The sequence below is a fragment of the Delftia sp. UME58 genome (assembly GCF_014170385.1).
GTDB classification, from domain to species: domain Bacteria; phylum Pseudomonadota; class Gammaproteobacteria; order Burkholderiales; family Burkholderiaceae_C; genus Comamonas; species Comamonas acidovorans.
In genome coordinates, this window is sequence record NZ_LZZV01000086.1 from 54,791 (window position 1) to 98,020 (window position 43,230).

Annotated in this window: 46 protein-coding genes (1 of these 46 running past the window's edge); 35 read left to right on the plus strand and 11 right to left on the minus strand. The window is 67.5% G+C overall.

The annotated features are described in order from the left end of the window. Positions 1-102, plus strand: the end of a protein-coding gene (gene fba, locus A9976_RS21150) for a class II fructose-bisphosphate aldolase (protein ID WP_183020640.1). The gene continues 963 nt to the left of window position 1, outside the view; the window shows 102 of its 1,065 coding nt (coding positions 964-1,065); its start codon lies beyond the left edge, outside the window; it ends in the stop codon at positions 100-102. Positions 103-159: 57 nt separating this feature from the next. Here fba and A9976_RS21155 read toward each other — a convergent pair whose 3' ends face one another. Further along, the gene (locus tag A9976_RS21155) at positions 160-996 is read right to left on the minus strand and encodes a sulfite exporter TauE/SafE family protein (RefSeq protein WP_183020641.1); all 837 of its coding nucleotides are present in this window, start codon (positions 994-996) and stop codon (positions 160-162) included. A 132-nt stretch (positions 997-1,128) separates the two neighbouring features. Next, the gene (locus tag A9976_RS21160) at positions 1,129-1,914 is read right to left on the minus strand and encodes a nucleotidyltransferase family protein (protein WP_183020642.1); all 786 of its coding nucleotides are present in this window, start codon (positions 1,912-1,914) and stop codon (positions 1,129-1,131) included. A gap of 117 nt (positions 1,915-2,031) precedes the next feature. On the opposite strand from A9976_RS21160, the gene tkt reads away from it, so the two are divergent. The 7 genes from tkt (at position 2,032) to A9976_RS21195 (ending at position 7,770) form a co-directional block, all read left to right on the plus strand. After that, positions 2,032-4,068, plus strand: coding sequence for a transketolase (tkt, locus tag A9976_RS21165; protein WP_183020643.1), 2,037 nt, complete (start codon positions 2,032-2,034; stop codon positions 4,066-4,068). 55 nt (positions 4,069-4,123) lie between these two features. Next, the gene (locus tag A9976_RS21170; RefSeq protein WP_183020644.1) at positions 4,124-4,585 is read left to right on the plus strand and encodes a hypothetical protein; all 462 of its coding nucleotides are present in this window, start codon (positions 4,124-4,126) and stop codon (positions 4,583-4,585) included. Between the two features lie 92 nt (positions 4,586-4,677). Then, positions 4,678-5,130 (plus strand): hypothetical protein, encoded by a 453-nt coding sequence (locus A9976_RS21175; RefSeq protein ID WP_183020645.1) that lies wholly within the window; start codon positions 4,678-4,680, stop codon positions 5,128-5,130. Positions 5,131-5,143: 13 nt separating this feature from the next. Next, positions 5,144-5,938, plus strand: a complete 795-nt coding sequence (locus tag A9976_RS21180; protein WP_183020646.1) for a hypothetical protein — start codon at positions 5,144-5,146, stop codon at positions 5,936-5,938. Between the two features lie 40 nt (positions 5,939-5,978). Continuing rightward, positions 5,979-6,980, plus strand: a complete 1,002-nt coding sequence (gap, locus tag A9976_RS21185) for a type I glyceraldehyde-3-phosphate dehydrogenase (protein ID WP_047326356.1) — start codon at positions 5,979-5,981, stop codon at positions 6,978-6,980. A gap of 126 nt (positions 6,981-7,106) precedes the next feature. Next, entirely contained in the window at positions 7,107-7,340 is a 234-nt protein-coding gene (locus tag A9976_RS21190) for a hypothetical protein (protein ID WP_183020647.1), read from the plus strand. Between the two features lie 70 nt (positions 7,341-7,410). After that, complete coding sequence (locus A9976_RS21195; RefSeq protein WP_183020648.1) at positions 7,411-7,770, plus strand: tRNA-binding protein; 360 nt, start codon at positions 7,411-7,413, stop codon at positions 7,768-7,770. A gap of 12 nt (positions 7,771-7,782) precedes the next feature. On the opposite strand, the gene A9976_RS21200 is transcribed toward A9976_RS21195, so the two are convergent. From A9976_RS21200 to A9976_RS21210, 3 genes are all read right to left on the minus strand, one after another. Further along, on the minus strand, positions 7,783-8,757 hold the full coding sequence (locus A9976_RS21200; protein ID WP_183020649.1) for a tripartite tricarboxylate transporter substrate binding protein: 975 nt from the start codon (positions 8,755-8,757) through the stop codon (positions 7,783-7,785). After that, positions 8,754-10,007, minus strand: a complete 1,254-nt coding sequence (locus A9976_RS21205) for an amidohydrolase (RefSeq protein WP_183020650.1) — start codon at positions 10,005-10,007, stop codon at positions 8,754-8,756. Before A9976_RS21205 ends, A9976_RS21200 begins: the two co-directional genes overlap by 4 nt. Positions 10,008-10,140: 133 nt before the next feature. Beyond that, the gene (locus A9976_RS21210) at positions 10,141-11,034 is read right to left on the minus strand and encodes a LysR family transcriptional regulator (RefSeq protein ID WP_183020651.1); all 894 of its coding nucleotides are present in this window, start codon (positions 11,032-11,034) and stop codon (positions 10,141-10,143) included. 141 nt (positions 11,035-11,175) lie between these two features. Between A9976_RS21210 and dkgB the strand changes: the two genes are divergently transcribed. Then, complete coding sequence (gene dkgB, locus A9976_RS21215; RefSeq protein WP_183020652.1) at positions 11,176-11,997, plus strand: 2,5-didehydrogluconate reductase DkgB; 822 nt, start codon at positions 11,176-11,178, stop codon at positions 11,995-11,997. A 156-nt stretch (positions 11,998-12,153) separates the two neighbouring features. Further along, positions 12,154-13,833, plus strand: a complete 1,680-nt coding sequence (locus A9976_RS21220) for a long-chain-fatty-acid--CoA ligase (RefSeq protein ID WP_183020653.1) — start codon at positions 12,154-12,156, stop codon at positions 13,831-13,833. Positions 13,834-13,901: 68 nt separating this feature from the next. Here the strand turns inward: A9976_RS21220 and A9976_RS21225 are convergent, their stop codons facing one another. Next, positions 13,902-15,347 carry an L-lactate permease gene (locus A9976_RS21225; RefSeq protein ID WP_183020654.1) on the minus strand — a complete coding sequence of 482 codons (1,446 nt, stop codon included), beginning with the start codon at positions 15,345-15,347 and terminating at the stop codon, positions 13,902-13,904. 143 nt (positions 15,348-15,490) lie between these two features. Between A9976_RS21225 and A9976_RS21230 the strand changes: the two genes are divergently transcribed. The 9 genes from A9976_RS21230 (at position 15,491) to A9976_RS21270 (ending at position 23,146) form a co-directional block, all read left to right on the plus strand. Continuing rightward, on the plus strand, positions 15,491-15,982 hold the full coding sequence (locus A9976_RS21230; RefSeq protein WP_016449824.1) for an Lrp/AsnC family transcriptional regulator: 492 nt from the start codon (positions 15,491-15,493) through the stop codon (positions 15,980-15,982). An 81-nt stretch (positions 15,983-16,063) separates the two neighbouring features. Beyond that, positions 16,064-16,654, plus strand: coding sequence for a TetR/AcrR family transcriptional regulator (locus tag A9976_RS21235; RefSeq protein WP_013804518.1), 591 nt, complete (start codon positions 16,064-16,066; stop codon positions 16,652-16,654). A 137-nt stretch (positions 16,655-16,791) separates the two neighbouring features. Beyond that, entirely contained in the window at positions 16,792-17,676 is an 885-nt protein-coding gene (locus A9976_RS21240; protein WP_183020655.1) for an NAD(P)-dependent oxidoreductase, read from the plus strand. 22 nt (positions 17,677-17,698) lie between these two features. Then, the gene (locus A9976_RS21245) at positions 17,699-18,895 is read left to right on the plus strand and encodes an MFS transporter (protein WP_183020674.1); all 1,197 of its coding nucleotides are present in this window, start codon (positions 17,699-17,701) and stop codon (positions 18,893-18,895) included. 183 nt (positions 18,896-19,078) lie between these two features. Further along, complete coding sequence (locus A9976_RS21250) at positions 19,079-19,609, plus strand: cupin domain-containing protein (RefSeq protein WP_183020656.1); 531 nt, start codon at positions 19,079-19,081, stop codon at positions 19,607-19,609. A 173-nt stretch (positions 19,610-19,782) separates the two neighbouring features. Then, positions 19,783-20,613 (plus strand): alpha/beta fold hydrolase, encoded by an 831-nt coding sequence (locus A9976_RS21255; protein WP_259649267.1) that lies wholly within the window; start codon positions 19,783-19,785, stop codon positions 20,611-20,613. A gap of 22 nt (positions 20,614-20,635) precedes the next feature. Next, the gene (locus A9976_RS21260) at positions 20,636-21,442 is read left to right on the plus strand and encodes an IclR family transcriptional regulator (RefSeq protein ID WP_183020658.1); all 807 of its coding nucleotides are present in this window, start codon (positions 20,636-20,638) and stop codon (positions 21,440-21,442) included. 54 nt (positions 21,443-21,496) lie between these two features. After that, a complete protein-coding gene (locus A9976_RS21265) occupies positions 21,497-22,294 on the plus strand; it encodes an aspartate dehydrogenase (RefSeq protein ID WP_183020659.1) in 798 nt (265 codons plus the stop codon). 102 nt (positions 22,295-22,396) lie between these two features. Beyond that, positions 22,397-23,146 (plus strand): 5'-methylthioadenosine/adenosylhomocysteine nucleosidase, encoded by a 750-nt coding sequence (locus A9976_RS21270; RefSeq protein WP_183020660.1) that lies wholly within the window; start codon positions 22,397-22,399, stop codon positions 23,144-23,146. Positions 23,147-23,170: 24 nt separating this feature from the next. Here the strand turns inward: A9976_RS21270 and A9976_RS21275 are convergent, their stop codons facing one another. Next, entirely contained in the window at positions 23,171-23,479 is a 309-nt protein-coding gene (locus A9976_RS21275) for an XRE family transcriptional regulator (RefSeq protein WP_183020661.1), read from the minus strand. Beyond that, positions 23,476-23,823: a type II toxin-antitoxin system RelE/ParE family toxin gene (locus A9976_RS21280; RefSeq protein ID WP_071954163.1), complete on the minus strand. Its 348-nt coding sequence runs from the start codon at positions 23,821-23,823 to the stop codon at positions 23,476-23,478. Before A9976_RS21280 ends, A9976_RS21275 begins: the two co-directional genes overlap by 4 nt. A gap of 904 nt (positions 23,824-24,727) precedes the next feature. Between A9976_RS21280 and A9976_RS21285 the strand changes: the two genes are divergently transcribed. The 12 genes from A9976_RS21285 (at position 24,728) to A9976_RS21340 (ending at position 37,162) form a co-directional block, all read left to right on the plus strand. Beyond that, entirely contained in the window at positions 24,728-25,498 is a 771-nt protein-coding gene (locus A9976_RS21285) for an SDR family oxidoreductase (protein WP_012202888.1), read from the plus strand. A 12-nt stretch (positions 25,499-25,510) separates the two neighbouring features. Further along, positions 25,511-26,383, plus strand: a complete 873-nt coding sequence (locus A9976_RS21290; protein ID WP_183020662.1) for an IclR family transcriptional regulator — start codon at positions 25,511-25,513, stop codon at positions 26,381-26,383. Next, the gene (locus A9976_RS21295; protein ID WP_183020663.1) at positions 26,376-27,173 is read left to right on the plus strand and encodes an SDR family oxidoreductase; all 798 of its coding nucleotides are present in this window, start codon (positions 26,376-26,378) and stop codon (positions 27,171-27,173) included. The genes A9976_RS21290 and A9976_RS21295 overlap by 8 nt, the downstream gene beginning before the upstream one ends. A gap of 34 nt (positions 27,174-27,207) precedes the next feature. Then, a complete protein-coding gene (locus A9976_RS21300; protein ID WP_183020664.1) occupies positions 27,208-28,914 on the plus strand; it encodes a thiamine pyrophosphate-binding protein in 1,707 nt (568 codons plus the stop codon). 35 nt (positions 28,915-28,949) lie between these two features. After that, entirely contained in the window at positions 28,950-30,425 is a 1,476-nt protein-coding gene (locus A9976_RS21305; RefSeq protein ID WP_012202892.1) for an aldehyde dehydrogenase, read from the plus strand. 12 nt (positions 30,426-30,437) lie between these two features. Continuing rightward, positions 30,438-31,400 carry a VOC family protein gene (locus A9976_RS21310; protein ID WP_183020665.1) on the plus strand — a complete coding sequence of 321 codons (963 nt, stop codon included), beginning with the start codon at positions 30,438-30,440 and terminating at the stop codon, positions 31,398-31,400. A gap of 52 nt (positions 31,401-31,452) precedes the next feature. Further along, entirely contained in the window at positions 31,453-32,430 is a 978-nt protein-coding gene (locus A9976_RS21315) for a tripartite tricarboxylate transporter substrate binding protein (protein WP_013804505.1), read from the plus strand. 43 nt (positions 32,431-32,473) lie between these two features. Continuing rightward, complete coding sequence (locus tag A9976_RS21320) at positions 32,474-32,695, plus strand: recombinase-like helix-turn-helix domain-containing protein (RefSeq protein WP_012202895.1); 222 nt, start codon at positions 32,474-32,476, stop codon at positions 32,693-32,695. Between the two features lie 24 nt (positions 32,696-32,719). Beyond that, positions 32,720-33,745, plus strand: coding sequence for an aromatic ring-hydroxylating dioxygenase subunit alpha (locus A9976_RS21325; protein ID WP_012202896.1), 1,026 nt, complete (start codon positions 32,720-32,722; stop codon positions 33,743-33,745). After that, the gene (locus tag A9976_RS21330; RefSeq protein WP_012202897.1) at positions 33,742-34,701 is read left to right on the plus strand and encodes a PDR/VanB family oxidoreductase; all 960 of its coding nucleotides are present in this window, start codon (positions 33,742-33,744) and stop codon (positions 34,699-34,701) included. Before A9976_RS21325 ends, A9976_RS21330 begins: the two co-directional genes overlap by 4 nt. Positions 34,702-34,769: 68 nt before the next feature. Next, a complete protein-coding gene (locus A9976_RS21335; protein WP_183020666.1) occupies positions 34,770-35,837 on the plus strand; it encodes a porin in 1,068 nt (355 codons plus the stop codon). A gap of 29 nt (positions 35,838-35,866) precedes the next feature. Then, positions 35,867-37,162, plus strand: coding sequence for an MFS transporter (locus A9976_RS21340; protein WP_183020667.1), 1,296 nt, complete (start codon positions 35,867-35,869; stop codon positions 37,160-37,162). A gap of 6 nt (positions 37,163-37,168) precedes the next feature. Here the strand turns inward: A9976_RS21340 and A9976_RS21345 are convergent, their stop codons facing one another. After that, positions 37,169-38,077 (minus strand): LysR family transcriptional regulator, encoded by a 909-nt coding sequence (locus tag A9976_RS21345; RefSeq protein ID WP_183020668.1) that lies wholly within the window; start codon positions 38,075-38,077, stop codon positions 37,169-37,171. 72 nt (positions 38,078-38,149) lie between these two features. Between A9976_RS21345 and A9976_RS21350 the strand changes: the two genes are divergently transcribed. From A9976_RS21350 to A9976_RS21365, 4 genes are all read left to right on the plus strand, one after another. Then, complete coding sequence (locus A9976_RS21350; RefSeq protein WP_183020669.1) at positions 38,150-38,815, plus strand: HAD family hydrolase; 666 nt, start codon at positions 38,150-38,152, stop codon at positions 38,813-38,815. Positions 38,816-38,881: 66 nt separating this feature from the next. Continuing rightward, on the plus strand, positions 38,882-39,895 hold the full coding sequence (locus A9976_RS21355) for a tripartite tricarboxylate transporter substrate binding protein BugD (protein ID WP_183020670.1): 1,014 nt from the start codon (positions 38,882-38,884) through the stop codon (positions 39,893-39,895). Positions 39,896-39,914: 19 nt separating this feature from the next. Continuing rightward, positions 39,915-41,057 carry a DSD1 family PLP-dependent enzyme gene (locus tag A9976_RS21360; protein WP_183020671.1) on the plus strand — a complete coding sequence of 381 codons (1,143 nt, stop codon included), beginning with the start codon at positions 39,915-39,917 and terminating at the stop codon, positions 41,055-41,057. Continuing rightward, a complete protein-coding gene (locus A9976_RS21365) occupies positions 41,047-41,442 on the plus strand; it encodes a RidA family protein (RefSeq protein WP_183020672.1) in 396 nt (131 codons plus the stop codon). Before A9976_RS21360 ends, A9976_RS21365 begins: the two co-directional genes overlap by 11 nt. A 30-nt stretch (positions 41,443-41,472) precedes the next feature. Here A9976_RS21365 and corA read toward each other — a convergent pair whose 3' ends face one another. Together corA and A9976_RS21375 are read right to left on the minus strand one after the other, a co-directional pair. Then, positions 41,473-42,459 carry a magnesium/cobalt transporter CorA gene (gene corA / locus A9976_RS21370; RefSeq protein WP_141830746.1) on the minus strand — a complete coding sequence of 329 codons (987 nt, stop codon included), beginning with the start codon at positions 42,457-42,459 and terminating at the stop codon, positions 41,473-41,475. Between the two features lie 173 nt (positions 42,460-42,632). After that, a partial coding sequence (locus A9976_RS21375) for a uracil-DNA glycosylase family protein (protein ID WP_310889407.1) occupies positions 42,633-43,230 on the minus strand: 598 nt, incomplete at its 5' end.

The following is a 43,230-nucleotide window of genomic DNA, read 5'->3' on the forward strand; positions in this document are numbered from 1 at the left end:
GAGTTCGGCTGCGAAGGCCAGGGCGCCAAGATCAAGGGCTACACGCTGGAGCAGATGGCCGCCAGGTACGCTGCCGGTTCGCTGCAGCAGGTCGTGAACTGATCGGTTCCTTCCCCTTCAAAAAAAAGCCCGCCGGTCCGCCCGGCGGGCTTTTTGTTTTTAGCGCGGCGCCGGGGCCGCAGCCTGGGACCGCTGGGGCACGGCCATGGCCATCTCGTCATCGGGCTCCACGGGCTGGGGGTGGCTGGCGTTCCAGCCCGACACCAGCAGGCTGGTGCCCGACAGCACCAGCAGCAGGCAGACCATCCATTCCACCAGCCGCTTGGGCAGGGCGGGCGGATGGCGCATGTGCAGCCAGGTCACCACCGTCACCACGGGAAAGGCCAGGGCCGCCGCCAGCAGCACGCTGGCGGTGATCTCGCCCTCCCAGGCCACCATCACCAGGCGCAGCAGCGCGCAGGTGAGGAACATGGCAAACAGGCACTGGCGCACCACCAGGCGGTCCAGCGGCTGGCGATACAGGTGGTAGACCATGGGCGGGCCCGGCGTGGCAAACAGTCCGCCCAGCACTCCCGATGCCACACCGGCCACCCACAGCGACACCGGCCCAGACACCTGCGCGTTGACCTGCTTTTGCAGCAACAGCAACAGCGCGCATGCCACGATGGCCAGGCCCAGCAGCATGCGCAGCCCGCTCAGCGCATTGCCGCTGAGCCACTGCAGCAGCAGCACGCCGCCGATCACGCCGATGACGCTGCTGATCAGCATGGGCTTGAGCAGCGTCCACTGCGGCACCTGGCGGTGGGCGCGCAGGTAGGCCACGCCATTGACCACGGACAGCAGGCAGGCCACGTTGGCCGCATCGCCAATGCCCATCAGGTGCGTGGCACCGGCCACGCCCACGAAGATCAGCCCGAAGGCAAAGCCCGTCAGGTTCTGGCAAAACGTGGCCAGGCCCACCAGGGCCAGGAACATCACATACTGGATCACACTCATCGAAAGGCTTTCTGGCGCGCCGCTGCGCCGAACCGGCGACGCTATCACGAAGCGCCCGCCGCTGCCTGCAGGCTCAGGGGGCAGGGCGCCCAGCTGCCGATCGCCAGGCCGCACTCACCGACGCGCGGTGCATCAGCCCGGCGCGTTGAGGCGCTCCAGCCGCTCGGGCGTGCCCACGTCGGTCCAGCGGCCCGTGTACAGGCTGGCCCCCACCTGGCCGGCCGCCATGGCGCGGCGCAGCAGCAATACCAGCGGCACGCGCCATCCCTCGGGGTTGCCGGGCGGGATGTCGCACCAGGGCGCGGCAAACAGCTCGGCGCGCAGCAGCGCAATGGTGCCGTAGGTCTGGCGCGGGCGGGCATCGCCCTCGGGCCAGTCGCAGGCCAGTCCCAGTTCGTCCACGCCGAAGTCGCCACGCCGATGGTGCTCGGGGTTGGGCACCAGCCACAGATGGGCCAGGCGGCCGCTGGCCGCGAATTCCCGGGCGGCCTCGAACGGAAAATCGAAGTCCGGCGCATACACATCGCCAGCTGCCAGCCAGAACACCGTGTCCAGCAGCGGCAGCGCGCGCGCAATGCCGCCGGCGGTCTCCAGCGCCTGCTCGGGCTCGGGCGAATAGGCCAGTTGCAGCGGCTCGCCACCGTTGTCAGGCACGAATTGGGGGCCGAATCGCGCCGGAATCTGCGCGCCCAGCCAGCCCGTGTTGACCACCGCGCGGCGCACGCCCGCCCGTGCCAGCGCCTGCATGTGGTGCTGCAGCAGCGGCTGGCCCTGCACCTGCAGCAGGGGCTTGGGGGTGGTGTCGGTCAGCGGCCGCATGCGCTCGCCACGGCCTGCGGCCAGCAGCATGGCAGGCGGCTGCTCGGTGAGGAAAATCGCCTTGGCGGCGGGGAACGGCGGGATGGGCTGGGCGGTCATGGAGGGCAACTGTAGACCATTGCCAGCGGCCATTGCCCCGCGCGCGGGAGCCGAAAACCCGCGTCCTTTAAAATAGTCGGCTTACTCTGATTACCCCCTCCTTCACGGAGCGCCCTGATGGCCAACACTCAACAAATGGCGAATGCGATCCGCGCACTCGCAATGGATGCCGTTCAACAAGCCAACTCCGGCCACCCCGGCGCCCCCATGGGCATGGCCGATATGGCCGTGGCACTGTGGAGCCGTCACCTCAAGCACAACCCCGTCAACCCGCAATGGGCTGACCGTGACCGATTCATCTTGTCCAACGGTCACGGCTCCATGCTGATCTACGCGCTGTTGCACCTCACGGGCTACGCGCTGCCGATCGACGAACTCAAGAACTTCCGCCAGCTGCACAGCAAGACGGCCGGCCACCCCGAAGTGGGCATCACCCCGGGCGTGGAAACCACCACCGGCCCGCTGGGCCAGGGCATCACCAATGCCGTGGGCTTCGCGCTGGCCGAAAAGCTGCTGGCTGCCGAATTCAACCGTCCCGGCCACGCCATCGTCGACCACCACACCTACGTGTTCCTGGGTGACGGCTGCCTGATGGAAGGCATCAGCCACGAGGCCGCGGCCCTGGCCGGCGCCTGGAAGCTGGGCAAGCTGGTGGCGCTGTACGACGACAACGGCATCTCCATCGACGGCAAGGTCGCCCCCTGGTTCATCGACAACACGCCCGCACGCTTCGAGGCCTATGGCTGGAACGTGGTGCGCGACGTGGACGGCCACAACGTCCAGGCCCTCGATGCCGCCATCGCCGCTGCCAAGAAGAACAGCTCCAAGCCCACGCTGATCTGCTGCAAGACCAGCATCGGCAAGGGCTCGCCCAACCGCCAGGACACGGCCAAGGCCCACGGCGAGCCCCTGGGCGCCGAGGAAATCGCGCTGACCCGCGCGGCCCTGGGCTGGGAGCACGGCCCCTTCGACATCCCCGCCAGCGTCTACGGCGACTGGGATGCCAAGGCCGCCGGCGCCAAGGCCGAAGCGGCCTGGAACAAGAAGTTCGCCGCCTACGCCAAGGCCTTCCCCGAACTGGCTGCCGACTTCACGCGCCGCATGGCCGGCGACCTGCCTGCCAACTTCGGCGAGATCGCCGCGCAGATCGCCTCCGACGCGCATGACGCAGGCGCCACCGTGGCCAGCCGCAAGGCCAGCCAGCTGGCCCTGGAGGGCCTGACCGCCGCCCTGCCCGAACTGCTGGGCGGCTCGGCCGACCTGACCGGCTCCAACCTGACCAACACCAAGAGCACGCCCTCGCTGCGCGTGGACGACAAGGGTGCCGTGGTCCTGACCGAAGACGGCAAGATCGGCCGCCACATCAACTACGGTGTGCGCGAGTTCGGCATGGCCGCCATCATGAACGGCATCGCCCTGCATGGCGGCTACATCCCCTACGCAGGCACCTTCCTGACCTTCAGCGACTACAGCCGCAACGCCATCCGCATGGCCGCGCTGATGAAGCAGCGCGTGGTCCACGTCTTCACGCACGACTCCATCGGCCTGGGCGAAGACGGCCCCACCCACCAGTCCATCGAGCACGCCGCCTCGCTGCGCCTGATCCCGGGCCTGGATGTCTGGCGTCCCGCAGATACCACGGAAACCGCCGTCGCCTGGACCGTGGCCCTGAGCCAGAAGAACAAGCCCACGGCCCTGCTGCTGTCGCGCCAGAACCTGGCCTACGCGGCCAAGACCGAAGACGCGCTGGACGACATCGCCTGCGGTGCCTACGTGCTGTCCGAGCCCAAGGCCGTCGGCCTGAACAAGAAGGCCCAGGCCGTGATCATCGCCACCGGCTCCGAAGTGCAGCTGGCACTGGCCGCCCAGAAGCTGCTGGCCGAGCGCAAGATTGCCGTGCGCGTGGTCTCCATGCCCAGCACGACCACCTTCGACAAGCAGGACGCCAAGTACAAGAGCCAGGTGCTGCCGGCCAACCTGCCGCGCATCGCCGTGGAAATGGGCGTGACCGACTTCTGGTGGAAGTACGGCTGCGCCGCCGTCGTCGGCATCGACACCTACGGCGAATCGGCCCCCGCGCCCGTGCTGTTCAAGCACTTCGGCTTCACGGCCGAGAACGTGGCCGATACCGTGCAGGTTGCGCTCAAGCGTTAAGTCGACAGCCCGCCTCTTCGTAACCAGTGCAATGCAGCCACCACGGACGAGCGAAATGGAAGACAGAAAAACCATCAAGGTGATACGTCTCGTTTTGCTCGGCCTGGTGGCTGCATTTTTACTGTTCTGGGGTTTCGTCTGGTCTACTTTTGATGTGAGCGGTGTTGGTCGATATTCGATTGCTTTACGCGTTGGAGCGCCCGCACATCTTCGAGCTGTTGAACTCGTGGCGGAATGCAGAGATCCCAAGTACCGGTGGAAAGGCCGTGATGGTGCGGGTGCCCCATTCAGCTCGGTGTCTTATGGAAGTGGAGTGCCGGCAAGCGGGATTTTTGATAAATACGGAGCAATTTTTAAAGATAAATCCTGTGAGGCGGCTTCTGCAGAAATTTTGCATCAAGCAGGGGCGGGGTTAAGCATGAATTGCGATAACAAGGAATTTTTATCGGTTAGAGTTTCCGTGGCTGAGGGTGATGGATGCCGGGATGTCACGGTTGATTTTCTGGGCAATGGTTGATATCGGCGTGTTGGTTCTTTGAGTATTATGAGAAGAACTGATGTCTTTTTTATAATTGACTCTGATTAACTGAATATTCGCTGGCTCGCGGCATGACAAAAAATACCAAGACCCTCAGGATCATTGCATGGTTTCTAGGAAGCTTGGTGCTGCTGGTCGCTGCAGTTATATTGTTGGGTGGCGTGCTGTTTGAGGCACGTAACGTAAAAAAAGGCTCATTGTTGTATCGTCTGGGTGCGCCTGAGTATCTTCAGTCTGTACCGATCATAGAAGAGTGTAGGGCTCCTATATATAAATGGAGGGGGCGTGATGGAGGGAGTAATCCCTACACTTCGCTGACATACGGAAGTCGGGATAAATTCGATGGGTTGCTGAAGTCATATCAAAATTTCTTCAAAAAAATGGCTTGTACAGCAAAACCATCCATCTATGCCAGTCATTTGGAATTAGAGTGTTCCAATGCTGATTTCATCTCGGTCAGTATTTCTGCCTCGGGTGTTGATGGGTGCCAGGGAATTACAATCGATTTTGTAGAGAATTACTGATGCAAAGGCTTCTATGAGCGAACGCGAAGACATCATTGATGGAAGCCAGGCAATCACCGCTAAAAGCGGATTGGTCTACACCTGTAACCTGGGATGGCTGGATTTGGGGCACATGGATCCCAAGTCAACACGCGCGCATACTGGAGCATCTGCTCTTTGGGAAGAAATCAATGCAGGTGGTCCCGATGCACGCCAGATGTTGATGGGTTCCCGCGGCCCCGTGACAAGGGACCGGACAATTTCCAATGCCGTTGCCGCGATCAAGTTCCCGGATGGTGCCACGGGCTTCAAGCTGACCTATAACCAAGATATGGGCAGACGTGTGCTTGGTAAGATAATCTTTACGGGTGTTACTCGGAATTATATCGTGCGGCACAACTTGACGCTTGAAGAGAAGAAGTCAGTTGCGCTGGCGATTTTTATGGAGGTTACTCTGCAGTTTGAGAATTACCAGGATTATTTCCCTAAATTCATTACCAATAGTGGATTTAGTCAGGAAGATCTGGTTTCTAACTTGATTGGTTTCCATATTGCTACAGGCAACGTCTCCAAAGCCCAAGTCCTTTCCATGGCAAAGCCTGTTGCCAAGAGCACGGCTCTGGCCATATGGGATCGAAATGGATCAGTGGGGTCCAATAAGAATCGTGGTTTCAAGCCCATGCTGAGCCCTGATACTACGGCGATCACCGATGCAGCATGTATCAATGAATGCGGCGGCGTCATACCGCGTATACCCGATTTTCTAGAAAGCGTTATTCCTGCCAAGAAGGGTCATCTTTTCATGAATGGCCCCATGGTCAGCGCCTGAATTTTTCAACTTCGCAATCTCCAAACCTGAGGATATTTCCATGGCAATCAAAATTGGTATCAACGGCTTCGGCCGCATCGGCCGCATGGTGTTCCGCGCTGCCGTGCAGAACTTCAGCGACATCGAAGTCGTGGGCATCAACGACCTGCTCGAGCCCGACTACCTGGCCTACATGCTCAAGTACGACAGCGTGCACGGCCGCTTCAAGGGCGAGGTCTCGGTGGAGGGCTCCAACCTGATCGTCAACGGCAAGACCATCCGCCTGACGCAGGAGCGCGACCCCGCCAACCTGAAGTGGAACGAAGTCGGCGCCGACATCGTGATCGAAGCCACCGGCCTGTTCTTGACCGACGAGACCGCACGCAAGCACCTGGCTGCCGGCGCCAAGAAGGTCATCATGTCCGCGCCTTCCAAGGACAGCACCCCGATGTTCGTCTTCGGCGTGAACTGCAAGACCTACGCCGGCCAGGACGTGATCTCCAACGCCTCCTGCACCACCAACTGCCTGGCTCCCGTGGCCAAGGTGCTCAACGACAAGTGGGGCATCAAGCGCGGCCTGATGACCACCGTGCACGCTGCCACCGCCACGCAAAAGACCGTGGACGGCCCCAGCAACAAGGACTGGCGCGGCGGCCGCGGCATCCTGGAAAACATCATTCCCTCCAGCACGGGCGCAGCCAAGGCCGTGGGCGTGGTGATTCCCGAACTCAACAAGAAGCTGACCGGCATGTCCTTCCGCGTGCCCACCTCCGACGTGTCGGTGGTGGACCTGACGGTGGAGCTGAACAGCGAAGCCAGCTACGAAGAGATCTGCGCCGAAATGAAGGCCCAGTCGCAAGGCGCGCTCAAGGGCGTGCTGGGCTACACCGAAGACAAGGTCGTGGCCACGGACTTCCGCGGCGAGTCCTGCACCTCGGTGTTCGATGCCGAAGCCGGCATCGCCCTGGACAAGACCTTCGTGAAGGTCGTGTCCTGGTACGACAACGAGTGGGGCTACTCGAACAAGTGCCTGGAAATGGTGCGCGTGGTCGCCGCCAAGTAATCCTGGCGCGAACCGCTGCGGGGCCTGTCGAGGGCCCCGCACCAGGCCGGCATCGGACGCGATGCCGGCCTTTTTCATGGAAGCTGCGACACTGGCGGCTTGTTCGTCACTTGTGATTCGACCGCCATGCAACCCGCCCTTTGCAGCGTCTGCAACAAGGACCCGACGCAGGAGCCCGGCCCGCTGCGCGGAGACTGGCTGTGCTTTGCCGACCATTGCGCCGAGCAGGCCGGCATGCTGTCCCATCCGCAGGGACTGGCCTATTTCTGCTCTGTGCATCTGCCGGCGGCGAAGGCCCTCGCGCATTTGCCGCAGCAGGAAGCGATGGCACGGCTGGCGCATGCCTGCGCGCGTTCGTGAGCCCGCCACTGTCCCGCACTGCAAGCGTTGCTCGACAAAGCCGGCACCGGCGGCGCGGCATCATGGCCGCATGACTACTTCATCCGCATTGCACGAGACCATTGGCTTTGACGATTTCCTCAAGGTGGAGCTGCGCGTGGGCCGCATCGTGGACGCCCGGGTGTTCAAGGAGGCGCGCCGCCCCGCCTATGTGCTGCAGGTCGATTTCGGCCCCGAACTGGGCCTGCGCAAGTCCAGCGCCCAGATCACGGCGCTGTACCGGCCCGAGGAACTGATAGGCCGCCAGGTGGTGGCCGTGCTGAACTTTCCCAGCAAGCAGATCGGTCCCATGCGCTCGGAATGCCTGGTCACTGGATTCCACAACGAGAACGGCGAGGTGGCGCTGTGCGTGCCCGACCGCGAGGTTCCGCTGGGCACCAAGCTGCTGTGACGGCCTGGGTGACTATTCGATGCGCACGTCGGCCGCCTTGACGATGCGCCCGGACGCTTCCCAGTCGTCCTTGAGCAGGCGCTGGAATTCGGCGGCCGGCAGGGTGGCGGCTTCCACGCCCACGCGGGCCAGGCGCTCCTGCACCACGGGCTCGGCCAGCACCTTGCGCACGGCGGCGTTGATGCGCTCCACTTCGGCGGGCGGCGTGCCGGCCGGTGCCAGCAGGCCCAGCCAGGAGTCGAAGGCATAGCCGGGTACGCCGGACTCGGCCACCGTGGGCAGATCGGGCAGGAAGCGCGAGCGTTGCTGGCCCGAATAGGCCAGCAGTTTGACGCGCGGGTCCTTCTGGAAGGCCAGCATGCCGATGGTGGCGCCCGTGACCAGCTGCACGCGGCCGGCCAGCAGCTCGGTGGTGGCATCGCCCGTGGATTTCATGGGGATGTGCTGCAGCTTGATGCCCGCCTGCGCGGCCAGCGAGGCCGAGGCCAGGTGCGAGGCGCTGCCATTGCCGGCCGACGCATAGTTGAGCTGGCCGGGCTGGGCCCTGGCGCGCTGCAGCAGCTCGCCCAGGGTCTGCACGCCCGAGGCGGCCGGCACGCCCACCACATAGCCCGTGCGGCCCAGGAAGGACACGCCCACGAAGTCCTTGAGCGGGTCATAGGGCAGCTTCGCGTACAGATGGCCGGCCAGGTTGTGGCTGGCCGCAGCCAGCACCAGGGTGTTGCCGTCCGGCGCGGACTTGGCCACCTGGGCCGTGCCCACGCTGCCACCCGCGCCCGCCCGGTTTTCCACCACCACGGTGGCGCCCAGGGCCTGGCCCAGTTCATTGCTGAAGGTGCGTGCCACCGTGTCCTGCGTGGCGCCCGCGCCGAAGGGCACGACGATGCGGATCACGCGCTCGGCGTGCACGGCCGGTGCCAGTCCCAGGGCCAGGGCTGCTGCCAGCAGAGCGCGGCGGGTGACGGGAGAGGGGTGAGGGGTTTTCATGGGGAAGTTTCCTGGGGGACGGCAAGCCACCGCTCCACCAGCCGCACGAAGTAGCTGGCGCCGATGGCGAGGATGTCGTCGTTGAAGTCGTAGGAGCGGTTGTGGATCAGGCAGGGGCCTTCGCCATGGCCGGGCAGTCGGTGATCGCCCTGGCCGTTGCCGATGAAGGCGTAGCAGCCGGGCCGCGCCTGCAGCATGTGGGCGAAGTCCTCGGCCGCCAGCACGCCGGTGAACTGCGTGTCCACGGCGTCGTCGCCCGCGATCTCGCGCATCACGGCGGCGGCGAAGGCGGACTCGGCCGCGTGGTTGACCAGGGGCGGCGAGGCGCGCCGGAAATGGATCTCGGCCCGGCAGCCGTGGGCCAGGGCCGTGTGTTCGGCCTGGCGGCGCAAGGCGGCTTCGAGGATGTCCAGCGCCGCCACGGAGAAGGTGCGCACCGTGCCGCCCACCCAGGCGCTGTCGGGAATCACGTTGGGCGCGTCCGAGCCCTGGATCTGCGTGACGGCCAGCAGCGCGCGTTCGCGTGAATCCACATGGCGCGCGACCAGGGTCTGCAGCTGCTGGGCCAGGTCAATGGTGGCGGCCACCGGATCGATGCCCGTGTGCGGCAGCGAGGCATGCGTGCCCTGGCCATGCAGCACGATGCGGAAGGTGTTGCTGGAGGCCATGAGCGCGCCCGGGTTGAGCGCGAAGCTGCCCACGCGGTCCAGCGCGAAGTTGTGCAGGGCGAAGACCGCATCGCAGGGAAAGCGCTGGAACAGGCCTTCGTCGATCATCCTGCGTGCGCCGGCCTTGCCCATCTCTTCGGCCGGCTGAAAGATCAGGTGCGCCGTGCCCGCGAAGTCACCTGTGCGTGCCAGGTGCCAGGCCGCCGCCAGCAGCATGGTGGTGTGGCCGTCATGGCCGCAGGCATGCATGCGGCCTGCGTGCTGAGAGCGGTGGGCGAACCGGTTTTCTTCTTCCAGCGGCAGCGCATCCAGGTCGGCGCGCAGGCCGATGGTGCGCATGCCGTGGCGTGCGTCTGCGTGCCTGCCGCGCACCACGCCGACCACGCCCGTGCCGGCCAGGCCGGTGTGCACTTCCACGCCCCAGGCGGCCAGGCGTTCGGCCACGATGGCCGAGGTGCGGTGTTCCTCGAAGCCCAGTTCGGGATGGGCATGCAGGTCGCGCCGCAGGGCCACGAAGGGCGCCATGTCGGCAAAGCTCTCGATCAGGTGGGGCAAGGCGGTCTCCGGCCGCAGCCGGCCCATGCCTGCTGCGGCGAATCCCGGATTCTGTAAAACCGCCAGCCCTGTTGCAACGAAGCAAAACGCATATGCATGCGCCCTGCATGCACAAGCCGAACGGGCCGATCAAGCCGTTCAGGCGGACGTCACAGGGCTCTCAGGACTGCGCCAGGCGCTGCGCGAGAAAGTCCAGGAAGGCCGTGATGCGCGCGGCCAGCGCCGTGTTGCGGTAGTAGACGGCGTGGATGGGCTGGCGCTGCTGCGCGGTCTCGCGCGCCAGCACCTGCACCAGGTCGCCCTGGGCACGGTCGCGCACGGTCATGAAGTCGGCCAGGCAGACCACGCCCTGGCCCGCCAGGGCCAGCTGGCGCATGGTCTCGCCGCTGGAGGCCGTGAGCTGGGGCGCGGCGTCCCAGCGGTCGCCGCCCTCGGGCGTGCGCAGCGGCCAGTGGTTCAGGCCGGGCACCTGGCTGTTGCCGATGCGCTGGTGGCGCGCCAGCTCGGCCACGCTGGACACGGGACCATGGGCCTGCAGGTAGGCAGGGCTGGCCAGCACGCGCAGCAGGCTGTGGCACAGCAGCCGCGCATGCAGCGTGGAGTCGCGCAGCTCGCCGATGCGGATGGCGATGTCGGTGCGCTGGGCCAGCAGGTCGATGTGCAGGTCATCGGTGTTCAGCTCCAGCGTGATCAGCGGATAGAGCGCGCGGAACTCGCCGACCAGGGGCACGATGGCATGCAGCATGAAGGGCGAGGCCGCGTTGACGCGCAGCAGCCCGGCAGGCGCCTGGCGCCGCGCGGCCAGCTCCTCCTCGGCCGCGTCCAGGGCCTGCAGCACCTCGCGCGCGCGGGCCAGGAAGCGCGCGCCTTCCTCGGTCAGCTCCAGGCTGCGCGTGGTGCGCCTCACCAGGGTGGTGGCCAGCTTCCTTTCCAGGCGCGACAGGCTGCGGCTGATGCCCGAGGTGGTCTGTCCCAACTGCTCGGCCGCCGCCGTGATGCTGCCGCAGTCGATCACGGCGCGAAAGGCCTGCAACTCGTCCAGGGTGGTTTTCATGGGGCGCCAGCTTGGCGCAATTGTTGCTCCAGCGTCAAATATTTTCTGCTGATACCAGGCTTTATCTGCAAGCGTTAACCCGCCAGACTGCAGTCTTCGGGGCGTGGTTCCGCGCCTTGTTTGCTTTTTTGAAAGACCTGCATGACATCGACTGCCTCTCTCGCTTCCGTGGTGCCCGCGTTCGGCCTGGGTACCTTCCGCCTCAAGGATGAGGTGGTGCGCCACTCCGTGGGCCAGGCCCTGGAGGTGGGCTACCGCGCCATCGACACCGCCCAGATCTACGGCAACGAGGCCGATGTGGGTGCCGCCATCGCCGCCAGCGCCGTGCCGCGCGATCAGCTCTTCCTCACCACCAAGATCTGGACCGAGAACCTGTCCGCCGACGCGCTGATCCCCAGCCTGGAGCGCAGCCTTGAAGCCCTGCGCACCGACCATGTGGAGCTGACGCTGATCCACTGGCCCTCGCGCAGCGTGCCGTTGGAGGACAGCCTGGGCGCCCTCATGCGCGCCAGGGAGCAGGGGCTGACGCGCCACATCGGCGTGTCCAACTTCAACATCGCGCTGCTGCAGCAGTCCGTCGCCGCCGTGGGCGCCGCGAACATCGCCACCAACCAGATCGAACTGAGCCCCTATCTGCAAAACCGTGCCGTCACCGACTTCGCACGCCAGCAGGGCATTCACACCACCTCGTACATGACGCTGGGCTACGGCAAGCTGCTGGCCGATCCCGTGCTGGCCGACATCGCCGCCGCCCACGGCGCCACGCCCGCCCAGGTGGCGCTGGCCTGGGCCATGGCCATGGGCTATGCCGTCATTCCCTCGTCCACCCAGCGCGCCCACCTGCAGGCCAACCTGGACAGCTGCCAGCTGGTGCTGGGCGCCGAAGACATGCAGCGCATCGCCGCGCTGGAACGCGGCGACCGCCAGGTCAGCCCTGACGGACTGGCTCCCGCCTGGGATTGAACGGGGCTGTGATCGGGGGCCTGCGCGGCCCGGCGAGCTTTGACCTGGAGCAACGCAATGGTGACCCTAGGGGTAGTACTAGGGTTATCACAGTATCGAACGACCGTGCTTTTTATGAGAATGCACGTTCAATCGAGAAACCAGGAGACGAGCAGCATGAGTGACCGCCCATGGCTGGGTGCCTATCCGGCAGGTGTGCCCGCCGACATCGATCCCTCCCAATACCCCTCGCTGGTGGCCCTGATGGAGGAGGCCTTCAGCCGCTACGCGGACCGCGTGGCCTATTCCTTCATGGGCAAGGAGCTGACCTACTCGCAGGTCGATGCGCAAAGCCGCGCCTTCGCCGCCTATCTGCAGAGCCTGGGCCTGGCCCGCGGTGACCGCGTGGCGCTGATGATGCCCAACATTCCCCAGTACCCCGTGGCCGTGGCCGCCGTGCTGCGTGCGGGCTTCGTCGTGGTCAACGTCAACCCGCTGTACACGGCGCGCGAGCTGGAGCACCAGCTCAAGGACTCGGGCGCCAAGGCCATCGTCATCATCGAGAACTTCGCCCACACGCTGCAGGCCTGCAAGGCCGCCACGCCCGTGCAGCACATGGTGTTGTGCACCATGGGCGACCAGCTGGGCATGCTCAAGGGCGCCATCGTCAACTACGTGGTGCGCAAGGTCAAGAAGCTGGTGCCGCCGTTCTCGCTGCCGGGGGCCGTGCGCTTCAACGATGCGCTGGCCAAGGGCATGCGCTCGCCCTTCCAGGCGCCGCAGCTGCAGGCCTCCGACATGGCCCTGCTGCAGTACACGGGCGGCACCACGGGCGTGAGCAAGGGCGCCGTGCTGCTGCACAGCAACATCATTGCCAACGTGCTGCAGTCCGAGGCCTGGAACCTGCCTGCCATGGGCAAGGTGCCTCAGGGCGAGCAGCCCACCAGCATCTGCGCGCTGCCGCTGTACCACATCTTCGCCTTCACGGTGAACATGATGCTGTCCATGCGCACGGGCGGAAAGACCATCCTGATCCCCAACCCGCGCGACCTCAAGGCCACGCTCAAGCAGCTGTCCACGCAGCGCTTTCACAGCTTCCCCGCCGTGAGCACGCTGTTCAACGGCCTGGCCAACCACCCGGACTTCAACACCGTGGACTGGTCGCACCTGAAGGTCTCGGTCGGCGGCGGCATGGCCGTGCAAAGCGCCGTGGCCCAGCTGTGGCTGCAAAAGACCGGCTGCCCCATCTGCGAGGGCTATGGCCTGTCGGAGACCAGCCCCACGGTCAGCTGCAACCCGGTCACCTCCACCGAGTTCTCGGGCACCATCGGCGTGCCCTTGCCCAGCACCTATCTCAAGCTGGTCGATGACGACGGCAACGACGTGACCGAACTGGGCGCGCGCGGCGAACTGGCCATCAAGGGCCCGCAGGTCATGGCCGCCTACTGGCAGCGCCCCGACGAAACCGCCAAGGTCTTCACCGCCGACGGATATTTCCGCACCGGCGACATCGGCACCATGGACGAGCGCGGCTACTTCAAGATCGTGGACCGCAAGAAGGACATGGTCCTGGTCAGCGGCTTCAACGTCTATCCCAATGAAGTGGAGGACGTGGTCTCCAACTGCCCCGGCGTGCTCGAATGCGCCGTGGTCGGCGTGCCCGACGAGAAGACCGGCGAGGCCGTCAAGCTGGTCATCGTGCGCAAGGACGACAGCCTCACCGAACAGGCCGTGCGCGACTTCTGCCACGACAACCTCACGGGCTACAAGCGGCCGCGCGTGATCGAGTTCCGCACCGAGCTGCCCAAGACCCCGGTCGGCAAGATCCTGCGCCGGGAGCTGCGCGACGGCAAGTAGCGCGGGCGGCTTGCCGTGTTTGCAAAGAGGCGCTGCGGCGCCTCTTTTCATTGGAAAGGAACACGTCTTCAGAACACGCCCAGACCCGCCAGGACCAGCGCCGCCAGCGCCACGGCCGCCGCATTGAGGCAGGCCAGCGCAAAGCCGAAGCGCACCAGCTCGCCTTCTTCCTGGGCATTGGTCCGTGCCAGGCCCAGCACCAGCATCACGATGGACAGGGAGCCCAGCGCCGCATGTCCGGTGGCGCTGTTGTGCACGGCGGCCAGCAGCAGGCGCGAGGACTCGGGCAGCAGGGCGATGGCGGGCATGAAGATCGCGTTGCCGCCCACGTTGGAGCCCGTCATGTAGCCGGCCAGTGCGCCGAAGGCCGCCACGATGGGCGCCAGGGCAGCGGGCGCCAGTTCGGCCAGCAGCTGCACCAAGCCGGACAGGAAGCCGGCCTTGACCATCATCTGGGACATGGCCAGGAAGAAGAAGATGGTCAGCAGCGGGCGTTTGGCGCGGGCGGTCAGCGCGCTGGCCAGGGGGATGCCGTTGCCGGCGCCGCGCACCAGCAGCAGGCCCAGCACCAGCGTCAGCGCCACACCGGGCGAGGCCAGCGGCTTCCAGGCCACCTGGGCACCCTGCACGATCCAGCGCTGGTCCCACTGCGTGCCCAGGGCCAGCAGCTTGAGCAGCACGATGGCAAGGGCCAGCGCCAGATACGGCCAGGCCTGTCGCGGCCAGCCGGGTGCCGCCTGGGCACGGCCGCGCATGCGCTGGGCACGCACCAGCATGCCCAGCGCCACCGCAAAGCCTGCGCCCACGCCCGCCACCTCGGGCCCCAGCCAGCGGCTGATGCCATGCAGCACGCCCACGAACAGCAGGCCGAAGCCGCCCAGCAGCAGCCAGGCCCGCGCCCCGCGCTCGCCGGCCAGATGCAGGGACAGGGCGCCCAGCACCAGGAACACCGGCGTGCTGGTCAGCGAGGACACAGCGGCCAGCGCGGCCGCGTCCACATGGGCCAGCGAGGCACCGATCACTGTGGCCAGGCCCAGCGTGCCCCAGGGCATGATGGCCATGCCCGCCAGCGCCATGCGCAGCGCGGCGCGCCGCTCGAACAGGCTCAGCAGCAGCGGCACGGTGGCGATCAGCGACACGCCAAAGCCCGTCATCGCCTCCAGCAGCGGCGCCAGGCCCAGCACGATGAAGACCACCTGATCGGCCGGCCCCAGGCCCAGGGAGCGCACCCACCGGCTCAGCGCCTGGTTCACGCCCATGCGTTCGATGAGGATCACGAAGCCCAGGCCCGGCACGATCACGAAGGCCGTGCTGAGGAACAGCACGCCCGTGTCGCGCGCTGCGGCCAGGGCGGCGCCGGAAGCGGCGGCGCCCGTCGCCATCCAGGCATCGACCAGCCACAGCAGGGCGACCAGCGCCGCCCCGGCCATGGCCGCCTGCACAGGCGGGCGGCGCAAAACCATGAGCATGGACATCACAAGAAACACGGGAGACAGGTGGAGCAGGGTGGCCATGGGATGGGCTTTCTCGGCAGGCAGGTCCGCATGCGTTGGATGCGGAAAACGACGAAATACTATTTCGCGGCACCTGTTTTTTGGTCTCTGAATTGGGGGTGTTTGCGAGAAAATTTCTCACCCTCCAAAAGTCCTTGCTTCCCATGACCAAGCACACCGCCCACCCTGCTCACCTGGCCGACCTGGACGGCTTCGACCGCGCCATCCTGGCCATCGTCCAGCGCGACAGCACGGTGCCGCTGCGCCTGCTGGCCGAGCAGGTCAACCTGTCCACGGCCGCCGTGCAGCGCCGCCTCAAGCGCATGCAGGCCGAAGGCGTGATCACGGGCCAGGCCGCCACCGTGGACCCCACGCGCGTGGGCCGGCCCATCACCATCATCGTGGAGGTCATGACCGAGCGCACCAGCATCGACGCGCTCAACGCCATGAAGTCGCACTTCGCCGTGCCCGAGGTCCAGCAGTGCTACTACGTCACGGGCGAGGTGGACTTCGTGCTCGTGCTCACCGTGGCCACCATGCAGGAGTACGAGGCCCTGGCGCGGCGCCTGTTCGCCGAGAACCCCAACGTCAAATGGTTCAAGACCATCGTGGCGCTGGACCGCGTGAAGGTGGGGCTGGAAATTCCCTGCGAGTGAAGGCCCTTTGGCGCCATCTTGACAGCCGTGAAACGGCCGCCTACATTGATTGGAATGATCGTTCCAATTCAATGAGCCACCATGCGCACCAAGGACTTCGACCCCGATGACATCGCTGACGCCGCCATGCAGGTCTTCTGGCAGCGCGGCTACGCGGCCACCTCGGTGCAGGACCTGGTGGACGGCACGGGCCTGTCGCGCAGCAGCCTGTACGGCACCTTCGAGAACAAGCAGGGGCTGTTCCAGCATGCGCTGCGCCGCTATGAGGCCGTGACCACCTCCAACGTGGAACTGCTGTCCGGCCCGGGACGCGCCCGGGACCTGGTGCGGCAGCTGCTGCTGCGCATCGTGCAGGACGAATTGAGCGATGCCGGGCGCCGTGGCTGCCTGGTCGCCAATGCCGCGCTGGAGCTGGCCGGCCATGACGAGGCCGTGGCCGAGAGGGTGGCCGGCAACTTCCAGCGCCTGCAAAAGGCGCTGGAAAAGCTCATCCTGCGCGGCCAGCAGGAAGGCGACATCACCGACAGCAAAAAGCCGCGCGCCCTGGCGCGCTTCGTCCTGAACACCGTGCAGGGCCTGCGCGTGCTGGGCAAGGGCAGCAGCGCGCCGCAGCGCCGCCAGTGCCTGATGGACGTGGTCGACGTGGTCGACATGGCGCTGCAGGCGCAATAGCCGGCCACCCGTCACCCGCCGCGCGCATGTCGTGCCGTTGCGGGTTTTTATTTTCCTCAAATTGGAATGATCGTTCCAATAACCCCGGATTTCAGTGTTCCGTGTCTGTTTCACTCTCTCATCACCCTGGAGTTCCCATGCATTCAAACCTTCAAACCACCATTGCCGTGCTCGGCACGGGCCTGATCGGTGCGCCCGTCGCGCGCAACCTGCAACGCAAGGGTTTCACCGTCCGCGCCTGGAACCGGACGGCCGCCAAGGCCCAGGCCCTTGCGGCCGACGGCGTTCAGGCCTGCGGCGATGTGGCCGACGCCGTGCGTGGCGCCCGCATCGTCGTCACCGTGCTCAAGGACGGCCCGGCCGTGCTGCAGGCCATGCAGGCTGCAGCGCCAGCATTGCAGCCGGGCACGCTGTGGCTGCAACTGAGCACGGTGGGTGTGGACGCCATCGCGCCGCTGGCGCAATTCGCCGATCGGCATGGCCTGGTGTTCTACGACTGCCCCGTGCAGGGCACGCGCCAGCCTGCCGAGCAGGGCCAGCTGGTCATCCTGGCCGCAGGCCCGCTGGCGCAGCGCGGCCAGGTGCAGCCGGTGTTCGATGCCATTGGCAAACGCAGCCTGTGGATTGCGCAGCAGGCAGGCGCCGCCAGCCGGCTCAAGCTGGCGCTCAACCACTGGGCCTTCGCACTCACGCATGGCCTGGCCGAAAGCCTGGCGCTGGCCAAGGGGCTGGGCATAGAGCCGGCCCTGGTGGTCGATGCCGTCACGGGCGGGCCCATGGACAGCGGCTTCTTCCAGGCCAAGGCCGCTGCCATGCTGTCAGGCCGCTACGACGCCAGCTTCACCGTGGCCAATGCCGTCAAGGACGCGCAACTGGTGGCCGATGCCGCAGCCGGCGCAGGCCTGCTGCTGGATGGCGCCCAGGCCGGGCTGCGCCGCTTCGAGCGCGCGCTGGCCGCCGGGCATGGCGACAAGGACATGGCGGCATCCCACCTGGCATCCCATCCAGCCTCCCATGCCTGAGATGCGCAGCGAGGAAAAGGCAATGAACCAGCCCATGGACACCTCCGGCGACACAGGCCTGCCGCTGGGCAGGCTGCTGGCCCTGGCGATGGCAGGCTTTCTGGCCATCATGACCGAGACCCTGCCGGCCGGCCTGCTGCCCCAGATCGGCACGGGACTGGCAGTGTCCGAAGCCATGGCCGGCCAGATGGTCACGCTGTACGCGCTGGGTTCGGTACTGGCCGCCATTCCCGTCGTGGCCGCCACGCGCGGCCTCAGGCGCCGGCCGCTGTTCATGGCGGTGGTGGGCGGGCTGCTGCTTTTCAACAGCCTCACCGCGCTGTCCGGCCACTACGGCCTGACCCTGGTCGCCCGCTTTGCCGCAGGCATGGCTGCCGGCGTGATCTGGGGGCTGGTGGCCGGCTATGCGCGGCGCATGGTGCCGCCGCATCTGCAGGGGCGCGCACTGGCCGTGGCGGGCGTGGGCCAGCCGCTGGCCCTGGCGGCCGGCGTGCCGCTGGGCGCCTGGCTGGGCAGCCTGTTCGACTGGCGCGGCGTGTTCTGGGCGCTGTCGGCGCTGTGCCTGCTGCTGCTGGCCTGGGTGCGGCTGGGTGTGCCGGATTACGCCGGGCAGACGGCGCACCAACGCCAGCCCGTGGCGCGCATCCTGCTCGTACCCGGCGTGCGCCCCGTGCTGCTGGCGCTGTTCGGCTGGATGCTGGCCCACAACATGCTCTACACCTTCATCGCGCCCTTCCTGGCTTCGGCGGGTCTGGGGCAAAGGGTGGATGGGGTGCTGCTGCTGTTCGGCCTTGCGGCCATTGCCGGTATCTGGCTCACGGGCCTGCTGGTGGACCGCTGGCTGCGCGCGCTCACCGTGCTGAGCCTGGCCTTGTTCGCCGTGTCTGCGCTGGTGCTGGGCCTGGCCGGGCAGTCGGCCGTGGCCGTTCTGATCGGGGTTGCGGCCTGGGGCCTGAGCTTTGGCGGCGCACCCACGCTGCTGCAGACCGCGCTGGCCGACGCGGCAGGCGAGGGCGCTGACGTGGCCCAGTCCATGCTGGTGACGGTCTTCAACCTGGCCGTGGCGAGCGGCGGCGTGGCCGGCGGACTGCTGCTGGGCTGGCGGGGTGCCTCCGCCTTGCCCTGGGCGCTGGCGGTGTTGGCGCTGGCCTGCCTGTCCGTGGTCTGGCCGGCCAGCCAGGCGGGCTTTCGGCCTGGGCGGCGCAGCATGGCTGCCTGAGGCACTCGCATCGCTGTTCCCTGAACAGACTGGGCAGCAAAGGGGCCACATGCCGCTGCGCATGTGGCCCTTGTTGCGTGCGATCAATCTTTCTATAATTGTTTTACCCCATGAACTGTGATTCATGGATAAAACAAACGGCGCCTTCCCCGCCATGATCCACCGACGTTGATGGAGAGACACATGTCCGAATCCGCTCAGAACACGCCCCGCACCTGGGACCAGCCCGAAGGCTCCAGCTTCGAACAATGGATGGAGTCGCGCGTGGCGCGGTTTTCCACGCGCAAGTACGACTTCGATGCGCTGAAGTTCCAGGCCGACTTCGACCCCAAGTACCGCCGTGGCCAGATGCGCTACATCGGCACGGGCGGCACGGGCGTGGCGTCGGACAGCAATACCATTCCGTCCGAGAACTTCACCTTCTCCACCATGGTCATCCCGGCCGGCAATGAAGGCCCCTCGCACCTGCACACGGATGTGGAGGAAGTCTTCTTCCTGATCCGCGGCAAGCTCAAGCTCGTGCTGGAGAAGGACGGCCAGCGCTTCGAGACCATCCTCACCGACCGCGACGTGGTCTCCGTGCCGCCCGGCGTGTACCGCGAGGAAATCAACATCGGCGACGAAGACGCGCTGATGTGCGTGATGCTGGGCGCCAAGAAGCCCATCACGCCCACATACCCGCCCGAGCACCCTCTGGCAAAAATCAAACGTTAGAAATGGAGCACCCCCTGAGGCGCTTCGCGCCTTCCCCCTTGAAAGGGGGACGACAGCCTCGCGGCGGGGCGGCCCTTGCTGGCTGTCCCTGGCCTGGATCGTGCCAGTCTCATGGCTGAAGGGCCATGCCACCGCCATGGATAACTGAAATGACCCCCTCGGTAACAGCATGCATGGAGCAGCGCCTTCAGGCGCAGTTCCCCGAACACCTCATCGCCCTGCCCGGTGGCGCTCAGGCCGCCTGGCGCGAGGCCGGCGACACGGCCTCGGACTTTGCCGTGGTGATGCTGCACGGCATCAGCTCGGGCGCCGCCTCCTGGCTGGACGTGGCCCTGGAGCTGGCGCCGCGCACGCGTGTGCTGGCCTGGGACGCGCCCGGCTACGGCCGCTCCACGCCGCTGGCACCCGCCGCGCCCACGGGCGCCGACTACGCCCGCGTGCTGGAGCAGTCGCTGCAGGCGCTGGGCGTGCGCCGCTGCCTGCTGGTGGGCCACTCGCTGGGCGCGCTCATGGGCACGCCCTGGGCGGTGCAGGCCGGTGCCGGGCGCGTGCGGCAACTGGTGCTGATCAGCCCCGCTGGCGGCTATGGCGCACCCGGCATGGGCGAGCAGCAGGCCAAGGTACGCCAGGGCCGTCTTGCGGCCCTGCAGGAAAAAGGCATCGAAGGCCTGGCCGCCGCCATCGACCAGCGCCTGGTCTCGCCCGCCGCGCCCGAGCCCGTGCGCCGATGGGTGCGCTGGAACACGGCGCGCCTGCATGCTGCCGGCTACGCCCAGGCCGTGGAGCTGCTGTGCGGCAGCGACCTGGGGCAGGCGGCGGGGCAACTGGCCATGCCGGTCGAGGTCTGGGTGGGCGAGCACGACGTGGTCACGCCGCCCGCTGCCTGCGCGGCCTGGGCCCAAAGGCTGGGCGCGCGGTACGTTACGCTTGCGGCAGCCGGCCATGCCTCTGTCGTCGAACAACCTGCGGATGTCGCACAGAGGCTGGCCACCCTGCTGACCTGATGGCCTACCGGCCCGAATTGCGATGAGCGACACCTCCGAAACCCTCTCGAACGACAACGACCGCTACACCGTCCCCGCGCTGGAGCGCGGCCTGCGCCTGCTGGCCTGCTTCACGCCTTCGCAGCCCGTGTGGAGCGCGCCCGACCTGGCGCGCACCCTGGCGCTGCCGCGTTCCACGGTGTTCCGGATGCTGACGACGCTGGAGAACATGGGGTATCTGCAACGCTCGGGCACCGAGTACCGGCTGGGCCTGTCCGTGCTGCGCCTGGGCTACGACTACCTGTCCACCCAGCCGCTGGCCCAGCTGGCCGAGCCCGTGCTGCAGGCGCTATGCGAGCGCCTGGGCTTCACCACCAACCTGGCGCTGCTGGACGGCACCTCCGTGGTCTACGTGGCGCGCATTGCGCCGGCCGGCGCCTTCCAGGGCGCCGTGCGCGTGGGCTCGCGCCTGCCGGCCCATGCCACCGTGCTAGGCCGCGCCCTGCTGCAGGACATGGACGCAGACCAGCTGCGCCAGCTCTTCGGCGGCAGCGAACTGCCGCAATTCTCGGAAAGCACGCCGCGCGACGTGCAGCAACTGCAGCAACTGCTGCTGCAGGACCGCGAGCGCGGCTACGCCATGGGCGAGGGCTTCTACGAGCCCGGCGTCTCCAGCATTGCCGCGCCCGTGCGCGATGCGCAGGGCCGCATCATCGCGGGCCTGGGCATGGCCGTGGCCTTCACCGAAATCGCACCCGGGCGCATGGCGCACTGGGTGGAACAGGTGCGCGAGGCCGCCGTCGAACTGACGGGCCACCTGCGCACCCAGCATCCTGGTTTTCTGCGCTGAGGAACTGGTGCTCCCACCGGCCTTCAGCGCGTTCTTGCTCAGAAAGAAATGACGATGAATATTGCTGTGATTGGCTGCGGTGCGATTGGCGCCAGCGTGCTCGAACTGCTCAAGGGCCATGCCGCGGTGCAAGTGGGCTGGGTGCTTGTTCCCGAAGTGACGGACGCCGTGCGCTCCACCCTGGCCCGGCATGCGCCCCAGGCCCGCGCACTGCCTGCGCTGGCGGCCGAAGACCGGCCCGACCTCATCGTCGAATGCGCAGGCCATGCCGCCATCGAAGAGCATGTGCTGCCCGCCCTGCGGCGCGGCATTCCTGCCGTCGTGGCCTCCATCGGCGCACTCAGCGCCCCCGGCATGGCCGAGGCCGTGCAGGCCGCGGCCGAGGCCGGAGGCACCCAGGTGCAATTGCTGTCGGGCGCCATCGGCGGCGTGGATGCGCTGGCCGCCGCGCGCATCGGCGGCCTGGACGAAGTGGTCTACACCGGCCGCAAGCCGCCCCTGGCCTGGACCGGCACGCCCGCAGAACAGCGCTGCGACCTCGCCAGCCTCAAGAAAGCCTTCTGCATCTTCGAAGGCAGCGCACGCGAGGCCGCCCAGCTCTACCCCAAGAACGCCAACGTGGCCGCCACCCTGTCGCTGGCCGGCATGGGCCTGGACCGCACCACGGTGCGCCTGTACGCCGACCCGGCCGTGGACGAGAACGTGCACCATGTGGCCGCGCGCGGCGCCTTCGGTTCCATGGAATTGACCATGCGCGGCAAGCCGCTGGAGGCCAACCCCAAGACCTCGGCCCTCACCGTCTACAGCGTGGTGCGCGCCGTGCTCAACCAGGCCACGGCCATCGCCATCTGAGCCGGAGCGGGCGCGGGCTCGCGGCACAATGGCACTTTCGCCCCGCAGGCGGCCCCCGGGCCGCCTTTGCTCTTTGCCTGTGCCGTTGAAAGAGAAGCCACCATGACCATCGCCATCCTCAGTGCCCTGCCGCAGGAACAGGAAGGCCTGGTCCATGCCATGTCCGACGCCCAGGGCACGGCCCACGCCGGCCGCATGTTCTGGCGCGGGCGCCTGCATGGGCACGACGTGGTCTGCGCGCTGTCAGGCATAGGCAAGGTGGCGGCGGCCACCACGGCCACGGCGCTGATCGAACGCTTCGGCGTGCGCCGCATCGCCTTCACCGGCGTGGCCGGTGGCCTGGGCGAAGGCGTGCGCGTGGGCGATGTCGTCGTGGCCGGCGAATACCTGCAGCACGACCTGGACGCCTCGCCCATCTTCCCGCGCTGGGAAATGCCCGGCTACGGCCGCACGCGCCTGCCCTGCGACCCCGAAATGACGGCCGCGCTGCTGGCCGCCGCCCAGGCCTGCGTGGCCGAGGCGGGCGAAGACCTGCGCGCCGCCCACGCCGCCACGGCGCCGCGCGCGCACCAGGGGCTGATTGCCAGTGGTGACCAGTTCGTGGGCACGGCAGGGGCTTCGCAGGCCCTGGCGCAGGGCCTGCGGGCTGCGGGGCATGAGGTGCTGGCGGTGGAGATGGAAGGGGCCGCCGTGGCGCAGGCCTGCCTGGACTATGGCGTGCCGTTTGCGGCGATGCGGACGGTTTCCGATCGGGCGGATGACAGTGCGCATGTGGACTTTGCGGAGTTTGTGCGGGTGGTGGCGAGCCGGTACGCGTTGCGGGTTGTTGATGGGTTTTTGCGGCGGCTGTAAGCGCAGCGCTGGGCGGTCGTGCTTTTATGCCGCTGATGCCTGGGGAACCGTCGCATCGTCCAGTTCAAAGTGCAAAGCCGTGCCAAGCGCCACGCTGGCGCGGGCCAACGTGGCCAGGGTGACGCCGGTGTCGTTTTCGTCCAGCAGGCGGTTCACCACCATGCGGCTGGTGCGCATGCGTGTCGCCATCTCGGTCTTGCTGACTTTCTGGGCTTTCATCGCCTGTGCGAATTGCCAGGAAATCACCCGCTTCACTGCGATAGCTGTGGCCTCCTCAAGCAGGCCTTCTTCTTCGAGGAAGTCATCGAAATTGCTGCCTAGATGTTTGTTCATGGGGTATTCCTCAGCTTCTTGAGCCGGTTTCTGGCAGTTGTCAGATCCGGCCCGGGGGTGTTGGCCGACTTCTTGATGAAGCCATGCAGCAGAACCATTTTTCCATTCTGGGCCGTGAATAGGACACGTGCGATGCCATCGGCAATGCTGCACCGCACCTCCCACAGTCCTGGCTCCATCTTGCGTACTACCGGCATGCCCAGAGGCCAGTTGTATTGGACGGTCTTGATATCGGCGCCGATGGCTTTGCGGTCTTCCACCGTAAGTTCACGAAGCCAGTCACGCACGGGCTCCTTGCCGGCATCGGATCGGTAGAAGACAACGGAAAGAATGGGCTCTTCCATCGGAAAAGTGTATCTAAAAAAGTACTATTTTGCTGCGTATCGTTACTGATGACCGTGCAGCCCGTGTGTCATCGGAGGCCAAAGCTTTGACGCTGGAATTGAGGGGAATTCCTGCCACTGTGGTTGCTTGGTTTGATGCATGGTTCCTGGCCCGGCAGCCGATGGCCCTTCTTGATTCGCCAAGAAAGGTCAGGTCACAGACGGCAACCCGAATGCCCACGACCCCTTCGCTGCGCTGCCGGGCAACCCCGCAGGCGGCCCGACGCAGGCGCTGACATACGGGGAATTTGCTCGGGCCTTCGCTGCGCTCGGCCGGATAGACGTGCGGGCAGCCTTGCGGGTAGCCCCATCCCATCCAAAACCGTGTGGACGTGCGGGTGCGATGCCCACTGTCCGTGCGGGTGCGATGCCCACTGTCCAAGTGTTCAGACGTGACGAGGCCTCACTTTCGGGGAGGCTCTGCCGCTGTGTGTTGATGGTGTTTTCAAGCACCAGCCCCGGAACAGGGGGTCACCGAAATCATAGAGGCATTCCACAACCCCGCCTCAAACCCCAGGCCGAGCGAAGCGAAGGCCCGCACTCACTCCCCGTATGTCAGCGCCTGCGCCGTGGTCATTCGGGTCGTCTTTCTTTTGCCTCCTTTTCTTTGACGAATCAAAGAAAAGGAGGTCGGCCGCCGGGCCGAAACCCGGCTCCCGCCCGCAGGGCGGGCATGTCCTCACAAGCCATAAAAGCCCCCATCCAAAACACACCCAGACACACCTCTGTCATCCATTTCCCACACGCCTCCGTGTTTTCCCCAATCCCACCCCGAACCATCAGTCCTAAACTCACGCTTGTTTCAAGAAAAAAGTGTCATTTCAAATTTGAAACAGACACAAACCCCCTTCGATTGAGGTACGCCATGAACACCACGCCCTCCACAGGCCAGCTTGCCGGCCGCCGCATCCTCGTCACAGGCTCGGCGCGCGGCCTGGGCTTTGCGTTCGCCAAGGCCTTTTGCGAGCAGGGCGCGCGTGTCGCCATGGCCGATCTGCGCGAGGAGCTGCTGGCCGAGTCCGTGGCCCGGCTGCGTGCGCAGGGCTTCGAGGCCCATGGCTTCGGGCTGGATGCCGGCAATCCGGAGTCGATAGAGCGCTGCGCGCAGCAGGCGGTGCAGGCGCTGGGCGGGCTGGACGGCCTGGTGAACAACGCGGCCGTGACCGATTCGGGCGGCAAGGGCATGGACGACATCGATCTGGACAAGTGGGACCAGGTGATGAACGTGAACGTGCGCGGCGTGTGGCTGATGACGCGTGCCTGCCGCGCCGCGCTGCGCGACAGCGGCCGGGGCGCCATCGTCAACCTGGCGTCCGACACCGCGATGTGGGGCGCCCCCAACCTGATGGCCTATGTGGCCAGCAAGGGCGCGGTAATGGCCATGACGCGCTCCATGGCGCGCGAGCTGGGGGCCGACGGCATCACCATCAACGCCGTGGCGCCGGGCCTGGTGCTGGTGGAGGCCACGGAGTACGTGCCTGAGCATCGCCACCGCCTGTACATCGACCAGCGCGCGCTGCAGCGCGAGCAGCGGCCCGAGGATGTGTCGGGCGCCGTGGCCTATGCCCTGTCCGATGGCGCGCGCTTCGTGACGGGGCAGGTGCTGCCCGTCAACGGCGGCTTCGTGATGAATTGAAGGGGTTTCGCCATGACCGACACCCCCTCTTCCGAGAACACCGAGAGCGCGGACAACGGCGCCGACAAGTACATGGTGCCCGCGCTGGAGCGCGGCCTGCGCCTGCTGCAGGAGTTCGGGCGCGGCAATGCCACGCTGGGCGCGCCCGAGCTGGCGCGCCGCCTGCAGCTGCCGCGCGCCACGATTTTCCGCATGCTCAACACGCTGGAGGCCATGGGCTTTCTGCAGCGCGCCGAGGGCAGCAATGACTACCGGCTGGGCCTGTCCGTGCTGCGCCTGGGCTTCGAGTTCCTGTCGTCCATGGACCTGACCGAGCTGGGCCAGCCCGTGATCGCGCGGCTGTGCGGCGAGATCCGCTACCCCTGCAACATCGTGGTGCGCGATGGCCGCTCCATCGTCTACGTGGCCAAGGTGACGCCACCCACGCCGCTGACCAGTTCGGTGCGCGTGGGCACGCGCCTGCCTGCCCATGCCACGGCCCTGGGCCGCGTGCTGCTGGCCGACCTGTCCCTGCCCGAGCTGCGCACGCTCTACCCCGAGGAGCACCTGGAAGCGCACACGCCCAAGACACCGCGCACGGTGCTGGATCTGTTCAACCTGGTCGAGGCCGACCGCGAGCGCGGCCATGTGTTCAGCGAAGGCTTCTACGAAAGCTCCATCTGCACCATCGCCGCGCCCGTGCGCGACCACAGCGGCCGCGTGGTGGCGGCGCTGGGCACGACGGTCCCCGCGCCCCATGTGGAGGAGGGCCGTGCCCAGGCCCTGATCGCCGGCGTCTGCGACGCGGCGGCCGAGCTGTCCGAGCTGCTGAACTACCGGCCGCAAACGCAGACGGCACAGCTGCTTTCCCTCAATTCCCGGCGCGCAGGAGGCGGCCATGTTTGATTCCCAACTCAAGGACACCACGGCCGTCGTCACCGGCGGCTCTTCGGGCATCGGCCTGGCCACGGTCGATCTGCTGCTGTCGCAGGGCGCGCGTGTCGCCCTGTGCGGGCGCAGCGCCGAACGCCTGGAGCAGGCCGTGCAGCAGCTGCGCGGGCGCCATCCCGAGGCCCGCCTGTTCGCCCAGGCCTGCGACGTGCTCGACGCCGCCCAGGTGCAGCAGTTCGCGCGCGACAGCGAGGCTGCGCTGGGTCCGGCCTCCATCCTCGTGAACAACGCGGGCCAGGGCCGGGTCTCGACGTTTGCCAGCACCGACGATGCGGCCTGGACCGAGGAGCTGCACCTGAAGTTCTTCTCGGTACTGCATCCCACGCGCGCCTTTTTGCCGCAGCTCGAGCGCACGGCGCAGCCGGCCATCGTCTGCGTCAATTCGCTGCTGGCCTCGCAGCCCGAGCCGCACATGGTGGCCACCTCGGCGGCGCGCGCCGGCCTCAAGAACCTGGTGCGCTCCATGGCCACCGAGTTCGCGCCCAAGGGCGTGCGCGTCAACGGCATCCTGGTCGGCCTGATCGAGTCCGGCCAGTGGCGCCGCCGCTTCGAGGCGCGCGAGGACCGCAGCCAGGACTGGAACGCCTGGAGCGCCGAGCTCGCCCGCAAGAAGTCCATTCCGCTGGGCCGCCTGGGCTCGCCCGACGAGGCCGCACGCGCCATCTTCTATCTCGCCACGCCCCTGTCCTCCTACACGACCGGCAGCCACATCGACGTCTCCGGTGGTCTTGCACGGCAAGCGTAGTGCTTCAGCCCCTTCACCCGATTCAAAGCAGAACATGACTTCTTCCGCATCCAAAATCACCGTCGGCGCCGTTGTGGCCCAGTTCCTCGAGCACTGCGGCGTGCAGGCCGCGTTCGGGGTGATCTCCATCCACAACATGCCCATCCTGGACGCGATGAATGCGCGGGGCAAGGTGCGCTTCGTGATGGCGCGCGGCGAGGCCGGCGCCGGCAACATGGCCGATGCCTGCGCGCGTTCCACCTCCAGCCTGGGCGTGTGCATCACCAGCACCGGCCCGGCCGCAGGCAACATCGCCGGCAGCCTGGTGGAGGCCTATACGGCCGGCACGCCGCTGCTGCACATCACGGGCCAGATCGAGACGCAGTACCTGGACCAGAAGCTGTCGTACATCCACGAGGCGCCCGACCAGCTGACCATGCTGGGCGCCGTGTCCAAGGCGGCGTTCCGCGTGCGCAGCGCCGAGACCTGCCTGTCCACCCTGAAGGCCGCCGTGCAGGCCGCCATGACCGCACCCACGGGCCCGGTGAGCGTGGAGATTCCGATCGACATCCAGCAGACCGTGATCGACATGCCGGCCGACCTGTCGCCGCTGCCGGTGGCCGTGCTGGCGCCCAGCGAGGCATCGCTGGATGCGCTGGCCGACACGCTGGCCAAGGCACGCCGCCCGCTGCTGTGGCTGGGTGGCGGCGCACGCCACGCAGTCGCTGCCGTGCAGCGCCTGAAGGCGCTGGGCTTCGGCATCGTCAGCACGGGCCAGGGCCGCGGCATCGTGGCCGAGGACGATCCGGCCTCGCTGGGCGCCTACAACATCCAAAAGCCCGTGGAGGCCTTCTACCAGCGCTGCGACGCCATGCTGGCCGTGGGCACGCGCCTGCGCAGCAACGAGACGCTGAAGTACGAACTGAAGCTGCCGCGCCCGCTGCTGCGCATCGATGTGGACGCCGCCCAGCAGGGCCGCTGCTACGCCGATGACGGCTTTGTCTGCGGCGACTCGGCCCTGGCGCTGACAGGCCTGGCCGACCGGCTGGAGGCGCGCGGCTACAAGGCCGACCCCGAGCTGCTGGCCGACCTGCGCCAGGTGCACGACGAGGCCGTGGCCACCATGCGCGACGGCCTGGGCCCGTACAGCGTGCTGGTGCAGCAGCTGCAAAAGGCCGTGGGCCGCAACTTCAACTGGGTGCGCGACGTGACCGTTTCCAACAGCACCTGGGGCAATCGCGAGCTGCGCTTTTTCGAGCCCAACGCGGGCGTGCACGCCACGGGCGGCGGCATCGGCATGGGCATGCCCATGGCCATCGGCGCGGCCGTGGGCGCGGCGGTCAGCGGCTCGGGCCGCAAGACGCTGGGCCTGGCGGGTGACGGCGGCTTCATCCTGAACCTGGGCGAGCTGGCCACGCTGGTGCAGGAAGAGTGCGACACCCTGATCGTGCTGATGAACGACCAGCGCTACGGCGTGATCCAGAACATCCAGGACGCCTCCTACGGCGGCCGCCGCTGCTATGTGGAACTGCACACGCCCGACTACGCGCAGCTGTGCGCCTCCATCCAGCTGCCCCATGCTCGCGTGCAGAACCTTGACGAGCTGCCCGCCGTTCTGGCCTCGGCCTGGCCGAAGAAGGGCCCCTTCCTGCTGGAGATCGACATGCGCGCCATCGGCAATTTCAAGGCCACGTTCTCGGGCCCGCCCGTGAACAAGCTGGACCAGATCCCGGCCACCAGCACGGCCACCAAGGCCGCCTGAGGCGGCTGGATTCGAACGAACGAGAGAGGCTCACCATGTCGAACCTGGAACTGCTCCCCATCAACATCGCCGGCGAATGGCGCCTGGGCGGCGGAGGCGAATCCACCACGCTTTATCCCGCCACCGGCGAAGTGGTGGGTCGCCTGCGCGCGCCCAGCCTGGAGGATGTGGAGGAGGCCATCCAGAAGGCCGACCACGCCTTCCGCACCAGCGGCTGGGCCCAGAAAAAGCCCCATGAGCGCGCGGCCGTGCTGCACCGCGTGGCCCAGCTGATCCGCGAGCGCGCCGAGCCCCTGGCCCAGCTGCAGCGCCTGGACAACGGCAAGCCCATCAAGGAAACACGCATGCTGGTGGCCAGCGCCGCCGCCACCTTCCAGTTCTTTGCAGCCGCCTGCGAGACCATGGAGGAAACCATCACGCCCTCGCGCGGCGACTTCATGACCATGAGCGTGTACGAGCCCATGGGCGTGGTGGCGGCCATCACGCCGTGGAACTCGCCGATCGCCAGCGAGGCGCAAAAGCTGGCGCCCGCGCTGGCCGCCGGCAACGCCGTGGTCGTCAAGCCCGCCGAGGCCACGCCGCTGCTGGCGCTGGAGCTGGCCAGGATCTGCGAAGAGGCCGGCGTGCCCAAGGGCCTGGTCAGCGTGCTGCCGGGCCGGGGCTCGGTGATCGGCGATGCCATCACCAAGCATCCGCTGGTCAAGCGCGTGTCGTTCACGGGCGGCACGTCCACGGGCAAGCACATCGCCCACATCGCGGCCGACAAGATGATGCCGGTCTCGCTGGAGCTGGGCGGCAAGTCGGCCACCATGGTGCTGGCCGATGCCGACATCGACCATGCCGTCAACGGCGTGCTCTACGGCATCTTCAGCTCCTCGGGCGAGTCGTGCATCGCGGGCTCGCGCCTGTTCGTGGCGCGCAGCCTGCATGCCGAATTCATGCAGCGCCTCACGGCCAAGGCCGCCGCGCTGCAGGTGGGCGACCCGGCTGACGAGCGCACGCAGATGGGGCCGCTGATCACCGCCAAGCACCGCGAATCCATAGAGAGCTATGTGGCCCTGGGCCTGTCCGAGGGCGGCCGGCTGCTCACGGGCGGCCAGCGGCCCGAGGGCGCGCAGTTCGAGCGCGGCTACTACTACCGCCCGACCATCATCGACGGCGTGAAGAACGACTGGCAGATCTGCCAGCAGGAAATCTTCGGCCCCGTGCTCGTGGCCATGCCCTTCGACAACGAGGACGACCTGCTCGCCCAGGCCAACGACAGCGTCTACGCGCTGGCCGCCGGCATCTGGACGCGCGACTACAAGAGCGCCTGGCGCATAGGCCGCGCCGTGCAGGCCGGCACGGTCTGGATCAACACCTACAAGCAGTTCTCCATCTCCACGCCCTTCGGCGGCTGGCGCGACAGCGGCCTGGGCCGCGAGAAGGGACGGCTGGGCATACAGCAGTACATGGAGCAAAAGAGCATGTACTGGGGCTTGAACGACCAGCCTTTGGCCTGGGCGAACTGAAAGGGAATCGACATGAGCGTACTGGGCATAGACGAAATCACCTACGGCGCGGACGACCTGGCCACCTGCCGCCGCTTCTTCCTGGACTGGGGCCTGGCGCTGGTGCAGGAAGCGGACGACCGGCTGGTGTTCGAGACCCTCAACGGCTGCCGCGTGATCGTGGCCGCCGTGGACCATCCCGATCTGCCGCCCGCCATCGAGGCGGGCCCCACGCTGCGCGAAGTGGTCTGGGGCGTGGAAAGCGAGGCGGACCTTGCGCTGTACGCCAGCCGCATTGCCGCGCTGCCAGGGTTCACGCAGGGCCAGGGCCGCATAGGCTGCACCGATCCCAACGGCCTGTCCGTGCGCCTGCAGGTCACGCAAAAGCGTGATGTGGATGTGCAGGGCGCCGCCTACAACACCTGGAACCGCAAGGACCGCGTCAACCAGGCCAGCCCGGCCTACGAACGCGCCCAGCCCATCGAGGTCGGCCATGTGGTGTTCTTCGTCAAGGACGTGCAGGCCTGCGAGCGCTTCTACGTGGACCACTTCGGCTTCGCGGCCTCGGACCGCTACCCCGAGCGCGGAGCCTTCCTGCGCTGCGCGCCTGACGGCGGCCACCACGACATCTTCCTGCTGCAGCGCCCCGCCAAGGACGCGGGCCTGAACCACGTGGCCTTCACGGTGCGCGACATCCACGAGGTCTTCGGCGGCGGCATGCACATCTCGCGCTGCGGCTGGGACACCCAGCTGGGCCCGGGCCGCCATCCCGTGTCCTCGGCCTATTTCTGGTACTTCCGCAATCCGGCCGGCGCCCTGGTCGAGTACTACGCCGACGAGGACCAGCTCACCGCCGACTGGCAGCCGCGCGAGTTCGAGCCCGGCCCCACGGTGTTTGCCGAATGGGCCATCGATGGCGGCATCGACGGCAACACCCGGCGCCAAAAAGGCGTGGGTACCAGCGACGGGAAATTCATCACCGACAAGCGGCATTGAGACCGCGCCTGACGGCCTACCCCCACAACCCAACCACCCCACGGCCCCCACCATGAACAAGACACGTCGCCAGGTTTCTCTTGCCGCTGCATTCCTGGCTGCAGCCACGCTGTCCGGCACCGCGATGGCCCAGGCCTATCCGGCCAAGCCCATCACCATCATCGTGGCCTATCCGGCCGGTGGCGACACCGATGCCATGGCGCGGCTGTATGCCGAGAAGCTGTCCACGCGCCTGGGCCAGCCCGTGCTGGTGGACAACCGCCCCGGCGCCAGCGGCACCATCGGCAGCGTGCATGTGGCCAAGGCCGCGCCGGACGGCTACACCCTGCTGCTGGCGCCCAATACCTTCGCCATCGCGCAGTTCGTGCTCAAGACGGCCTCGGGCTCCAGCTACGACGTGCTGCACGGCTTCACGCCCATCGTGCAGACCAGCGTGCAGCCCATGTTCGTGGCCACCAACCAGGCCTCGGGCATCAAGGACATGAAGACCCTGATCGCCCAGGGCAAGCGCGACGGCCTGACCTACGCCAGCCCCGGCAGCGGCTCGCCCATGCACATCCTGGGCGAGATGTTCAACCGCGCCGCCGGCACGCGCATCGCCCACATTCCCTACAAGGGCGTGGCGCCCGCCGTCAACGACCTGATCGGCGGCCATGTGCCCACGACCTTCATGACCTGGGGCCCGATCGCGCCCTACATCGGCGGCAAGGTCACCGCCCTGGCCGTGGCCGACAGCCAGCGCAGCGCGCTGGCCCCCAATGTGCCCACCCTGGCCGAGCTGGGCGTCAAGGACGTGGAAGTGTCCGCATGGCAGGGCCTGTTCGGCCCCAAGGGCATGTCGCCCGAGACCGTGAAGCTGCTGAACACGCACCTCAACGAGATCCTGAAGATGCCCGACGTGGTCTCCAAGATGGCCACCTTCGGCGCGCTGCCCGCAGGCGGCGAGCCCGCGAGGCTTGAGAAGACCAATGCAGCGGACTTCAACCGCTTCGGCAAGCTCATCAAAGACCTGGACATCCGCGCCGACTGAGCGCAGCCAACCCCACACAAGACAGTTTTCGAAGGAGAGAACCATGGCCGCTGATCGCTATCTCGAGCCGCACCAGGCGCGCGAACGTGCCCCCACCCTGATGGAAGACCTGCTGGGCGATTCCATCGAGCGCGCCTTCGGCGAAGGCGTGCAGACCCTGCCCGAACTGGTGGCCTATCTCAACCGCAGCGGCCCCGCCGGCGAGAACGGCCAGGCCTGGACCGAAGACAGCTTCCAGGCGCTGATGGCGCGGCTGGGCTATTGATACCGAGCAGGACTGGAGAGCCCCATGAACGTACAAACCATCACCATCGATCCGGTGGACGGCCTGCTCAACAAAGGCCTGAAGAACCTCTGGTACGCGGTCTGCCCCTCGGACTTCGTGAAGACCCAGCCCGTGTCGGTGCGCCGCTTCGGCCGCAAGATCGCGCTGTGGCGCGATGCCGCCGGCCAGGTCCATGCGCTGGAGGACCATTGCCCGCACCGCGGCGCGCCGCTGTCGCAGGGCGTGATCCTGGGCGACCGCCTGGCCTGCCCCTACCACGGCGTGGAAGTGCGCGGCGACGGCACGGTGACCAAGGTACCCGGCAGCCCCGGCTGCAAGCTCGAAGGCTCGCGCGCGGCACTGGCCTTCCATGCACGCGAGGCGCATGGCGCCATCTTCCTCTACAACAGCGACAAGGCCGTTGACGAGGCGCCCGAGTTCACGCTGCCCGAGGAGCTGACCTCGCCCGAGTACTCCAACTTCCTGTGCTATGCCGAGTGGCGCAGCGACTACCGCTATGCGCTGGACAACGTCATGGACCCCATGCACGGCACCTTCCTGCACAAGCAGTCGCACTCCATGGCCGAGGGCGACAGCAAGGCCACGTTCCAGGTGCGCGAGACCGATGACGGCTTCGTCTTCGAGAAGGTGGGTCAGCGCGGCGTGAACTTCGACTGGACCGAGTGGGGCAGCACGGGCGTGCACTGGATGCGCCTGGAGATCCCCTATCCCAAGACCGGCGGCCCCGGCGGCAACTTCGCCATCGTGGCCTGCGTCACGCCCATCAGCGCCGACCTGTGCGCCGTGTTCTTCTGGCGCTGCCGCAAGGTGCAGGGCTGGATGCGCGACACCTGGCGCTTCCTGTACCGCAACCGCCTGGAGGCGCGCCACTGGGCCGTGCTGGAGCAGGACCGGATCATGATGGAGCAGATGGAGCTGGACGCCAACGAGCGCGAGAACCTCTACCAGCACGACATCGGCCTGGTGCGCCTGCGCCGCCACCTGCGCCGCCTGGCCCAGGAGCAGATCGACGAAGGCGCCGCATCATGAGCACCAACCTCCAGGCCTTCGTGCACACGCTGCGCTTCGAGGCCCAGGACACCATCAGCGTGGACCTGCGGCCCGTGGCGGGCGGGGAGCTTCCCGCCTTCACGCCGGGCTCGCACATCGATCTGCACCTGCCCAACGGCCTGGTGCGCAGCTACTCGCTGAGCAACCCCAGCGAAGAGCGCCACCGCTACGTGGTCGGCGTGCTGCGCGACCGCGCCAGCCGCGGCGGCTCGCGCTGCGTGCACGAGTCGCTGCGCGTGGGCATGCCCATCACCATCTCCGAGCCGCGCAACCATTTCGCGCTGGACGAAAGCGCCGCGCACACCGTGCTGGTGGCCGGCGGCATCGGCATCACGCCGCTGCTGTGCATGGCGCGCCGGCTCAAGGGCCAGGGCCGCTCGTTCGAGATGCTGTACTTCGCCCGCGAGCGCAAGGGCGCGGCCTTCCTGGAAGAGCTGCAGGCGCTGGGCATGCCGCTGCACCTGCACTTCGACAGCGAGGCCGGCGGCCCGCCCGACCTGCGCGCGCTGCTGGCCCAACGCCAGCCCGACGCGGGCACGCACCACTACGCCTGCGGCCCCACGCCCATGCTGGACGCCTTCGAGAAGTTCTGCGCCGAGCTGGGCCACGCCAACGCCCACGTCGAGCGCTTCACGCCCGTGGAGGTCAAGGCCGCCGACGACGCGCGCAGCAACTACACGGTGGAGCTCAAGCGCAGCGGCCGCTTCATCGAGATCACGCCCGAGAAGTCGCTGCTCGACACCCTGCTGGATGCCGGCATCCAGATGGACCACAGCTGCTGCGAAGGCGTCTGCGGCTCCTGCGAGACGCGTGTGCTCGAAGGCATTCCGGACCACCGCGACTCGGTGCTCAGCCCCAAGGAAAAGGCCAGCAACAAGGTGATGATGGTCTGCGTTTCCGGCTGCAAGAGCGAGCGACTGGTCCTGGATATCTGAGCAGGCAATCAGACCTGCAAGGCAACAACCCACCACCCCCAAGCCACCACCCCAGAGGAGACAACCCCATGAAAACCATCCATACGCCCATGCTGGGCGTGGCGCTAGCCTGCCTGGCGTCCTTGCCCGGTGCCGCTTCGGCGCAGTCCAAGGTCGAGATCTTCGGCGTCGTCGATGTCGGCGTCACGCACCTGAACGGCTCCGGCCCCTCCAAGACCGGCCTGTCCACGGGCGGCGCCAACATCAGCCGCCTCGGCTTTCGCGGCACGGAAGAGCTGGGCGGCGGCCTGCGTGCGGGCTTCTGGCTGGAGGCGGGCATGGACGTGGACAGCGGCTCGGGCAAGGCCAGCGGTGGCGGCCTGAGCTTCAACCGCCGCTCCACCGTGAGCCTGTCGGGCGACTTCGGCGAAGTGCGCCTGGGCCGCGATGACTCGGCCACCTTCCTGAGCACGCTGATCTTCGACCCCTTCCTCACCAACGGCGTGGGCGGCACCATGGGCTTCACCATGCTGGGCATTCCCGGCACGGGCACGGCCACGGGCGGCGCGCCCATCCAGATCAGCAACGCGGTCAGCTACTTGCTGCCGCAGAACCTGGGCGGCTTCTACGGCCAGGTGCAGGTGGCCATGGGCGAGCAGGCGCGCAGCGCACCCAACAAGAACCAGGGCGACTACCGCGGCCTGCGCTTCGGCTACCGCCAGGGCCCCTTCAACGGCGCGCTGGCCACGGGCAAGTTCTATGGCGACAGCGATGCGACCAACCTCACGGCCAGCAACGTGGGCCTGAGCTGGGACTTCGGCGTGGCCAAGCCCATGCTGCTGTGGGCCAGCGAAAAGCGCGGCGCCCTCAAGGTCACCGCCCTGCAGCTGGGCGTGACCGCGCCCGTGGGCATGGGCGAGTTCAAGGCCTCCTACGGCCACTACAACACCGACGGCAGCAATGCCGACTGGAACAAGATCAGCGTGGGCTACGGGCACAACCTGTCCAAGCGCACCCAGGTCTACGGCACGGTGGCCTTCCTCAAGAACAAGGACGGCGCGGCCAAGTCCATCGGCGTGCAGGGCCTGTCGGCCCCGGGCACCACGCTGGGCGGCCGCTCCTCCGGCTTCGAGGTGGGCGTGCGCCACTTCTTCTGATACAGCCCATCGGGCGATAGAGACTTGCCATGAAAGATATGCGTGCGGCCCGGTGGTGGGGGGTGATCAGCCTCTTCATCATCGTCGCCATCTCCTATGTGGACCGGATCAACCTTTCGATCCTCATCCTCGACCAGGGATTTCTGGACCACATCGGGCTGACGCACGACGACCGCACGCGCCAGGGCCTGCTGGCCACGGCCTTCATGGTGGGCTACGGCGTTTCTTCCTTCGTGTTGACGCCGTTTTGCGCGGCGCTCTTCGGCGTGCGCCGAAGCCTGGTGGTCGGCCTGCTGCTGTGGGGCGCCGTGTCCTTTCTGTCCCCGGCCATGAACAGCTATGGCCTGCTGCTGGCCTCGCGCATCCTGCTGGGCATCTCCGAAGGGCCGCTGTACTCGCTGGCGGGCAGCTACATCAAGGCGCATTTCCAGAGCCACGAGAACGGCCTGCCCAACTCCTTCGTGAACATGGGCACGGGCCTGGGGCTGGCGGTGGGCTACCCGCTGATCGGCTACCTGGTGGCCGGCCATGACTGGCAGACCTCGTTCCACGTGCTGGGCCTGATCAATGTGGCCATCGGCATTCCGCTGGTGCTGGCCTTCATCCGCATGCCCCGCTTGGACACCGGCATGCCGCGCCCGCGCTCGCTGGGCGAGGCGGTGGGACAGGTCGGGCAGATCGTGCGCGGCGCCGTGCACACGCGCTATCTGGTGCTGGTGGCCGTGCTGTCGGCGGCCTTCTTCTCCTACCTCTGGGGCAGCAGCAACTGGCTGCCGGCCTATCTGGAGTCGCGCGGCTTTTCGCTGCGCGAGATGGGCTGGCTGGCCTCGCTGCCCCAATACGCCACGGTGCTGGCCGTGCTGATCGGCGGCATCGTCATCGACCGCCTGCCGCGCCGCCAGGTGCCGCTGATCTTCGTCGGCGGCAGCCTGGGCCTGGCGCTGTCCATCTGGCTGGCCATCCACATGGAGGACCGCTACGCGGCGGCCTACTGCCTGATCGCCGCCAACTTCTGCTGGGGCCTGATGAGCCCGGCCATTCCCAGCACCGTGCAGTACTGCGCGCGGCCCGAGCATGTGGCCAGCGCCTACGGCGTCGTCAACGGCACGGCGACCCTGGTGGCGGGCTTCATGCCTGCGCTCATGGGGGCCGTCATCGGCTGGACCTCGCATTCGGCCGGTGGCGGTTTCGTCGCCGGCTTCAGCCTGCTGGTGGGCACGCAGCTGGTGGTCATGGTCTGCGGCCTGGTGCTGTGGCTGCGCGAGCGCGGCCAGGGCACCCACGGTGCCAGCGATGCCCGGGACAGGTCCGCCCGCACGGCCTGACCTGCACTACAGCACGCCCGCTGCCGCGCACTGCTCCAGAAACGTCACCAGGGCCTGCACGCGCGCCGTGCGGCCCTTGCGCGTGGGCACCAGCAGGGTGACGGGCGCGCTGCCGAAATGCCAGTCGGGCAGCACGCGCACCAGCCGGCCCTCGTCAACGGCCTGCTCCATGTCCCATTGCGAACGCAGCACCAGGCCCAGGCCCTGCTCGGCCCAGTGGCGGGCCACGCCGCCATCGTTGGTGACGTAGGACGGCGTCACGCGCAGGGTCTGGCCGTCCGCGGCACGCCGGCTGGCGGCCGGGCGCAGGTGCCACAGCGTCACGTCCTCCTCGTTCTCGCGGATGCAGATGCAGGCGTGCTCCAGCAATTCGCGCGGCGTGGCGGGCGTGCCGTGGCGGCGCAGGTAGTCGGGGCTGGCGCAAAGCCAGCGGTCATTGGCGGCCAGCTCGCGCGCCACCCAGGAGGAGTCGCGCACCGCGCCGATGTGGACCACGGCGTCGGCATCGTGGCGGTCGGGGAAGGGCGTTTCGCGCAGGTCCAGCTGCAGTTTCAGTTGCGGGTGCTGGCGCGTGAAGGGCACCAGGGCCGGCGCCAGCCGGCTGCGCCCGTAGCCAAAGGGCGCGGCAATGCGCAGCGTGCCGCCCAGCTGGCGGGCATCGCCATGCAGCGAGTCGCGCAACTCCTCGATCTGGCCCAGCAGCCGCACGGCCTCGCGGGCGAAGCGCTCGCCCTCGGGCGTCAGCGCCAGGCGCCGCGCGCTGCGGTTGGCCAGGGACAGGCCCAGTTCGGCCTCCAGCCGGCGCAGCCGCATGGACAGGGCGGGCGGCGTCACATCGAGCGCACGGGCTGCGGCGCTCAGCGAGCTTTCGCGCAGCAGGGCGGCGGCAAGCTGCAGGTCTTCGATGGCAATCATTCAATTTGCCTTAACGATTGATGATGGCGGATTTAACCACGACCATGGTCTTGGTCCGTACAGTGCCAAGGCATGAACACCCCATACCCCACCTCTGCCGCATGGCCCCGGGCCGTGCTCTTCGACCTGCTGACCGCCTTGCTGGACTCCTGGACCGTCTGGAATGCGGCCGCCGGCAGCGAGGCTGCCGGGCGCGACTGGCGCGCCGAATACCTGCGCCTGACCTATGGCTGCGGCGCCTACCAGCCCTATGAGGACCTGGTGCGCACGGCGGCCCGCAACCGGGGCCTGCCCGAGGCGGTGGCCGACAGGCTGGAGGCGCAATGGGAGCAGCTGCAGCCCTGGGATGGCGCACGCGAGCTGCTGGCCGCCCTGCGCCCGCACTGCCGCCTGGCCGTGGTGACCAATTGCTCCGAGCGCCTGGGTCAACGTGCCGCCGCGCTGCTGGGCGTGGACTGGGATGTGGTGGTGACCTCGGAAGCAGCAGGCTTCTACAAGCCCGACCCCCGGCCCTACCAGCTGGCGCTGGACCGGCTGGGGCTGCCTGCTGGCCAGGCTGCCTTCGTGGCCGGATCAGGCTATGACCTGTTCGGCACCTCGGCCGTGGGCCTGCGTACTTTCTGGCACAACTGCGTGGGCCTGTCGCGGCCCACGGGTGCGCCGCAGGCCGAGGCCGAAGCACCCACGCTGGCGCCGGCACTGCCCTGGCTCAGGGATTTTTCCCTGCAGCAGGGCTGAACCCCGAGGGTGCAGCCGGTGCTGTGCCCGCCGTCCTTTCCTGTCCACCCTTGTGAGGAGCCTGCCATGCAGCTGCGTCCAGCCCTGCCGTTGTCCCTTGTGTCCGCATTCCCGGTCCTGTCCATCGTCTGTGCCATGGCGTGGAGCCAGGGAGCCCTGGCGCAGGCCGGCGCTGCCTTTCCGGCCAGGCCGGTCACGCTGGTCGTGCCGTTTCCCCCGGGAGGCCCCAGCGATGCGCTGGCCCGTGCCGTGGCTCAGAAGATGGGGGAGCATCTGGGCCAACCCCTGGTGATCGAGAACCTGGGTGGCGCCAATGGAACCATCGGCCTGAACCAGGCGCGCAAGGCCGCCGCCGACGGCTACACCCTGTCCTTTGGCGGCATAGGCACGCATGTGGTCAATGTGGCCTTGTACCGCAAGCTGCCCTATGACCCCGTGGCCGACTTCGCCCCAGTGGGACCTGCGGGCGCGGCGCCCATGCTGCTGCTGGCGCGTGCCAATCTGCCGGCCTCCGACCTGCGCCAGTTCGCCGAGTGGCTCAAGCGCAACCAGGCCGCAGCCTCCTATGGCAGCGCCGGCGTGGGCTCGATATCGCACTATGGGTGCGTGCTGCTGCTGTCGGCGCTGGGCCAAAGCCCCACCCATGTTCCCTATCGCGGGATCGCGCCTGCCATGAACGATCTCATGGGCGGACAGACCGATTTCATGTGCGACCAGACGACGACGGCGCTGCCGCAGATCGCGGGCGGCCGCATCAAGGCGATTGCGGTGCTGGGAACACAGCGACTGGCGCAGCTGCCGGGCACGGCGGCCAGCGCCGAGGCCGGCCACGCCCTGCAGGCGCGCTCATGGAATGCGATCTTCGCACCACGCGGCACGCCGCCGGCGGTGCTCGCGCGGCTGACGCGGTCGCTGCAGCACGCCATGGGCGATGCGGGCCTGCGCGCACAGATGGCCGCGCTGGGGGTGGAGCTGCCGTCGCCCGAGCAGGCCGTGCCGGCCACGGTCTCCGCCTTGATCGAACAGGGACTGCGCAACGATGTGCCTGCCCTCAAGGCCAAAGGCCAATACCTGGATTGACGATGGAGAGAGAAACACCATGCAAGACACACTTCTGACCCTGGACACGCCCGCTGCCGTGATCGACCTCGCACGCATGCAGCGCAACATCCACCGCATGCAGCAGCGCATGGACGCGCAGGGCGTGCGCCTGCGCCCCCATGTGAAGACCAGCAAGAGCGTGCCCGTGGCCGCCGCGCAGCGTGCGGCCGGGGCCTCGGGCATCACGGTCTCCACCTTGAAGGAGGCCGAGCAGTTCTTTGCCGCTGGCACCACCGACATCCTCTATGCCGTGAGCATGGCCCCGCACCGCCTGCCGCAGGCCCTGCAACTGCGCCGGCGCGGCTGCGACCTCAAGCTCATCGTGGATAGCGTGGCGGCGGCCCGGGCCATTGCCGTCTTTGGCCAGGAGCAGGGCGAGGCCTTCGAGGTGTGGATAGAGATCGACACCGACGGCCACCGCTCCGGCGTGGGCGCAGACGATACGCCGCTGCTGCTGGCCATTGGCCGCACGCTGCACGACGGCGGCATGCGCCTGGGCGGCGTGCTCACGCACGCGGGCTCCAGCTACGAGCTGGATACGCCCGAGGCGCTGCAGGCCCTGGCCGAGCGCGAGCGCACCAGCTGCGTGCAGGCCGCCGAGGCCCTGCGCGCGGCCGGCCTGCCGTGCCCCGTGGTCAGCGTGGGCTCCACGCCCACGGCGCTGGCGGCCAGCCGGCTGGACGGCGTGACCGAGGTGCGCGCAGGCGTCTATGTGTTCTTCGACCTGGTGATGCGCAACATCGGCGTGTGCGCGGCCGAGGACGTGGCGCTGTCGGTGCTGGCCACCGTGATCGGCCACCAGGCCGACAAGGGCTGGGCCATCGTGGATGCGGGCTGGATGGCCATGAGCCGCGACCGTGGCACGGCCCGGCAGAAACAGGACTTCGGCTACGGCCAGGTCTGCGACCTGCAGGGGCGGGTGATGCCGGGCTTGGTGCTCACGGGCGCCAACCAGGAGCACGGCATTCTGGCCCGGGCCGATGGCGCGGCGGAGGCCGACATCGCCACGCGCTTTCCCCTGGGCACGCGACTGCGCATCCTGCCCAACCATGCCTGCGCCACGGGCGCGCAGTTCCCGGCCTACCAGGCGCTGGCGGCAGATGGCTCGGTGCAAACCTGGGAGCGGCTCCATGGCTGGTGAAAACGGGATCGATCTGCGCCAGGCATCGCCGAACCTGCCTGCGCCGGGCGGCCACTACAGCCACACGGCCACGGGCCAGGGGCTGGTCTTCGTGTCAGGGCAGCTGCCCATACGGCCCGACGGCACGCGCCTGGTGGATGCCGGTTTCGAGGACCAGGCCCGGCAGGCGCTGGCCAACCTGGCTGCGGCGCTGGAGCTGGCCGGCAGCGGCGTGCCGCGGCTGCTGCAGGTGCGCGTGTACCTGGACGACATGGCGCACTGGCCGGCCTTTGACCGCATCTACGCGGACTGGGCCGGCACGCACCGGCCCGCGCGTGCCGTGGTGCCCACGGGGGCGCTGCATTTCGGGTTGAAGGTGGAGATCGAGGCCGTGGCGCTGGCCTGAAAAGCGCCGGCCCGAGGGGGCCGGCTGCCGCTACTTCAGCCAGCCGCGCTTGCGGAAGTAGAGCATGGGCCCCACGGCGCTGAGCACCATGAGCCCGATGACGTAGACGTAGCCGAACTCCCATTCCAGCTCGGGCATGAAGCGGAAGTTCATGCCGTAGACGCTGGCGATCAGCGTGGGCGGCAGCAGGGCCACGCTGGCCACCGAGAAGATCTTGATGATCTTGTTCTGGTTGATGTTGATGAAGCCGACCGTGGCATCCATCAGGAAGTTGATCTTGTCGAAGAGGAAGGCCGTGTGGCTGTCCAGCGATTCGATGTCGCGCAGGATCTGGCGCGCTTCCTCGAACTGCTCGGCATTGAGCATCTTGGAGCGCATCATGAAGCTGACGGCGCGGCGCGTGTCCATGACGTTGCGGCGGATGCGGCCGTTCAAGTCTTCCTGGCGCGCGATGGCGCCCAGCACCTCGCGGGCCACGTCGTCGGTCACGTCGCCGGACAGCACCATCTGGCTGGCTTTTTCGAGGTCGTCGTAGATGCGCTCCAGCGTGTCGGCCGAGTATTCGGCATCGGCGTCGAAGAGCTTGAGCAGCACGTCCTTGGCCTCGTCGATCAGGCCCGGCGCGCGGCGCGCGCGCATGCGCAGCAGGCGAAAGACCGGCACGTCCTCGTCGTGGATGGAGAACAATACGCCGCAGCTGCGCAGGTTCTTGTTGTGCTCGTTGACGATGAAGGCCACGCGCACCGAACGCGGGTCCTCGTCATCGTCGATCAGGAAGTCGCTGCGGATGTGCAGCTCGCCATTGTCTTCTTCGTAGAAGCGGGCCGATTCCTCGATGTCGTCGTCCATCGCATCCTCGGGGATGGACAGCTCGTAGTGCTGCTTGATCCAGCGCTTTTCCTCGACCGTGGGCGATTCCAGGTCCACCCAGATCGGCTTGAAGCGGGACAGCTCCTCCAGCGACTCGATCTCTTCTTGGACCAGGCGGCCATTGGCCAGCGTAAAGATGTTGAGCATAGGCTCACTCCAGGTGTTCTTCTCGGGCGTGCGGGGTATCGGAGGTGCTTTCAACCCCACAGGCCAACCGGGAGTTGAAAGCTACCAACTGGGGTAGGTTTCCACGGAGCTTTCTCCAAGATGCAAAGCGTTAGATTATGCAGCGTTGCGCTGCAACATGCGGGCCGGCTGCGCTATTCGGAAGCGGCTCCAGGGGGCATCTGGCGGCCTGTCACAAAAGCCTGCGCATGGCACAGGTCGGCCCAGGCGCCGGCCTTGGCCTGGGGGGCGCGCAGCAGGTAGTTGGGGTCGTAGCTGACCACGGCGGGCACGCCCGCAATGCGGTGCGGCTCGGCACGCAGGCGGCCCAGCGCCTCCTGGCGCTGCAGCACGGCGCGCGCCGTGGCCAGGCCCAGCACCAGCACGCAGGCCGGGCGCAGATCGCGCAGCAGTGCCTCCAGCGACGGTTGCAGCGCCGGGACCTGGGGCGCCTCCTGGCCTTCGGCCGCAGGCTGCACGCGGTGCAGGGCGGCGCTGTACAGGCGCGGATGGTCCTGCAGGTTCAGCGCGCGCAGCATGTTGTCCAGCAGCCGGGCCGCGTCGCCTTCCAGCGCGGTGCGCGCGCAGTCGGGGCCGGGACGCTGGGCGGGTGGCAGGGGCAGGGAGTTGGCGGGCGGCTCCAGCAGGATCAGCCAGCCGCCTTCGCCGCCATCACCGGCAGGCGGCGTTGCCGCATACACGGGCCGCACGGGGCCCAGCCGCCAGCCCAGCCCCGGGGCACCGGCCACGGGC

Excerpts from the sequence above, each read along its gene's own strand:
- A9976_RS21155 (WP_183020641.1), bottom strand. The coding sequence starts at position 996 with ATGAGTGTGATCCAGTATGTGATGTTCCTGGCCCTGGTGGGCCTGGCC.
- A9976_RS21160 (WP_183020642.1), bottom strand. The coding sequence starts at position 1,914 with ATGACCGCCCAGCCCATCCCGCCGTTCCCCGCCGCCAAGGCGATTTTC.
- tkt (WP_183020643.1), top strand. The coding sequence starts at position 2,032 with ATGGCCAACACTCAACAAATGGCGAATGCGATCCGCGCACTCGCAATG.
- A9976_RS21170 (WP_183020644.1), top strand. The coding sequence starts at position 4,124 with ATGGAAGACAGAAAAACCATCAAGGTGATACGTCTCGTTTTGCTCGGC.
- A9976_RS21175 (WP_183020645.1), top strand. The coding sequence starts at position 4,678 with ATGACAAAAAATACCAAGACCCTCAGGATCATTGCATGGTTTCTAGGA.
- A9976_RS21180 (WP_183020646.1), top strand. The coding sequence starts at position 5,144 with ATGAGCGAACGCGAAGACATCATTGATGGAAGCCAGGCAATCACCGCT.
- gap (WP_047326356.1), top strand. The coding sequence starts at position 5,979 with ATGGCAATCAAAATTGGTATCAACGGCTTCGGCCGCATCGGCCGCATG.
- A9976_RS21190 (WP_183020647.1), top strand. The coding sequence starts at position 7,107 with ATGCAACCCGCCCTTTGCAGCGTCTGCAACAAGGACCCGACGCAGGAG.
- A9976_RS21195 (WP_183020648.1), top strand. The coding sequence starts at position 7,411 with ATGACTACTTCATCCGCATTGCACGAGACCATTGGCTTTGACGATTTC.
- A9976_RS21200 (WP_183020649.1), bottom strand. The coding sequence starts at position 8,757 with ATGAAAACCCCTCACCCCTCTCCCGTCACCCGCCGCGCTCTGCTGGCA.
- A9976_RS21205 (WP_183020650.1), bottom strand. The coding sequence starts at position 10,007 with ATGGGCCGGCTGCGGCCGGAGACCGCCTTGCCCCACCTGATCGAGAGC.
- A9976_RS21210 (WP_183020651.1), bottom strand. The coding sequence starts at position 11,034 with ATGAAAACCACCCTGGACGAGTTGCAGGCCTTTCGCGCCGTGATCGAC.
- dkgB (WP_183020652.1), top strand. The coding sequence starts at position 11,176 with ATGACATCGACTGCCTCTCTCGCTTCCGTGGTGCCCGCGTTCGGCCTG.
- A9976_RS21220 (WP_183020653.1), top strand. The coding sequence starts at position 12,154 with ATGAGTGACCGCCCATGGCTGGGTGCCTATCCGGCAGGTGTGCCCGCC.
- A9976_RS21225 (WP_183020654.1), bottom strand. The coding sequence starts at position 15,347 with ATGGCCACCCTGCTCCACCTGTCTCCCGTGTTTCTTGTGATGTCCATG.
- A9976_RS21230 (WP_016449824.1), top strand. The coding sequence starts at position 15,491 with ATGACCAAGCACACCGCCCACCCTGCTCACCTGGCCGACCTGGACGGC.
- A9976_RS21235 (WP_013804518.1), top strand. The coding sequence starts at position 16,064 with ATGCGCACCAAGGACTTCGACCCCGATGACATCGCTGACGCCGCCATG.
- A9976_RS21240 (WP_183020655.1), top strand. The coding sequence starts at position 16,792 with ATGCATTCAAACCTTCAAACCACCATTGCCGTGCTCGGCACGGGCCTG.
- A9976_RS21245 (WP_183020674.1), top strand. The coding sequence starts at position 17,699 with ATGAACCAGCCCATGGACACCTCCGGCGACACAGGCCTGCCGCTGGGC.
- A9976_RS21250 (WP_183020656.1), top strand. The coding sequence starts at position 19,079 with ATGTCCGAATCCGCTCAGAACACGCCCCGCACCTGGGACCAGCCCGAA.
- A9976_RS21255 (WP_259649267.1), top strand. The coding sequence starts at position 19,783 with ATGGAGCAGCGCCTTCAGGCGCAGTTCCCCGAACACCTCATCGCCCTG.
- A9976_RS21260 (WP_183020658.1), top strand. The coding sequence starts at position 20,636 with ATGAGCGACACCTCCGAAACCCTCTCGAACGACAACGACCGCTACACC.
- A9976_RS21265 (WP_183020659.1), top strand. The coding sequence starts at position 21,497 with ATGAATATTGCTGTGATTGGCTGCGGTGCGATTGGCGCCAGCGTGCTC.
- A9976_RS21270 (WP_183020660.1), top strand. The coding sequence starts at position 22,397 with ATGACCATCGCCATCCTCAGTGCCCTGCCGCAGGAACAGGAAGGCCTG.
- A9976_RS21275 (WP_183020661.1), bottom strand. The coding sequence starts at position 23,479 with ATGAACAAACATCTAGGCAGCAATTTCGATGACTTCCTCGAAGAAGAA.
- A9976_RS21280 (WP_071954163.1), bottom strand. The coding sequence starts at position 23,823 with ATGGAAGAGCCCATTCTTTCCGTTGTCTTCTACCGATCCGATGCCGGC.
- A9976_RS21285 (WP_012202888.1), top strand. The coding sequence starts at position 24,728 with ATGAACACCACGCCCTCCACAGGCCAGCTTGCCGGCCGCCGCATCCTC.
- A9976_RS21290 (WP_183020662.1), top strand. The coding sequence starts at position 25,511 with ATGACCGACACCCCCTCTTCCGAGAACACCGAGAGCGCGGACAACGGC.
- A9976_RS21295 (WP_183020663.1), top strand. The coding sequence starts at position 26,376 with ATGTTTGATTCCCAACTCAAGGACACCACGGCCGTCGTCACCGGCGGC.
- A9976_RS21300 (WP_183020664.1), top strand. The coding sequence starts at position 27,208 with ATGACTTCTTCCGCATCCAAAATCACCGTCGGCGCCGTTGTGGCCCAG.
- A9976_RS21305 (WP_012202892.1), top strand. The coding sequence starts at position 28,950 with ATGTCGAACCTGGAACTGCTCCCCATCAACATCGCCGGCGAATGGCGC.
- A9976_RS21310 (WP_183020665.1), top strand. The coding sequence starts at position 30,438 with ATGAGCGTACTGGGCATAGACGAAATCACCTACGGCGCGGACGACCTG.
- A9976_RS21315 (WP_013804505.1), top strand. The coding sequence starts at position 31,453 with ATGAACAAGACACGTCGCCAGGTTTCTCTTGCCGCTGCATTCCTGGCT.
- A9976_RS21320 (WP_012202895.1), top strand. The coding sequence starts at position 32,474 with ATGGCCGCTGATCGCTATCTCGAGCCGCACCAGGCGCGCGAACGTGCC.
- A9976_RS21325 (WP_012202896.1), top strand. The coding sequence starts at position 32,720 with ATGAACGTACAAACCATCACCATCGATCCGGTGGACGGCCTGCTCAAC.
- A9976_RS21330 (WP_012202897.1), top strand. The coding sequence starts at position 33,742 with ATGAGCACCAACCTCCAGGCCTTCGTGCACACGCTGCGCTTCGAGGCC.
- A9976_RS21335 (WP_183020666.1), top strand. The coding sequence starts at position 34,770 with ATGAAAACCATCCATACGCCCATGCTGGGCGTGGCGCTAGCCTGCCTG.
- A9976_RS21340 (WP_183020667.1), top strand. The coding sequence starts at position 35,867 with ATGAAAGATATGCGTGCGGCCCGGTGGTGGGGGGTGATCAGCCTCTTC.
- A9976_RS21345 (WP_183020668.1), bottom strand. The coding sequence starts at position 38,077 with ATGATTGCCATCGAAGACCTGCAGCTTGCCGCCGCCCTGCTGCGCGAA.
- A9976_RS21350 (WP_183020669.1), top strand. The coding sequence starts at position 38,150 with ATGAACACCCCATACCCCACCTCTGCCGCATGGCCCCGGGCCGTGCTC.
- A9976_RS21355 (WP_183020670.1), top strand. The coding sequence starts at position 38,882 with ATGCAGCTGCGTCCAGCCCTGCCGTTGTCCCTTGTGTCCGCATTCCCG.
- A9976_RS21360 (WP_183020671.1), top strand. The coding sequence starts at position 39,915 with ATGCAAGACACACTTCTGACCCTGGACACGCCCGCTGCCGTGATCGAC.
- A9976_RS21365 (WP_183020672.1), top strand. The coding sequence starts at position 41,047 with ATGGCTGGTGAAAACGGGATCGATCTGCGCCAGGCATCGCCGAACCTG.
- corA (WP_141830746.1), bottom strand. The coding sequence starts at position 42,459 with ATGCTCAACATCTTTACGCTGGCCAATGGCCGCCTGGTCCAAGAAGAG.